Below are 57,671 nucleotides of genomic sequence, written 5' to 3'. Positions count from 1 at the left end.
ATTATCAGCAGGTGGATGAGAGCGGTAACTCACTTTGGCGTGGCATTGCGCTGACCAAAGACGACTGTATCCGTCGCGATGTTATCAAGGCGCTGATCTGTAACTTCCGTTTGGAATTTGCGGCGGTAGAAAAAGAGTGGGCGTTGGATTTCGAACAATACTTTGCGGAAGATTTAAAACTGTTGGCACCGCTGGCGAAAGATGGGCTGGTGGATGTGACGGCGCAGGGTATTCAGGTGACGGCGAAAGGACGTTTGCTCATCCGTAATATCTGCATGTGTTTCGATACTTATCTGCGTCAGAAGGCGCGGATGCAGCAGTTCTCTCGCGTGATTTAACCCACTTCCCCGGTGGCGCGGACGCTTACCGGGGCTACGATACGTAGTCCTGATAAGCGCAGCGCCATCAGGCCGCTATGTGTTACTCCATCCCCAATTCTTTCAGCTTGCGAGTCAGGGTGTTTCGCCCCCAACCCAGCAGTCGAGCCGCTTCCTGCTTATGGCCTTGCGTGTGACGCAGCGCGGTCGTCAGCAGCGTGCGTTCCATCTCTGGTTGCGCTTCAGACAGCAAGTTTTGATGACCGGAACGCAGCGCGCGGTCGGCCCACTGCGCCAGTAACGTTGCCCAACTGTCCGGCAATGAACTCGATGGGCTATCTGGCACCGTGCTTTCAAACAATTCTGCCGGTAAGTCCTGAATCAGCACTTCCTGACCCGCCGCCATCACCGTTAGCCAGCGGCAGGTATTTTCCAACTGGCGCACGTTGCCGGGCCAGGCGAGGCGCGTTAATGCCGCTTCCGTTTCGGCATGAAGCTGTTTCGTTTCCACGCCGAGTTCACGGGCGGCGTCTTGCAGGAAATGGCGCGCCAGACGCGGGATATCTTCCCGGCGTTCGCGCAGCGGGGGCAGAGGCACACGGATGACGTTCAGACGGTGGAACAAATCCTCACGGAATTTGCCTTCCTGCACTCGTAGCTCAAGGTTCTGGTGAGTCGCCGCAATAATCCGGACATCCACTTTGACCGGCGCGTAACCGCCCACACGATAAAACTGACCGTCAGCCAGCACACGCAGCAGACGCGTTTGCACATCCAGCGGCATATCACCGATTTCATCTAAAAACAGCGTACCGCCGTCGGCTTGCTCGAAGCGACCCTGACGAATGGTATTCGCCCCAGTAAACGCGCCTTTCTCATGACCAAACAGTTCGGATTCGATCAAATCTTTAGGAATGGCCGCCATATTCAGCGCAATAAACGGTGCTTTGGCGCGAGGGCTGTGGCGATGCAAAGCATGCGCGACCAACTCTTTACCCGTACCAGACTCACCGTTAATCAACACGCTGATGGACGAACGTGACAGGCGACCAATGATCCGGAAAACGTCCTGCATGGCAGGCGCTTCGCCAATAATGTCTGTCGTCGGACCATTGACCTGCACGTTGCGCGGCTGCTGCTGTTCCTGATAATGACTAATGGCACGCTCAACCAGCGCCACAGCTTCATCAATATCAAACGGCTTTGGCAGATAGTCGAAAGCGCCTTGTTGATAAGCGCTGACGGCGGCATCCAAATCGGAATGGGCCGTCATTATGATGACCGGAAGCATTGGATGGCGTTGTTTTATCTGCTTTAGCAGCGCCAGCCCGTCCATACCCGGCATACGGATATCGGACAGCAGCACGTCAGGCGTTTTGCTGGACAGGGCGTCAAGCACTTCGCTGCCGCTTTCAAAGGTGGTACAGGTCAATCCTGCCCCTGTGAGCGCACGTTCAAGCACCCAACGGATGGAACTATCGTCATCAACGACCCAGACTATCCCGCGTTGCATAAAATGCACCTCTATTTCCGAATGGGCAGATAAACCGAGAATTCGGTGTGGCCCGGCCAACTGTTGAATTCAATTTTACCGGAGTGTTGGTCGATCAAATTACGGGCGATGGATAATCCAAGCCCGGTGCCGCCTTCGCGTCCGCTGACCATTGGATAGAACAACGTATCCTGTAGGTGCGAGGGAATACCAGGCCCGTTGTCTTCCACATCGATGCGTGCCGCAAGTCGGTAACGCACGCCGTGAAGCGTTAACTGGAACGCGGTGCGGGTACGCAGAACGATTTCGCCACCTTCCGGGCCTAAAGCCTGAAGGGCATTACGAACGATATTCAGTAATACTTGCTCAACCTGGTCGGGATCGTGCGGCAACTCCGGCAGACTCGGATCGTAATCGCGAGTCAGGCGAACGTTATCCGGCAGTTCCATCGACACTAGTTTCACCACGCGCTCTGCCACTTTATGAATACTTTCAGTGACGTGCATACCAGGCTGTTGTGGGCCAAGCAAACGGTCCACCAGATTGCGCAGGCGATCGGCCTGTTCAATGATCACTTTGGTATATTCCAAAAGCGACGGGTCGGGCAGCGCTTTGCTCAGCAACTGTGCCGCACCCCGCAGGCCACCGAGCGGGTTTTTGATTTCATGCGCCAGGCCGCGAACCAGATCACGAGCCGCCACCTGCTGCGCATGCTGTAACTGTTCCTGGCTCAGACGACGCTGGTTATCCATCGGCGCCATTTCCAACAAAATCAGGCCGTCAGGCAATCGTTGTGCGGTTAACGACAAAATGTGCGAGCGCCCGTCAATCACTAGCGTCACTTCGTTGTCAGTGAACCCTTGGCCTGCCAGCAAACTTTCCTGCATCAAACCGATGTTCAGGGAAAAATAACTCAACAGTTCCGGTAGCGGTGTACCAAATAATTTACGTGAACTCTGGGCGAGCAACTGCTGCGCCGCCGGGTTGGCGTAATGGACCGCCAGCTCGTCATCGACCAGTAAAATACTGTTGATCAAAGAATTGAGGATCTGCCCAGCATCGGGCAGCACGCCTGTTGCCATTTCGCAGTCTCCTTAGGTTGCACCAATACAGTGCATTATAAGCGTAAGTCGATGAAAATTCGCGATCGGCGTACTTTTCGTGGAGAAAAAAGCCCATCCGGAGATGGGCTGAAAGTTTCCACGGCAACAAAATCTCCTAACGTCTTTCACGCCACAGCGGCGTTGACTGCCTTCATTCACCCCAGTCACTTAGTTAGCTAAGCTCCTGGGGATTCACTCAGTTGCCGCCTTGCTGCGACGCGAAATCCGTTGGGTCTAACTTAAAGCTTTAAATTCAGTAATTAAACGCTGTAGTACAGCTCGAACTCAACCGGGTGCGGCGTCATGCGTACGCGGTCGTTTTCTTCAATACGCAGTGCGATGTAAGCATCGATAGCTTCATCAGTGAACACGCCACCCGCCGTCAGGAACTCACGGTCTTCGTTCAGGCAGTTCAGTGCTTCTTCCAGAGAGCCTGCAACCTGTGGGATCTCTTTCGCTTCTTCTGGCGGCAGGTCGTACAGGTTTTTATCCATCGCTTCGCCTGGGTGGATCTTGTTCTTGATGCCATCCAGACCGGCCATCAGCAGTGCTGCGAAGCACAGGTATGGGTTAGCCGCTGGATCCGGGAAGCGAACTTCGATACGACGCGCTTTCGGAGAAGAAACCACTGGGATACGAATAGACGCTGAACGGTTACGGGCAGAATACGCCAGCATTACCGGTGCTTCGTAACCCGGGACCAGACGCTTGTAGGAGTTGGTCGTCGGGTTCGCCAGGGCGTTGATCGCTTTAGCGTGTTTGATAACACCGCCGATGTAGAACAGCGCTTGCTCAGACAGGCCCGCATATTTGTCGCCAGAGAACAGGTTGGTGCCGTTCTTGGACAGAGACATGTGGCAGTGCATACCGGAACCGTTATCGCCAAACATTGGTTTTGGCATAAAGGTCGCGGTTTTACCGAAACGGTGTGCAACATTGTGAACCACATATTTGTAAATCTGAATTTCGTCCGCTTTTTTGGTCATGGTGTTGAAACGAGTCGCGATCTCGTTCTGACCTGCGGTGGCCACTTCGTGGTGATGCGCTTCAACAACCAGACCCATCTCTTCCATGATCAAACACATGGTAGAACGGATGTCCTGAGAAGAATCGACCGGAGGAACCGGGAAGTAACCGCCTTTTACTGCTGGACGGTGGCCTTTGTTGCCGCCTTCGTATTTGGTAGAAGAGTTCCACGCGCCTTCGATATCGTCGATAGCAACATGGGAACCTGAAATAGACGCACCAAAACGGATATCGTCAAACAGGAAGAACTCTGGCTCTGGCCCGAACAGAACGGTGTCTGCAATGCCGGTAGAACGCAGGTACTCTTCAGCACGTTTTGCGATAGAACGCGGGTCACGATCGTAGCCCTGCAGTGTGCCTGGCTCAAGGATGTCGCAACGAATGATCAGGGTAGATTCTTCGTAGAACGGGTCAATCAGTGCCGTGGAAGAGTCTGGCATCAGAACCATGTCAGATTCGTTAATGCCTTTCCAGCCGCCGATAGAGGAGCCGTCAAACATTTTGCCTTCTTCGAAGAATTCGGCATTTACCTGGTGAGCAGGGATAGTGACGTGCTGTTCTTTACCTTTGGTATCGGTGAAGCGCAGATCGACAAATTTCACTTCATGCTCGTTCAGCATCGTCAAAACGTGTTCAGCGGACATACTTAAACTCTCCCGGATTTGTCAGTGTCGTCGTGGTAACGAACTATTCTTGGCACTGCTTAATGTGGCGTTGTTGCCTTGATAAAGATAAAGCGAAATCTGTGCCAACTTTTAAATGCCCCGTAAAAGGCGTTATAATGCGCGCCATAGTGCAAATGGGCTGCACCATGATAGATATCTTGCACCAAAATAGTGCCCGCGTGTGAAATGTTGGCACTGTTTTGGTGCAAATTACGTAATTTAGCCCTTTTTACTCTTCGTGAAAGCGATCACACGACAACTCTGCGATACTTGTTTGCAGAGGATGTTTGTGATCCTGTTTAGTCCTGCGATTAATCCGTGTACAATAACGCGCTATTTCTAATGCCTGAGGCAAAGTTGTGATCGAAAATCTGCGTAACATCGCCATCATCGCGCACGTCGACCATGGTAAAACTACCCTGGTTGATAAGCTGCTGCAGCAATCTGGTACCTTCAGTAATGAACGTGCTGAAGCCACCGAACGCGTGATGGACTCCAATGATTTGGAGAAAGAGCGTGGGATTACCATCCTCGCTAAAAACACCGCTATCAAATGGAATGACTACCGTATCAACATCGTTGATACCCCGGGCCACGCCGACTTCGGTGGTGAAGTTGAACGTGTAATGTCCATGGTAGACTCCGTGCTGCTGGTCGTTGACGCAATGGATGGCCCAATGCCGCAGACGCGCTTCGTAACCAAAAAGGCATTTGCCCATGGTTTGAAGCCGATCGTGGTTATCAACAAAGTTGACCGTCCAGGCGCGCGTCCTGACTGGGTTGTGGATCAGGTCTTCGACCTGTTCGTTAACCTCGACGCAAGCGACGAGCAACTCGACTTCCCAATCATCTATGCATCTGCACTGATGGGTATTGCGGGTAACGATCACACTGATATGGCGGAAGACATGACCCCGCTGTACCAGGCGATTGTTGACCACGTTAAAGCACCAAACGTTGATCTTGATGGTCCGCTGCAGATGCAAATCTCTCAGCTCGACTACAACAACTACGTGGGTGTTATCGGCATCGGCCGCATCAAACGCGGTAAAGTGAAGCCAAACCAGCAAGTGACTATCATTGATAGCGAAGGCAAAACCCGTAACGGTAAAGTCGGTAAAGTCCTGGGCCACCTCGGTCTGGAGCGTATCGAATCTGCTGAAGCGGAAGCCGGCGACATCATTGCTATCACCGGTCTGGGTGAACTGAACATCTCTGACACCATCTGCGATGTGCAGGCGGTAGAAGCGCTGCCAGCCCTGTCTGTTGATGAACCAACAGTAACCATGTTCTTCAACGTCAACACCTCTCCGTTCTGTGGTAAAGAAGGTAAGTACGTAACTTCACGTCAAATCCTCGACCGCCTGAACAAAGAGCTGGTGCACAACGTGGCACTGCGCGTTGACGAAACCGAAGATGCGGACGCGTTCCGTGTATCCGGTCGTGGTGAGCTGCACTTGTCTGTTCTTATCGAAAACATGCGTCGTGAAGGCTTCGAACTGGCTGTGTCCCGTCCGAAAGTTATCAACCGTATGATCGATGGTCGTATGCAAGAGCCGTTCGAGAACGTGACGCTGGATATCGAAGAGCAGCACCAGGGTTCTGTAATGCAGGCAATGGGCGAGCGTAAGGGCGATGTCAAAGACATGATCCCTGATGGCAAAGGCCGTATTCGTCTGGATTACCTGATCCCAGCGCGTGGTCTGATCGGCTTCCGTACCGAGTTCATGACTATGACTTCTGGTACTGGTCTGCTGTACTCCACGTTCAGCCACTACGACGACGTTCGTCCGGGTGAAATCGGTCAGCGTAACAACGGCGTACTGATTTCTAACGGCCAGGGTAAAGCAGTCGCGTTCGCACTGTTCAGCCTGCAGGATCGCGGTAAGCTGTTCCTGGGTCACGGTGCAGAAGTTTACGAAGGCCAGATCATCGGTATTCACAGTCGTTCTAACGACCTGACTGTAAACTGCCTGACCGGTAAGAAACTGACCAACATGCGTGCTTCCGGTACTGACGAAGCCACCACGCTGGTTCCAGCTCAGAAGATGTCCCTTGAGCAAGCTCTTGAGTTCATCGATGACGACGAACTGGTAGAAGTAACCCCTACTTCTGTCCGTATCCGTAAACGTCACCTGACCGAGAACGACCGTAAACGTGCTGGACGTGGTCCGAAAGAAGCGTAAGTTTCTTTTGTTATAGCCTTCAGCCGGACTGAGTTAACGCTCACCCGGTAATAAAAAGCCGCTGATTTCTCAGCGGCTTTTTTGTTTGTATCCACTAATGCCCCAACGTAGTCTCAATGACGTCACCGTTTTCCCATCCTGCTCGTCATCCCGGTAGTCAAACCTCTCCTTTCCCGCTACAGTTATTTTTCCATGACGCAAAAGGAGAGGATCATGCTCTATATCTTTGATTTAGGTAATGTGATTGTCGATATCGACTTCAACCGGGTGTTCGGCGCGTGGAGTGATTTCAGCCGCGTGCCGCTGGCGACGTTGAAGCAAAATTTCGTCATGGGGGAAGCGTTTCATCAGCATGAACGTGGTGAGATTAGCGATGAAGCCTTTGCCGAGGCGCTGTGCCACGAAATGGACCTGTCGCTGAGCTACGAACAGTTCTCCCACGGCTGGCAGGCGATCTTTGTCGGGCTGCGCCCGGAAGTGATAGCCGTGATGCGTAAGCTGCGTGAACAGGGTCATCGCGTCGTTGTGCTTTCGAACACCAACCGTCTGCATACCACTTTCTGGCCGGATGAATACCCCGAAGTGCGCGAAGCGGCTGACCACATCTACCTTTCGCAAGAAATGGGGATGCGTAAGCCGGAAGCGCGGATTTATCAGCGAGTACTGGAAGCGGAAGGTTTTTCGGCGGGGGATACAGTCTTTTTCGACGATAATGCCGATAATATAGAAGGCGCTAACCAGCTAGGCATCACCAGTATTCTGGTGACCGGAAAAGAAACCATCCCTGAGTATTTTGCGAAACAGCTATGCTAAAAACCGTTCATCAAAAAGCCTCCCATCACGCCAGGCCGCTGGTTGCCTGGCTGAAATTGCTCTGGCGGCGTATTGATGAAGACCACATGACGACGCTTGCCGGGAACCTGGCCTACGTGTCGCTGCTCTCTCTTGTGCCGCTTATCGCTGTTGTATTTGCTCTTTTCGCCGCATTTCCGATGTTTTCGGACGTCAGCATCACGCTTCGACATTTTGTGTTTGCTAATTTTCTGCCGTCCACAGGTGATGTGATTCAGCGTTACATTGAGCAGTTTGTCGCAAACTCCAACAAAATGACGGCGGTGGGCGCGTGCGGGCTGATTGTTACGGCGCTATTGCTGATGTATGCCATTGATAGTGCGTTGAATGCTATCTGGCGTAGCAAGCGCGTGCGGCCAAAAATCTATTCTTTCGCCGTTTACTGGATGATTTTAACGCTTGGGCCGCTGTTGGCAGGGGCGAGTCTGGCGATCAGTTCCTATTTGCTCTCGCTGAGTTGGGCGAGCGAAATCAACGGTGTGATTGATAACATCCTGCGTATTTTTCCGCTGTTGCTGTCATGGATATCGTTCTGGATGCTTTACAGCATTGTGCCGACCACGCGAGTGATGAATCGTGATGCCGTGGTTGGGGCATTGGTGGCGGCATTGCTGTTCGAGCTTGGCAAAAAGGGCTTCGCTCTCTACATCACCACATTTCCCTCTTACCAACTGATTTATGGCGTGCTTTCGGTCATCCCCATTTTGTTCGTTTGGGTGTACTGGACGTGGTGCATCGTCTTGCTTGGCGCAGAAATAACTGTCACTCTCGGGGAATACCGAAAACTCAAACTCGCTGCACTCCAACAAGAAGATGAACAGCCATGATTGCATTAATTCAGCGCGTAACCCGTGCCAGCGTTGCCGTGGATGGTGAGGTGACGGGTGAAATTGGTCAGGGACTTTTGGTGTTATTGGGTGTCGAAAAGGATGATGACGAACAGAAAGCGAATCGCCTGTGCGAACGCGTTCTGGGTTACCGAATTTTTAGCGATGCCGATGGCAAAATGAACCTCAACGTTCAGCAGGCAGGCGGCAGCGTGCTGGTGGTGTCGCAGTTTACTCTGGCGGCAGACACCGAGCGCGGCATGCGTCCGGGTTTTTCCCGTGGAGCGGCCCCCGATCGCGCTGAAGCACTGTATGAATATTTTGTTGAGCGCTGTCGCCAACAAGAGATGAACACCCAAACAGGGCGTTTCGCCGCAGATATGCAGGTATCGCTGGTTAATGACGGTCCCGTGACATTCTGGTTGCAGATATGACGCTGCATACTGGCTGGTCGCGAGCCACTAAAGAGAGTGCCGCTATGTATCACCTTCGAGTACCGCAAACGGAAGAAGAATTAGCGCGTTATTACCACTTTCGCTGGGAGATGCTGCGCAAGCCGCTGCATCAGCCGCAGGGCTCAGAGCGTGATGCCTGGGACGCCATGGCGCATCATCAAATGGTGATGGATGAAGCGGGTAACCTGGTGGCGGTCGGACGGTTGTACATCAATGCTGATGATGAAGCCTCGATTCGTTTTATGGCCGTCGACCCTACCGTGCAGGATAAAGGTCTCGGCACACTGATGGCGATGACGCTGGAATCCGTAGCGCGCCAGGAAGGCGTAAAGCGCGTCACCTGTAGCGCCCGCGAAGACGCGGTGGAGTTTTTTGCCAAGCTCGGTTTTGAGAACCAGGGGGAAATCACCACTCCACAAACTACTCCGGTGCGACATTTTCTGATGATCAAACCTGTCGCGACGCTGGATGACATTTTGCATCGCGGCGACTGGTGTGGGCAGTTGCAACAGGCGTGGTATGAACATATCCCATTGAGCGAAAAAATGGGGGTGCGCATTCAGCAGTACACCGGGCAAAAATTCATTACCACCATGCCGGAAATCGGCAATCAGAATCCGCATAACACGCTGTTTGCCGGGAGCCTGTTCTCACTCGCCACGCTGACCGGCTGGGGATTAATTTGGTTGATGCTGCGCGAACGCCACCTCGGCGGGACCATCATTCTGGCTGACGCTCATATCCGCTACAGCAACCCAATCAGTGGCAGACCGAGCGCTATCGCCGATTTAGGGTCGCTCAGCGGCGACCTCGACCGCCTGGCGCGTGGCCGCAAAGCTCGCGTGCAGTTGCAGGTTGAACTGTTCGGCGATGACACGTCCGGCGCTATCTTTGAAGGCATCTTTATCGTCCTGCCAGCCAAACCTTTCGGACCGCTGGAAGAGGGCGGTAACGAGGAAGAATAAAGAATAACCCTCACTCACCCGCTGCATTGATGGGGCGGGCCACGTCTTGTATTTCTCATTCTGGAAAGCGCCTCGCAAAATTGACTTATGCCACAACACCTTACTTTAATTCCGGTTTTTTAAGGCGTATGTTGCCTTAAAATTAACCACTGATGATATACTAGGGTGATATATGAGCATGATGATGGAATTGCATATGGCCAGGATATTGATCGATCTATCAGATGATGTTCTTCAACGGCTTGAAAATCTTAAGCAATTGAGAAATCAGTCGCGTGCAGAACTACTGCGCGAGGCGGTGGAACAATATCTGGATCGGCAGAGTTCATCGGTCATCCGTGAAGCGCTCGGATTATGGGGCGACGGCGTTGAAGATGGTCTGGAATATGAGCGAAAAATACGTGAGGAGTGGTGAGCATGGAACGCATGGCAGTATTCGACACCAATATTCTCATCGACTTGTTGAACAACCGTACCGAAGCCGCAGATGCCATCGAAAACGGCGCTTCTCATCGGGCTATCAGTTTGATCTCCTGGATGGAGGTGATGGTGGGTGCTCGAAAATACAATCAGGAAGCCCAAACACTTGCCGTGATGGGGGCTTTTGAAGTGATCGAGATATCAAGGGAGATTGCGGAGCGCAGCGTTTCACTGAGAAGTGAATACGGTATGAAACTTCCGGATGCGATTATTCTCGCCAGCGCTCAGGCCAGAAATTGCGCCTTGATTACGCGAAATACGAAGGATTTTTCCGGTATTCCCGGCGTCCTCACACCCTATCAACGTTAAAACCGGGCACTTACGCACCCGGCTTGTTAGCGGTCTTTACTCGCCTTCCCCAGGGAACAGGAACGGGTTGATGGAGCTGCGGGCGAAGCCCTCTTGTTCCATACGTGCGTCCAGCACCAGTGAGGCAAGATCGTCGGCGACAGGTTCGACGTTCGGGTCTTTTTCCTGATACAGGATTTTGAGATAGGTTCCGCAATCGCCACAGCTTTCGGCTTTGACAGAGGCCTGCTCGTTATCCAGTGACCAGTAGTGTAAATCGCGGCTCTGCTCGCAATTGCTGCATTTCACGCGCACTACGTGCCACTCGGACTCACACAAGTTGCAGTGCAGATAACGCAGCCCTTGTGAACTCCCGATTTGCACCACGCTTGATACCGGAATCGAACCGCACACCGGGCAGAACTGACGATGTTCACCGTATTCCGCGCGCGCTTTGCCGGGGATCAGGTTCGCCATTTGCGCCCAGTACAGCGACAGTGCAGCCCAAATAAACGGGGCTTTGTCGCTGCTAACGGCAGCAAAATCAGATGCGAACAGTGCGCTCGCCATCTCTTCCAGTTCAGTATCGGAAGCTTTCTCAAGATTCTCGATAACAGCCAGTGCCGGGCCGCTCATCTCGGGTTTAAGCTCAGCAATCATCGACTGCAACAGCTTTTGCCAGTGCTTATCGCGCGGTAGGGTGTGGATATCCAGCGGTGGCTTGCCCTGAGCGGCGGCTTCTTTGATGCGCGCGGTCAGATCCATTTCCAGAGGATGGTCGTACAGCACCACTTCCTGAGCGTGCGCAATCAGCGCCGCAAAGCGCAGAAAATCGCCGAGCGGGTTTTCCTGCGCCAGTTGCAGCAGGCGTTCCGCTCTGCGGTGATAGAGGTTTTTCAGTCGCGGGAATAATAACGGCGGAATGCCTTCCGCCGTGCGTTTCTCGCTACTCCCCAATTCATCTTGCGGGATTATGCGAATACTCATTCGGTCGATTTTTCCTCTTTCTGGCGGACTTCACGGTACCAGCGTGGGTGATGTTTTTTCGCCCATTTACTGGTAACCCAGCCTTCCACCATTGCGGTAATGGAGCCTTTCACCCAAAGGGCGGCGTAGATATGCACCATAATAACCACAATTAACGCCACTGCAGCAAATGAATGCAGCAGCAATGCGATGCGGATAATCGGGATCGGGAACGCTGGCGCAAAGTATGGCCGCCAGATAATCACCCCACTGACCAGCAACAGCACCAGGAAGATAATCGCCGCCCAGAACACGCATTTCTGACCGAAATTATAGCGCCCGGTGTCGCCCACTTCCTCATTGACGATAACCTTGCGGATATTTTTCGCCCAGAAGATATCTTCACGGTTGATGAGATTGTGGTGCCAGTAGCGGAAGAACATGATGATGAACGACGCGAACATCACCACCCCAACGAACGGATGCAGAATGCGCGCCAGCTGCGGCGTGCCGAGGATCTGCATCAGCCAGTTAAATGACGGGAAGAAAAAGCCCAGCCCACTCACCGACGCCAGAATGAAGCAGAAGGCGGTGACCCAGTGGTTGATGCGTTCCGGCGCGGTGTAGCGCACGATGGTGTCACGACGTTTCATTTGCGCACCTCGTCTTTCTCTTCATGCAGATTGTCCTCTTCCTCATCGGCGCGGTTTGGTCCGACCCCGACATAGTGGAAGATACTGGCGGCAAAGGTCGCCGCAAAGCCTACTGCGGCCAGCGGTTTCCAGATACCTTTCCAGAACTTAACGGTCTGGCTGATTCGCGGATTTTCCGGCAGGCCGTGATACAGATTCGGCTTGTCGGCATGATGTAACACATACATCACGTGTGTACCGCCAACCCCGGCTGGATCGTACAGTCCTGCGTTGTCGTAGCCGCGCGTTTTCAGTTCGGTGACACGCTCGCCCGCCAGCACTTTCATATCCTCTTTCGAACCAAAGTGGATAGCGCCGGTTGGGCACGTTTTCACGCATGCCGGTTCCTGGCCCACGGTGACACGGTCTACGCATAGCGTACATTTGTAGACGCGGTTGTCTTCCGGGTTCAGGCGCGGCACGTCGAACGGACAGCCCGCGATGCAATAGCCGCAGCCAATGCACTGCTCGGACTGAAAATCGACAATGCCGTTGGCATACTGGATGATAGCCCCTTCCGCCGGGCACGCTTTCAGGCAGCCCGGATCGGCGCAGTGCATACAGCCGTCCTTGCGGATCAGCCATTCCAGTTTGTCGTTCTGCTCGACTTCCGAAAAGCGCATCACGGTCCATGATTTGGCGGTCAAATCTGCCGGGTTGTCGTACACCCCAACGTTGCTGCCGATTTCATCACGGATATCGTTCCACTCGGAACAGGCCACCTGACAGGCTTTACAGCCGATACAGGTGGTGACGTCGATAAGCTTCGCCACTTCCTGCTGGTGGTCCCGCGCCTGAGGCGCGGGCGTGAAACCGTTAGTCGCGGAACGACGAATGATATCTTGCGATTGATAAGCCATAAGTCGTCTCCGTTACACCTTTTCCACGTTCACGAGGAAGGATTTGAATTCCGGCGTCTGGGTGTTGGCATCGCCCACAAACGGCGTCAGGGTATTGGCGATAAAGCCTTTCTTCGCCACCCCTTCGTAACCCCAGTGAATCGGGATCCCGATGGTATCGACGTCCTGACCGTCCACTTTCAGCGTGCGAATACGTTTGGTCACCACCGCCTTGGCTTTGATAAAGCCACGGTTGGAGGTGACTTTCACCATATCGCCATGACCGATACCGAGTTTGGTCGCCAGCTTCTCACCAATTTCAATGAACTGTTCCGGCTGCGCGATGGCGTTGAGCAACGCGTGCTTGGTCCAGTAGTGGAAGTGCTCGGTGAGACGATAAGTGGTCCCAACATACGGGAACTTATCGGCTTTACCCATTGCTTCCAGATCGTCTTTGAACACGCGTGCGGCCGGGTTCGATATGACGTTCGGGTGCAGCGGGTTGGTGCCGAGCGGCGTTTCAAACGGCTCGTAGTGTTCCGGGAACGGACCTTCCGCCATCTTATCGAGTGCAAACAGACGACCCATGCCTTCTGGCTGCATGATAAACGGCCCAACGTCACTGCCTGGTGCGGCGGTGCTGTAATCCGGAATATCCACGCCGCCCCATTTCGCGCCGTCCCATTTCAGGAGCTGGCGTTTCGGATCCCACGGTTTACCCTGCGGGTCAGCGGAAGCGCGGTTATACAGAATGCGGCGGTTGAGCGGCCACGCCCATGCCCAGCCAAGTGTATTGCCAAGGCCTGACGGGTCGGCGTTATCGCGACGCGCCATCTGGTTGCCGTCTGGCGTCCAGCTGCCGGCAAAGATCCAGCAACCGCTGGCGGTGGTGCCATCGTCGCGCAATTGAGCAAACGAGCTAATCTGCTGACCTTTTTTGACGATAACCGCGCCCGTTGCCGGGTCGGTGATGTCTGCCAGCGCTTTCCCGTTGCTCTCCATCGCCACTTCTTCTGACGAAGGTTCATCCGGCGTGGAGTAATTCCACGTCATGTTAAGCACCGGCTCTGGCACCGGGCCGCCGTCTTTGGCGTACATCTCACGCATACACATGAAAATACCGGCCAGAATTTCGCCATCGGTTTTGGCGATACCTGGGGCATCCGCGCCTTTCCAGTGCCACTGCAACCAGCGACCGGAGTTGACGATAGAACCGTTTTCTTCGGCGAAGCAGGTCGACGGTAGACGGAACACTTCGGTCTGGATTTTCGACGGGTCAACGTCGTTAGACTCGCCGTGGTTTTGCCAGAAGGTCGAGGTTTCCGTATTTAGCGGATCGATGGTGACAAGGAATTTCAGCTTCGACAACGAGGCCACAATTTTGTTTTTGTTCGGGAACGATGCTACCGGGTTGAAGCCCTGGCAGAGATAGCCGTTCACCTGGCCTTTGTACATCATGTCGAAATACTGCAAGACGTCGTAGCCTTTGTCCCACTTCGGCAACCAGTCAAAGCCCCAGCTGTTTTCCGCTGTCGCTTTGTCGCCGAAGAACGATTTCATCATCGAAACGAAGAACTTCGGATAGTTGCCCCAGTAGTTCACCTGGCCTTCTAGCAGCGGTTTAGGCGTGTTGGCGGTGAGATAGGTTTGCAGGTCAGTCTGTTTTTCACTCGGCAGCGTCATATAGCCCGGCAGGCTCTGTGACAGCAGGCCGATATCGGTCAGACCCTGAATATTGGAGTGACCACGCAGGGCGTTTACACCGCCGCCGGCCATGCCCATATTGCCGAGCAGCAACTGGATCATCGCCATGGTACGGATGTTCTGTGCGCCCACGGAGTGTTGCGTCCAGCCCAGTGCATACAAGAACGACGCGGTTTTGTCGTGCGCGCTGGTTTCGGCGATGTACTCGCAAACTTTCAGGAAGTCGGCCTTCGGCGTACCACAAATTTTCTCAACCATTTCCGGCGTGTAGCGGGAAACGTGTCGCTTCATCAGATTCCACACACAGCGTGGGTGAGTCAGCGTGGTATCGCGTTTAGCATGACCGTTTTCGTCCAGCTCATAGTTCCAGCTGGTTTTGTCGTACTTGCGGTGTTCGGCGTCATACCCGGAGAACAGACCGTCATCGAACGCGTAATCTTCGCGCACGATAAGGCTGGCGTTGGTGTACGCCTCGGTGTATTCACGGTTAACTTTTTCGTTATTCAGCAGATACAGAATAACCCCGGACAGGAAAGTAATGTCCGTGCCAGAACGAATTGGCGTGTAGAAATCCGCCACCGATGCTGTACGCGTAAAGCGCGGATCGATAACGATAAGTTTGGCGCCGTTGTGGATTTTGGCTTCCATCGCCCAGCGGAACCCTACAGGATGCGCTTCAGCGGCGTTACCGCCCATCACCACGACCAGGTTGGCGTTTTTAATATCCACCCAGTGGTTGGTCATCGCACCGCGACCAAATGTTGGAGCAAGACTTGCTACCGTTGGTCCGTGTCAGACGCGTGCCTGGTTATCCACCGCCAGCATGCCGAGCGAGCGGGTAAATTTCTGGGTTAAATAGCCGGTTTCGTTACTGGACGCAGACGCACACAGCATACCGGTGGAGAGCCAGCGGTTAACGGTGGTGCCTTCGGCGTTTTGTGCAATGAAGTTGGCGTCACGGTCGGCTTTCATCAGTTTGGCGATGCGCTCGAAAGCGTCGTCCCAACTGATTTGCTGCCATTTATCGGAGCCTGGTGCACGGTATTCTGGGTATTTCAGGCGGCTTGCGGAGTGGATGAAATCCACAAGACCTGCACCTTTCGGGCAGAGCGCCCCACGGTTTACCGGATGATCCGGGTCCCCTTCAATATGGAAGATGGATGCTTTGGCGTTCTTTGCTCCGTCACCGAGGCTGTACATCAACAGCCCACAACCGACAGAACAATATGTGCAGGTGTTACGGGTTTCACGGGTGCGCAGCAGTTTGTACTGCCGTGTCTCCGCCAGCGCGACGCTCGGGGCAAAGCCCAAAGCCGCTGCCGTTGTACCTGCCATACCGCCAGCACAGATCTTAAAGAACTGCCTTCTGCTGACCTGCATGGTCACTCCTTGTTTCGACATTGCTTCCCCTTCGCCCTTCAATACCAAAAACCGCTCGGGGGATGGATTGTTATTAAACTTTGCGGTCGTTGCCGCAAAGGTTCAGAATTAGGGTAAATCTCCCTCTTTCCCGGAGGGATATGTCTTCAGAATACCACAGTGTGTGTAGGTTTGTTCCAATACGGTTAATACAAAGTGAACGAAAATTCAGCAGAACAGGTTGGTAATGTGAGTGATATCACTGGATTGCGCCAGGTGAGTCTCTGGAAACGTCAGGATTTGCAGCACACTCAGCAAGATGAGCTCGCGGAGGAAGTGCCCGTGGCGTTGGTCTACAACGGCATTTCCCATGTGGTCATGATGGCATCACCCAAAGATCTGATGCTGTTTGCCGTCGGTTTTTCATTATCCGAAGGAATTATCGATACCCGCTCAGAAATTTACGGCATGGATGTGGTGCAGGTCTGTAACGGGCTGGAAGTTCAGATCGAGATTTCGAGCCGCCGCTTTATGGCGCTGAAAGAGCGTCGTCGGGCGCTGGCCGGGCGTACGGGCTGTGGCGTTTGTGGTGTGGAGCAGTTGAACGATGTCGGCAGGCCGATTGCACCGCTGCCATTTACTCAGTCGTTCAGCCTCAAATACCTTGATCTCGCGCTTGAGCATTTGAATGATGTGCAACCGGTTGGCCGCATGACGGGGTGTACGCACGCCGCAGCGTGGGTGATGCCGGACGGCAAGCTGGCGGGCGGTCTTGAAGATGTGGGTCGCCATGTTGCGCTCGATAAACTGCTGGGCCGTCGTGCCGATGAAGGTGACGAATGGCATCAGGGCGCGGTGCTGGTTTCCAGCCGCGCCAGCTATGAAATGGTGCAGAAAGCGGCGATGTGCGGTGTGGAAATTCTGTTTGCTGTTTCAGCCGCCACCACGCTGGCGGTGGAAGTGGCCGAACGCTGCAACCTGACGCTGGTGGGCTTTTGCAAACCGGGCAGGGCAACAATTTATACCCATCCACAGCGGCTTTTGGGTGTGTAATTTTTGGTCAGAAAAATTGAATGACGTAAGCAAAACCTTCCGCTATTCGTTGGGTGAATGTGAGACTACTATTTATCACATCAAGGCGACACGCCTTACCAACACAACTTAACGAAAGGGTTTACATCATGAAAAGCATCAAAACTTTTGTCGCAGTTATCGCTCTGGCTACTTCTTTTGGTTCATTCGCTGCACAAACCGTGACCGCAACGTCTTCAACCATTGACGGCGCAGAAGCCAAAATCGCCGCACAGGCTCAAGAAGCAGGCGCGTCTTCTTACACCATTACCCAGGCATTCACCGGTAACCGTGTACACATGACCGCTGAACTGAACAAATAAAACAGCCGCTGTCCCTGGCTCTTCATGAGCCCGGGACAGGTTTTATTCCCGCAGTAAACGCACAAATTCTTCCGCACTTTTCAAACCCGCGATTTTCCCCGGTACATGCTTGTATAACGCCGTTGCGAGATAGCTGAATATTTTCAGTTCATGGCGCGCAGAGGCGCTGGCACAGGCGATAAGCAAATGGCTGACAGGCTCGTGATTGACTATCAACGGGTGGGAAAGCGTAATGAAAAAACCACGGAATGACGTCTCTTTCTCGCTCCAGCAATGGGGGATCGCGAGCTGGTTGACGATCAGATTTTCCCCTTCCTGCTCGCGCTGGCAAATTCGCCAGGCTTCATCAGCGGTTAACTGGCCTTGCTTCATCAGGCGCTGGCTGACCCGGGCGCAAATCTCAAGCCACGTGTCCTCGGGCAAATTCTCATCGTGAAAACAGCCTTCAACAGGAAACAGTCGGTCGAGATTTTGCCGAATAAATACCGTATCGAGAAAATCACGAATCTGACTAATGCCGGCCGGGGTGATGATATTGCGAATATTCAGCACATTATTGATGCTTTCATCGAGAACGAGATGGCTGTTATTGATAATACAGACGGGCTGGATTTCTTCGAGAAGCCCCACCAGCCCTGCCACGCTCCGCGCGATATGCACCCGGCAGTTCAACACATCGCGCTCAATCGCCAGTTTATTGATGGTGGCAATCGCGTTTTGCTCAGCCAGCAGAATGACCGGCCGCCGATCGGTCTGATGGCGTTCCAGCGCGCAGGCAAAGTACAGGCCGATCAAATCGCTGTCCGGGATGATAATTCCCTGCTGTTCCCGTAGTAACCCAATAAAGCGAATGCTCATGTCAAAAGCCACCGGCCATGCGGCTTTCAGGTTATTCATGCTACCCTGACGGCTTTCTGCGATCCACACGGGCGATGCCGCGCAGCGAGTAATATGCCCGGTTAAATCTTCAATCAGTTGTTCGTCCAGCACGCCGCCTGGGTGAGCATTTAGCGTTTCGGCTAACAGTTGCTGAATCAACTCTGGCGTCACTCTAGTGGCCTGACACTGCAATTCATCCAGCAACGAAATAAGCGCGTTAAGGGCTTTTTCGCTGAAATAAAACCCAGCATTTTCAATGCACAACGCCACTTCGTGATCCGCTTTTTTTATCGCGGTGCCGCGCAACAGGTTGCGCATTGCCCACACGGCAAGCACGACGCTGACAACATACTCATGCTCAACCGCAGGCCAGGCCTGGAGTGAAGAAAGGGATGACGTTAACCGTTCAACGGCGGCGAAGTTAAAGCCCGTCAAAGGGGAGATGAACGGGTCTTTTTTCAATAGATTAGCGAGAATAAGGATCTGTCGTGATTCCGGTTCATCAATGAAATAGCCCACACCGGGCCGCCCGGCGATACTGAATACTTTTTCGTAACGTTGACGCAATTTAACGAGCTTATCGGCAATCAACGTTTCCGGAAGACTGAGCGCATCGGCCAACTGGAGGCGCGTGGTGAAGCCGTTGAGCAACAGCAGCGCCAGCAGTTGGTCGTCGTTATCATGACGTTGGAGCAGTTGGAAATAGTGCTTTCGGTCGAGGATTTCCAGCTGTACGCCCGCGCTGCCCTGGCTGGTCACGCGGGCACGGCCGCTGAGGGTGAAATTCAGATAATCAATATCACGCGAAACGGTGCGCGCCGAAACGCCAGCTTGTTGCGCCAGCTCCGCTAAGGAACTCGGTTGATGCTCCAGTTTGACCAGAAGGGAAAGCTGACGTTCGTTAAGCATCCGTGTTTACCTGAAATCCCGCAAAGCCGCCACCGTATCACCATCCAACTTCTGCAACAGTGCGCGAGTCATCGTAAACAAAGCGTCATAATCATTTTCAGAAATCATCCCGCTATTGGCGTGCAGATAGCGTGTGGGCAGGCACAACGCCAGCACCGGACGCCCGCCGCCCATCACGTTATAGCGACCGCCGTCGGTGGCGCCCGTTTTCATGATGCAGCACTGCACGTTATATTCTGTCTCAGCGGCGCACGCTTTCAGCAGCGCGGTTAATTTCTGGTTCGGGAAATAACGCTTATCAAACAGCATTGCTGCCGGACCGCTGCCCAATTTCAGCGGGAATTTCACCTTATCAATGCCCGGCACATCGCCTGCCACGGCGGTATCGAGCACAATCACAACGTCCGGTTTGATATGCTCCGCCGAGGTTTGCGCCCCGCGCAGGCCCACTTCTTCTTCCACGCTCGCCACGCCATACAGCGTAATGTTTGGGTTATTTACGCTGAGAAAAAGCTCTGCCATCAAGGCGCATCCGGCGCGGTTATCCAGCGCCTTACCGACAATTTTATCGTCGCCCCATTTGGAAAAATTAGCCTCCGGGCTGACAAAATCACCCATCGATATACCACGTTTCTCCACTTCTTCGCGGCTGTTAGCACCAATATCGATAAACATCTCGTCAAACTCGACCGGCTGCTGCTTTTGCTTTTCAGTGAGTGCGTGAGGCGCAACCGAGCCGATCACGCCCGGAATATGCTGCCCTGAACGGGTACGCACGGTGACGCGATGGTTAAGCATCGACTGGCTCCACCACCCGCCGATAGTCACGAAACGCAGAAAACCGTCGTCGGTGATGTGGCTGACCATAAAACCGACTTCGTCCATATGCCCGACAATCGCCACTTTCGGGCCACGGTTGCCTTTACGGGCGATAAAGCTGCCGAGGCCGTCGAAACCAATCTCGTCTGCACTTTTTTCCAGCGTTGCGCGCAAAATATCGCGAACTTCCTGTTCATCACCGCTCACGGCGGTGGCGTCGCACAGTTGTTTAAGCAGTTCGTTGTTCATGGACGGTTTCCTGTTTAGCGGTTTTACGTTTCAGCCAAAGACCTTTCAGCAAAATAATCAAAGAGATGTTGAGCGCGAGCCCAATCGCCAGCACCAGATAGAACGAGCCAACGGGCGACATCAGCCCGATCAGCGGGTCGAACACGCCCAGCCCTGGCGCGAGGCGCTTAATGCCGAAGGCAATAACCAACATGCCGGTAATACCGCCGCTCAGTGTGTTGGCGGTGATCATCGGCAGTGGCGCTGCCAGTGCGTAGGGAATGGCCGGTTCAGTCGCGACCGTTGCACCCACCACAATCGCACTGCTTGCAGCGCTTTTTTCCTGTTGAGTGAACAGCTTTGGTGCCAGATATGTGGCGATACCCGCAGCCATTGGCGGCATTAACGCCACCACGCCGACAATCGCGTACCAGTCATAAATGTGTTTTTCGAGCAGTGAGAAGCAGAAGAACCAGGCGGTTTTGTTGATAGGCCCGCCCATATCAAAGGCCAGCATCGCGCCGACCAGGAAAGCCGCGCCGAGTTTCATTGAGGGCGGAATGGTGTTGAGGAAATGCAGTAAACCGCCCATCACATCGGACATAAACGGCCCGACGACGTAGTACGTCAGCACGCCAAAGACCAGTAGCGTGACGAAGGGGATAAGCATTGAACCCAGCAGCGGTTGCAGTGCTTTGCCGAGCCGCACTTTACGGAACCACAGCACAAAGTAGCCGATTGCCAGCCCCAACACGACTGCACCCAGGAAGCCCGCGCCGGATTGTGTACCGAGCAAACCTTTATCGTTGGCGAGATAGCAGACCAAAAACGCCGGGGCGAACGCCGGTTTATCGGCAATCGACGAAGCGATATACGCGCCCATAATCGGGATCATAAAGGTGAAACCGAGATAGCCGATGGATTCGACAACCCAGGTAAACGACGGGGCGCCTTTCGCCATATCGGTATACGGCAAGCCCATTTGCACCAGCATGTTGGCGATAGCAACCAGAATACCGCCGCCGATCACGAACGGCAGCGCAGCAGAAACACCCGCCATCAGGTGGCTCATCACGCTGCCCTGCACCACGTCCTGTTTACCGAGCTTCATGCTGCTGTCTGCGGTGAACGTCTGCGAATGGGTGGCTAACTGAGGGAAAATGCCATCGATATTTTTCAGCGCTTGCGAGATAGGGATTTCATAGACTTTTTTGCCGACGAAACGCTGCCGATCATCGTTACTGATGCCGCGTCCGGTGGCGAGTATGACGTAATCGGCGGCGGCGATTTCAGCGTCACTCAGACGGTTTTCAACGCCGCTCGACCCCTGCGTTTCCACGCGAATGGTGTGTCCGAGCTGACGGGCTTTTTGCTCCAGCGCTTCGGCGACCATATAAGTGTGCGCGATCCCCGCCGGGCAGTTGGTAATGGCAACAACGCGTAATGATGATTCCATAAGAGGTTCCTTTTTACTCGCTGAGCGTCTGGTTAAGCTGCGTCAGGATGTGGCTGACATCGCCCTGTTGCAGCTGGCTGATAAAATCGGCGTGGATAATTTTTCGGCACAGCGCGCCAATCATCTTCACCTGATTTTCTTCCCCTTCCTGCGGCACGCCGATGCAAATCCAGCAGTTGACCGGTTCGCCGTCGGCGGCCTGCCAGTCAACGGATTCAGTCTTGCGGGCGAACAAAACGAATGGCTGTTTGATGCAGGCGCTTTTACCGTGCGGGACGGCGATGCCTGAACCAAAGCCGGTTGAGTGCAATTTTTCGCGTTTAAGCAGCGTTTGCAGGAATTGGCTTTTATCGCTAACAAAGCCGCGCGCGTAAGCCATGTCGGCCAATTGCTTGAGGATCGAGTAGGCGGTATTGCCGCTGATGTTCAGATTGATGCAGTCGGGAGTGAGAAGCGCCATGCTGAAAGTCCGTCTAAAAAACAGACTCTCAGTGTAGCGATGAGCGCCAGGAAAGCTGACGGGCATTATGTCAGCCGGGGATGACAGAAACAGCGCTAAGTTTTGCGGGGTAGCGCACACTCAGGCCATAAAGCCCGAATGTGCTGAGCGGTTAATGCAGGCCGAAGTAGCGCAGCAACGCCGTCACAACGGCAGCGGCGACAATCACTACAATCAGCGGCATTTTGCGCCAGGCGAGGAACACCGCGACCGCCACACCGATGACGCGAGCGCTGCCTGCGAAATGGCTGCCTTCAAAGAAAGTGGCGGCCAGCGCGACGGCAAACAGTAACGTGGTGGCGGCATCATTGAGCAACGCCTGGGAGTGCTCGGAAAGCGCCAGTTTGTTGCCGAGCTTTGTACCGCCAAAACGCATCAGGTAAGTCCCGACGGACAGCACCACGATCCCGGCAATAATCCATAAAGTCTCGCCCATTATTTCTTCCTCGCGAAAAGGCCGAACAATGACAGCAACACCGGCACGCCAGCAGGGGCAAGCGGCACCGCCGCCAGTGAAATCACCGCGCCACTCATCGCGCGGATAAGCGTGGTGCGCTTTTTAAAGGCCGGGATCACCAGCGCGACCAGAATCGCCGGGAATACGGCATCAAGGCCAATGGTTTCCGGTGACGGCAATAATTTCCCGACGCCGCTACCCAGCAACACGCCGAGCGGCCAGAGGATGGCCACGCCGCAGCCGCAAAGCCAATAAGCGGCTTTACGTTGTTCGGCAGTCGGCTGTGACATGCCGAAAACCACGCTTTCATCGTTCATGATGTGGCAGCCAAGCAAGCCGGCGGCGCGTTTACCGACCAGATCGCGCACCGCGACACCAAATGGGATATGGCGGGCGTTAACCAATAATCCCGCAGCAGCCGCAGCCAACGGATTTCCGCCGCTGATGATGATGCCGAGGAACATAAATTCAGACGCACCGGCTAACACCAGAGTAGAAAGCGCAAGTGGCACCCAAAGCGGGAAGCCCCACGACATCGCCAGCGATCCATAGGAAACGCCGACCACGCCGACGGCGATATCGACCAGCAGGATTGCTTTAATGGTGTCGCCTTTCAGGCTGGGGAAGTAACGTCTGAACATACAATTTTGGCCATATCGAACGAGTTTCCATTATAATGAACGCTGTCAGATCGTTTTACAAGACGAACGATTCGTTCGATTTACACTTTATTGCGAGAAATACGGAGCCGTGAATGACACAGCCAATCAGCATGATCGCCAAAAGTCTGGTGCGAGAGCGTCAGCGAACCGGGCTTTCATTGGCGGAAATCGCGCGCCGCGCCGGGATTGCTAAATCTACGCTGTCACAGCTGGAAGCAGGTAATGGCAATCCTAGCCTGGAAACGCTGTGGTCGCTTTGTGTCGCACTGGATATTCCTTTTGCCCGGCTGCTTGAGCCGCAAACACCGACAACGCAGGTTATTCGTCGCGGTGAAGGCACAAAAGTGGTGGCTGAGCAGGCCAACTATCAGGCTATTTTGCTGGCAAGTTGCCCGCCGGGCGCACGTCGCGATATTTACTTGCTGATGACGCAACCTGGCGCAGACCGCATCTCTCAGCCGCATCCACCGGGTTCCGTTGAGCATATTATTGTGACGCAGGGCCGCGCGCTGGTTGGGCTGACAGATGCCCCGGAAGAGTTAAACGAAGGGGATTACATTTGCTATCCAGCCGACCAGGAACATGTTTTTAAGGCGCTGGAAGACGACACGCTGGCGATTCTGGTGGCCGAGCAGAATTAATGTAATTATGAGCGCTTTCGGGCGAAAGTGGCTCAGCCGTTATTGATAAGTAAAATTAAGCGTTGCAACGGCGTTAGCGGGCCCGGCGGTCACACTTGCTTTGGTTTGATAATATTGCGCGCTAAACGGAAACAGTTCTTGCCCACCTTCCGATTGCTTTAAGACGATATTTTTATTTAATTGAAGAGGTTGGTCATTATAGAGAATTTGTACACCCACGCCGCTGGCTGTCGAGTCACCAATTGCTAGCACACTTTTATCCGTCGTGTCACTATTCTGTACGCCGGTTAATGATACATTGATATTCGCATCGGGGTCGCATTGTAAGCCGACTTCAAAGCCTTTCTTTCCAACCTGACTGCCTACGCCTGTAAAGTTATCCAGAGTGATATTACCTAAGGCGGCTGTGATAGTTGATGAACTGGAAACGGAACAGGCGACAGGAATGATTTTCGTTGAGCTATCAAGCGTGATTTCTGCTATAGGCATTGAATCCGCTAATAATTTAAAAACCACGCCGGGGTTGATTGTACCGGCAGTCACCGGCCCGGTTTTAATGAGTTGGGCATGCATCGACCATTCCGCACTCGTATAAACACCGGCCCTATACTTCATATCTGACGGGATCGCGGAAGTGACAATAACACCGTCTTTAACTCTTATGCCAATACCCGGGACATTCGTATTATATGTCTTATAGACACCAGAGGCCTCTGTGTAAATCCCAAGGTTATCATGCTCTGTCCATGCCGTATCACAGCCGTACATACTAATGCCGGGCTCACCTGAATCCCAGGGCGAGGACTGGTAGGCAGTGGCAAGGACTGTACCAACGTCTGCATCTCGCTGCACAGTAACAGGGCCAAAATGAAATGATCTCGTTTGGTAACTGACACCCGTGGAAAAATAACATGTCGCCATTGAGGGCAAAGAGAAGCAGAGCAAGATAAGGGTGAATATCTTACTTTTTGAAATCCAGAAGTAACGAAATAACAAATTCAAAATCGAAATTCCTACAGTTAAATCAGGTGGCTATGGCGATTGGAAGGAGCATTAATGTTGCTGAAGTATTGCGTATGTGCTTTGAATAGAACGCTATGATATCCAGGTGAGGCTTGAGTTCTCTAGCGAAAATTCATCTCTTTTAGTACTGCTTTCTTCTTGCTCTCAATATGAAGGATTCAGCTTTTCCAATGTCACGTAAAACCCTTAATAAAGTGCAACTACGGAAACAACTAATAAACGCTATCAATAATAATGCGTGATTTTTTGTTTATTCATTTGTTTTTTATATGTCAAATAACAAGTGTGTTATCTGGCTCACGTTGTTGCTTATTTTTAATTCCTTTGATGTGCTCTTAATAATATGGTTTTTTGCGATGTGTTTATCCAGCGGTTCTGAGTGGCAAAATTCGCTTACTCACCACTGTTGTATTTCTCAAAATAATAACAATTAGAAATCTATCAATCGCAAATATATGTACTCGATGCGGAGTACATTTTCCCTATTATTGCCTCAAGGAACGTCGCGTATGAAGAAAACCACCCTGGCTATTGCTGTTGGGTTATTACTGGTAGCCCATTCAAGCACGGCAAAATCATCATCACTGACCGTTGAGCAACGTCTGCAACTGTTGGAAGAACGGCTGATCTCTGCCGAGAACCGAGCGCAAACAGCTGAAAAAGAAGTGCAGCAGCTTAAAGCGCAGCAAATTGCAGACAGAAAAGAAATTAAAGCTGTTCAGGAAAATGTAGAAGTACAAAGCGTCACGCCAAAATCTGAAACGGTGAAAAATGCGACGACCCCCGCATTATCGCTTTCCGGCTATGGTGATTTGAAAGTTTATGGTGATGTGGAATTCAATATGGATGCTGAAAGTCGCCACGGCTCAATCATTTCCAACCAGGATGACAGCAACGAACGTTGGGATTTGAATGGACGCATCCTGCTTGGGTTTGATGGCATGCGGAAATTGCAGAACGGCTATTTCGCTGGTTTCTCCGCGCAACCGTTGGCCGATATGCACGGCTCAATGAATCTCGATGATGCGGTGTTCTTCTTTGGTCAGGAACAAGACTGGAAAGTGAAAGTCGGGCGTTTCGAAGCATACGACATGTTCCCACTCAACCAGGATACGTTTGTTGAGCACTCGGGTGATACCGCCAATGACCTGTATGACGACGGTCATGGTTACATCTACATGATGAAAGAAGGTCGTGGCCGTTCCAACGATGGCGGCAACTTCCTGATGAGCAAACAGATCGATAACTGGTATTTCGAGCTGAATACTTTGTTGGAAGACGGAACCTCGCTGTACAACGAGAGCGATTATCACGGTCGTAATATGGAGCAGCAGAAAAATGTCGCCTATATGCGCCCGGTGGTGTCGTGGAGTGAAGGCGCATTCTCGGTGGCGGCTGCGATGGAAAGCAACGTGGTCAACAATGCCTATGGCTATTATGACGTAAACGGCCGCTTTATCGATCAGTCCGACCGTACCGGCTACGGTATGACAATGACCTGGAACGGCCTGAAAAATGATCCTGAAAACGGCGTCGTGTTCAATCTCAACACGGCCTATATGGATGCATCGGGCGAAGAAGATTTCACCGCCGGAGCCAACGCCTTATGGCATCGTTTCGAGCTGGGTTATATTTACGCGCATAACAAGATTGATGAATACAACGGCATGGTTTGTGATAACGACTGCTTGTTTGATGAAGCAGGCACCTACGACATTCACACCATTCATGCGTCCTACCAAATCCCTAACGTAATGGATATGCAGAACTTCAATATCTACCTCGGGGCCTACTGGTCGAAACTGCAAGGTGACAGCAGCGCCAGCAGCGACGACGATCGTTACGGCGGGCGCGTGCGGTTTAAATATTTCTTCTGATGACATAACGTCAAACCACCTACCCGGTAGCAGCCCTGCCGGGTATTTTGTACCCCTTCTTATTTCGTTTTATCCCTCTCCCTTCAGGCGTTTTGTTACAACCATCACTAATTTATTGCATCAATGCTTATGAAACAGAAAAGCGTTTGACTTATCAGTTGCTGCCAATCATTATTCTGCATCATCGATGATGAAGTGGAGTGGTAAGTGGAACATTGCCTGTTAAAAGAGCTCGCGAATATTAATGCAGGCTATCCGTTTCGCGGGAAAGTCCCAGAAGCATCGGCAGGTGAAATCGTCGTGGTGCAGATGAAAGACATTTCTCCTCAGGGCGATATTCAGTGGCAGAGCTGCATCAGAACCGAGCTTGAAAATAAACGCGAGCCTGACGGGCTATGCCCTGGCGACATTCTTGTCGCCGCTCGTGGAAACCGTAACTATGCGGTTCTGGTGGATGAAAATGGCCCGAAAAGCACGGCGCTGGCCGCCCCTCATTTTTATGTAGCCCGTATCAAGCGGCAGGATGTTTTACCGGAGTTTGTCGTCTGGTGGCTCAATCAGGGGCAAAGTCAGCGCTACTTTGAGCAAAGTGCGGAAGGCACGCTCACCAAAAGTATTCGCCGCACGGTGCTGGAAGAGGTGCCGGTTGCTTTACCCGACTTAGCCACGCAAAAAAGTATCGTGGCGTTAGCCCGCACGATCGCGAAAGAACGTCAGACAGCAGAACAGTTAATAGCCAACGGTGAGCGCATTCTTGCTGCCGTTGCCAGTGATTTAGCGTCAACGAAGACGCATTAATAAGGACGCCATCTTCATGAGTGAAAAAGTTAATCAGGACAGCATCAACAAGGCGCTGTGGTCAGTGTGTGATACCTTCCGTGGCACCATCAGTCCTGATACCTATCGGGATTTCATTCTCACCATGCTGTTTCTGAAATACATCTCAGACGTCTGGCAGGACCATTATGACGGCTATAAAGCCGAATATGGCGACGAGCCGGATCTGATCCGCGAGATGATGAAAAACGAACGTTTTGTTCTGCCGCCCGAGGCCAGTTTTTACGCGCTGTATGCACGCCGTCATGAAGCGGGCAACGGCGAGCGTATTGACCAGGCGCTGCACGCCATTGAAGAAGCTAACGGCACCAAGCTGAAAGACTCCGGTAAAAGCGTGTTCCAGGATATCTCGTTCAACACCGACAAACTCGGTGAAGAAAAACAGAAAAACACCATTCTGCGCCAGGTGCTGGAAGATTTCGCCAAAGCAGAGCTTAACCTGAAACCCAGCCGCGTAGGCTCGCTGGACGTGATCGGCAACGGCTATGAGTATCTGATTAAAAACTTTGCGGCCAGCGGCGGGCAAAAAGCCGGTGAGTTTTATACCCCGCCGGAAGTGTCTGACCTGTTGGCTGAGCTGCTGGACCCGCAACCGGGCGATACGATTTGTGACCCGGCGTGTGGCTCCGCTTCACTGCTGATGAAGTGCGGTCGCAAAGTGCGCGACAACCACAACAGTAAAAGCTATGCGCTGTACGGTCAGGAAGCGATTGGCTCCACCTGGTCATTCGCCAAAATGAACATGTTCCTGCACGGCGAAGACAACCACAAAATCGAGTGGGGCGACACCATTCGCAACCCGAAACTGCTGGATAAAAACGCCGATCTGATGCTGTTCGATATCGTGACCGCCAACCCGCCGTTCAGCCTCGATAAATGGGGCCATGAAGATGCGGCAAGCGATCGCTTTGGGCGCTTTGCGCGCGGCGTGCCGCCGAAAACCAAAGGCGATTACGCGTTTATTCTGCATATGATAGACACCCTGAAACCGAAAAGCGGACGCATGGGCGTGGTGGTGCCGCACGGCGTACTGTTCCGAGGTTCAACGGAAGGCAAAATCCGTGAAAAGCTGATTGAAGAAAACCTGCTGGACGCGGTTATCGGCCTGCCGGAAAAACTGTTCTTCGGCACCGGTATTCCGGCAGCAATCCTTATCTTCAAAAAAGAGAAGGTCGATGAAAACGTGCTGTTTATCGACGCCAGCCGCGAGTTTACTTCCGGTAAAAACCAGAACCAGCTCAGCGCTGAGAACATCGCCAAAATCGTCAAAACCTACCGCAACGGCGATAACGTAGAGAAGTACGCGCACCTCGCCACGTTGCAGGAGATCCGCGATAACGACTACAACCTCAATATCCCGCGCTACGTGGATACTTTTGAGGAAGAAGAAGAGATCGACCTGATGGCAGTCCGCACCGAGCGTCTGGCGTTAAAGAAAGAACTGGATGCGCTGGAAGTCGAAATGGCGGGGTATCTGAAGGAGCTGGGTTATGGCGCGTGAAATGAGTGAAAATATACTACCCGCTGGCTGGAAAATGTGTTTGCTAGATTCTGTGGCTAAAAGAGGAAGTGGTCATACTCCTAGTAAAAACTTCCCTGAATATTGGAATGGCGGCATAAAATGGGTTTCATTAAGTGATTCCAGTAGATTAGATAAAGGTTATATTTCCAAAACAGATAAAGAAATATCTGATTTAGGAATTAAAAAATCTTCTGCAGTTGTTCATCCAAAGGAGACGGTTGTTGTTTCCAGAGATGCGGGTGTTGGAAAAAGTGCTGTATTAGCCGAACCAATGGCTGTAAGCCAACACTTTATTGCATGGCAATGTGACAATGAATGTCAGATGAATAGCTGGTTTTTATATTATTGGTTGCAATCAATGAAGTCTGAGTTTGAACGCCAAGCGATTGGCTCTACAATAAAGACCATTGGACTTCCTTATTTTAAAAAACTTAAGTTAGGGGTTCCCGTTTATAGTGAACAACAGACAATCGCCAAAATCCTCTCAACTTGGGATAAGGCTATTTCTGTTACAGAACAGTTGATCAGCACTGCTCGGCAGCAGAAAAAATCGCTGATGCAAGAGTTGTTAACACATCAGCGCAGGCTTCCAGGATTTGATGGGGAATGGGAGCTGAAGTTTTTAGGAGAGATTTCAAAGCCACAGCAATGGGCTACGATCACATCATCTGAGTTATTGGATGACGGTTTTCCTGTTTATGGAGCGAATGGTTTTATTGGTTACTACAGTGAATTCAACCACGAGGAAGAAACAGTAACTGTAACTTGTCGAGGGTCAACCTGCGGAGAAGTATCACTTATTCCTGCGAGGAGTTATATAACAGGCAATTCAATGTGCCTTGATGAAATAGATAATGAAATAACTTCATATGAATTTATTTATCATCTGCTTACATTTAGAGGGTTTAATGACGTTATTTCAGGTTCAGCGCAGCCCCAAATTTTTGGTAATGCTATTAAGAAAGTAAAAATTAATCTACCCCCTTTAAAAGAACAACAAAAAATTGCCCAGGTCCTAACAGCTGCCGACCGCGAAATCGAATTGTATCAACAAAAACTCGCGGGTTTGAAGCAGGAAAAACAGGCGCTGATGCAGCAGTTATTAACTGGCAAGCGGCGCGTGGTGGTTTAACGTCACGCTCTCTGACTCTACAACATTAAGGATAACGTTATGACCCATTCATCTCTTTCTCCGGCACCTGAAGGGGAGTTCATCTTTTTTCAGTCAGCTGATGGGAAAGTACGGCTGGAGTGCCGTTTTGAGTCGGAGACGCTGTGGCTTTCTCAGGCGATGATTGGCGATCTCTATGGCAAGGCCAAAGCGACGATCAGCGAGCATATCAGCAATATCTTTGCCGAAGGTGAAGTTGATGAAAATTCAGTTGTTCGGTTTTACCGAACAACTGCCGCTGATGGTAAAAACTATAATGTTCAATATTTTAGTCTGCCGTTGATCCTTTCTGTTGGCTATCGCGTGCGCTCTTCGCGCGGTACGCAGTTCCGCCAATGGGCAACGCAGACCCTGCAAGAGTACCTGATTAAAGGCTTCGCGATGGATGACGAACGCCTGAAGAACCCGCCGGTCGGCAAATCGCGGGTGCCTGATTACTTCGATGAGATGCTGGAACGCATCCGCGATATTCGCTCCAGCGAACGGCGTGTTTATCTGCGCGTGTTGGATATATTCACGATGGCAGCGGACTACCAGCCTTCGAATAAAGACACCACGCTCTTTTTCCGCGTCATTCAAAATAAACTGCATTACGCCAGCACGGGGTTAACCGCAGCGGAACTCATTGCACAGCGCGTGGATGCCAGCTTGCCCAATATGGGGCTGACCAGTTTTAAATATGATGAAGTGCGTCGCACCGATGTCACCATTGCCAAAAATTACCTCAGCGAAACGGAAATCGATGAGCTGAACCGCATTGTCTCCATGTGGCTGGATTTCGCCGAAGATCAGGCTCGACGCCGTCAGCAGGTCTTTCTGCAGGACTGGCAAACGAAACTCGACCAGTTCCTGGCTTTTAACGATCGTGAAATATTGACCAATGGTGGCTCAATCAGCAAAAAAAAGGCGGATGAAAAAGCGCAACACACCTTTGATGATTTTGCACTGCGCCGACGTCGTCTAAAAGAAGCAGAAGGTGAGCGCTGTAATATCGACGTTTTACGCGCCATCGCCAGCAAAGAAAAAAAGGACCGCTAAGATGCATGCATTGCCGCCAAAATTTCAGGAAGCCTACAGCGCTAAATATCCGGCGCTGGTGCTGCTGAGCCAAATGGGCTGGTCTTATCTCAATCCTGCACAGGCGCTGATGGCCCGCAACGGTAAGGCCGATGAAGTGGTGCTGCGTACAGAGTTGCGCCAGCAGCTCGCTAAACGCCGTTTTACCTTTGCGGGTCAGGATTATCCGCTGTCGGAAAAATCCATCGATAACCTGATTCATGAGGTGTGCAGCCCGGCGCTGAATGAAGGGCTGAGCACCGCCAACGAAAAACTGTATAACCATCTGCTGTACGGTATTTCGGTTACCGAGTTTGTGGACGGTAAAAAGGTCAGCACCACTGTGTCGCTTATCGACTGGCAGGATGAAGCCAACAATAGCTTCTTATTTACTGATGAATTTACCGTCACGCGCGCGTCCGGTATTGGCGTGCGTCGGCCTGATATTGTCTGTTTTGTGAACGGTATTCCACTGGTCATTGTTGAGGCTAAACGCCCTGACAGCCACAGCAGCAAAGGGCCGACCGTCGAGGAAGGTATTTCCCAGAGCCTGCGAAACCAACAGGTTGACGAGATCCCCCGTCTTTTTGCCTATAGCCAGTTATTGTTGTCGGTTAATGGTATTGATGGGCGCTATGGCACTTGTGGTACGCCGCAAAAATTCTGGGCTGCCTGGCGTGAAGAAGACATCTCCGACGCGCTCATGCAGACGTTAAAAAATACGCTTCTTACGCCAGAACAAGTCAGTGCTCTGTTTGCGCATCGCCACGAAGGCGATCTGGCGTGGTATGAGACCTGGCGGGCCGGTGGGCTGGTGGTCAGTAAACAGGATCAATTATTTATCAGCCTGCTTTCCCCCGCTCGTCTTCTGGAAATGACGCGTCTTTTCACTCTGTTTGATAAGAAAGTGGGCAAAATTGTTGCCCGTTATCAGCAGGTGTTTGGCATTAAGCGCCTGATTGAACGCATCAGCACCAAACGGTCTGACGGTGGGCGCGAAGGGGGCGTTATCTGGCATACGACCGGTACTGGCAAGTCGTTCACCATGGTGATGTTGAGCCGGGCACTGCTGATGGTCGAAGGCCTCAAGCAGTGCCGGATTGTGGTGGTGACGGACCGAACCGATCTGGAAACGCAGCTCAGTAATACGTTTGCGTCTGGCGGTGAGCTTGCCGGGAAAAACGACCGCAAGCTGGCGATGGCGACCACGGGCGTGCGTCTGGCGGAGCAAATTGGTAGCGGCACCGAACGCATTATTTTCTCGCTGATCAACAAATTTAATACAGCCACGCGCTTGCCGGAATGCGTGAATACCAGCGCGGATATTATTGTGCTGATCGACGAGGGCCACCGCAGCCAGGGCGGGGAAAACAATATTCGCATGCAACAGGCGTTGCCGAATGCGGCGTTTGTTGCTTTCACCGGTACGCCATTGCTGAAAGACGATAAAACCACCAATAAATTTGGCCCCATCGTGCACGCTTACACCATGCAACGTGCGGTGGATGACGGCACGGTGACGCCGTTATTGTACGAAGAACGGCAGCCCGATTTAGACACTAACGCGCGCGCGATTGATAAAGGGTTCGAGCGGATCACGCAAGGGCTGACTGAAGAGCAGCAAACTGATCTGAAACGTAAATATGCGCAAAAGGGGCAGGTTTACCATGCGGACGATCGTATTCGGTTAATTGCGGAAGATATCGCGGACCATTTCTCAAAGCACATGGGAAATCACCTGAAAGGGCAGTTGGCGTGCGACAGTAAAGCGTCGGCGATTAAATATAAAAAATATCTCGATGAGATTGGGCTATTTGAATCGGCCGTCGTCATGAGCCCGCCGGATACCCGTGAGGGAAATACCGATATCGACGTTCAGTCAATGCCGGAAGTCAGTCGGTGGTGGAAAGAGAATGTCGGCACAACCGATGAAAAAGCCTGGACCCGCCATTTAGTTGAGCGCTTTGCGGATGACGATGCGCTGAAAATACTGATTGTGGTTGATAAGCTGCTGACCGGTTTTGATGAACCTAAAAACACGGTGCTGTATATCGATAAACCCCTCAAAGGCCATAACCTGATTCAGGCGATTGCTCGCGTTAATCGTCTGCATCCGGAGAAAGAATTTGGCCTGTTGATTGATTATCGGGGCATTCTGGCGGAACTGGATACCACCCTCGCGCAATATCAGGATTTGGCCTCTCGCACACAGGGAGGCTATGACATCAATGATATCTCAGGCTTATACCGTGCGATGAGCAGCGAATATAAGCGCTTACCGCAGCTGTATAAAACGCTGTGGGCTATCTTCAAAGACGTCAAAAATAAGCATGACCATGAACAAATGCGTCAGGTTTTAGTGCCGAAAATAGAAGATCGCGACGGGGAACTGGTTGATGTGAATCTCAAAGTCAGGGAAGACTTCTACCAGGCGCTGACGGCTTTCGCTAGCTGCCTTAAAGTCGCGCTTCAGTCAGTGACGTTTTTTGAAGATAAGAGTTTCAGCGAAGCGGACCGACAGCATTATAAAGAGGCGTTGAAAAACTTTTCCAGTCTGCGGCAGTTGGCTAAACAGGATGCCGGTGAAAGCGTGGATTATGGTGAGTACGCCGGGCAAGTGAAGAAATTACTCGATAAACATGTAGTGGGTGTTGAGGTTCGGGAGCCTGCCGGTGTTTATGAAGTCAACAGAATGGGGAAACGGTTGGCACCTGAAACCTGGTCTGAAGATAAAACGCGTAATGAAACGGACATCATTAAAACGCGGGTAACCAGAATGATTGAGCAGACGTTGCGTGACGATCCTTATGCGCAGGAAGCATTCTCATCCTTGCTCAGAAAAGCGATAGAAGAAGCGGAAAGTCTGTTTGACCACCCTATAAAACAGTATCTGATATTTGATGCGCTTGAGGAACAGGTGAAGTCCCGAACGCTGGAGAGCATTCCGGATGTTTTTGGCGGTAATCACCATGCGCAGGCTTACTACGGCGTGTTTAAAAAAATCCTGCCGCAGGTTTTTGATATTGCAGATGAACAGGTACAAACCCATTGGAGCAAACTGGCCTTTGCCGTTGACGAACTGGTGACCCAATCCGTGTCTGAAAACTCTGTTAATCCACAGAATATCGAGGCCGACATTCGAAAAAACCTGCTACCGAAGATGTTCCTGGAGTGCAAAAACATTGGCGGCGGCATGGATCAGGTGAATCGCATTGTCGAAATGGTGGTGCAGATCACCCGGGTCGGGCTGAGCGTGGTGTGAAGGGAATAAAATGAGCGTGAGAATTCCGCGAGCCGTCGTGGAGGCGAATCGACCCGGCCTCTCTTTCTGGTATGGCGATGAACCGATTCGTTTCGAACGGGTAAACCGTACGAGCCAAAAATCGCAGGTGCTGATTAAGGTTCATCCTGACTGCCGGATTCAGGTTGCGGCCCCTCATGCGGTCAGCAACGATGAAGTGCTTAATGCAGTTAAAAAGCGGGCGCGCTGGATTTGGTTGCAACTGCGCGATTTTCGGCAACAGCTTGAGCATGTGACGCCTCGCCGTTATATCAGCGGAGAAGGCCATTATTATCTCGGCAAACAGCATATGTTAAAAGTAGTTGAAGATAAGGCTGAGATCCCACGTGTGAAATTGCTGCGCGGCAGACTTGAGGTCGTGGTGCGTGAACGCCATCCCGAAACGGTGCGCCAGCTGCTGGACAGGTGGTACAAGCAACGCGCCAGGGAGGTCTTTGCCCGCAGGCTGAACGAGGTCATGGCGCAGGCGCTGTGGGTCGAAAAGCTGCCAGCGATGCGAATACAAACGATGCAAACACAATGGGGAAGCTGTTCACCTTCAGGGCGCTTAACGCTGAATCCTCACCTGGTTAAAGCCCCGCGCGAATGCATTGATTACGTGATTCTGCACGAGCTTTGCCATCTTGCGGAGCACAATCACAGCGAACGTTTTTATCGTTTGATGAATCAGGTGATGCCCGGATGGGAAAAAGTGAAAACCCGGCTGGATAATATGGCCAGTAAGCTGTTGTCCTCTGCCGCCGAAGCCGCAGAGGACAGTGGAGTTTAAGGCAGCCAGAACACCTCTTTCAGTTCCGCACTCACCGGGCTGTTGTCCGGATTGGACGGCATCACTTCACCCATGTATTTCCACCAGCGCTGGCAGACATCGGTGCTGGCAACCGCATTCCAGCGTTCTTCTGACTCAATCTCAACCGTGGCGAACAGCAGGTTGCGCGCCTTATCGAGATAAATGGCGTAATGGTGCGCGCCATGCGCTTTCAGCACCGCTTCCAGTTCCGGCCAGATAGGGTTGTGGCGGCGCTCATATTCTTCATGGGTATGTGGATGTACCTGCATGACAAACGCTTTGCGGATCATAATGCCTCCAGATACAGCTCGCGAACTTCATCACGGCTGGCGGTGCGCGGGTTGCACGGTGCGCATGGGTCGGCGAGCGCTTTGTCCAGCCAGCCTTCGATATCGGCTTTGGTGACGCCGAGTTGGCTGAAACCGGATGGAATCCCGACGCGGGCGCTTAAATCGCGAATCGCCTGAATCGCCGCCATGCTGGCCGCTTCGTCGCTCATGCCGCGCGTATCAACGCCCATCGCCTGTGCCACGCGAGCGAAACGGACCACCGCGTTCGGGCGGTTAAAGTTTTCGATGATGGGCAGCAGGATAGCGTTGCAGACGCCGTGCGGCAGATTGTGCGTCGCGCCTGGCTGATGTGCCAGCGCGTGAACCAAACCCAGACCTGCGCTGTTAAAGGCCATTCCCGCCAGATATTGACCGAAGGCCATTTGCTCGCGCGCTTCCAGATCATGCCCATTATCGACCGCTTTCGGCAGCCACAGAGTGATCAGGCGAATCGCTTCCAGCGCGTTGGCGTCAGTCAGCGGGTGTGCGCCGACGGAGACAAACGCTTCAACGGCGTGGGTCAACGCATCCATCCCGGTCGCAGCGGTGACAGAGGCAGGGATGTCGAGCATTACGCTGGCATCGTCCACGGCGATGTCCGGGATAATGTTTGAATCGATAATGACTTCTTTCACCTGGCGTTCGCTATCGATGATTACTGCGTTGCTGGTCATCTCTGCCGCTGTTCCGGCGGTGGTGTTGATCGCCACCAGATGCACGCCAGGGTTTTTCACTTTGCCGACGCCGGAGTAGCTTGTTGACGGCCCTGGGTTTGCGGTAAGAATTTTGATCGCTTTGGCGGTGTCGATCGGGCTGCCACCGCCAAACGCAATAATGTAATCACACTGCGCGTCCTGATAAGCCTGATAGCCTTTCTGCACCAGCGCTTCGGTTGGATTAGGGAACACGTCATCAAACAGGTGATATGACATCTCGTGGTGGTCCAGCGCGGCAAACAGGGTGTCGAGCAGGCCCATTTTGACCAAATGTCCGTCGGTGACAATCAGCGCTTTACCCCACTGTTTATCCGCCACCAGATTAACCATATCACCAATAGCGCCCGCGCCGTGCAGGCTGATTTTCGGCAGTGCCAACATAAAACTCATGCTTATTCTCCTTAATATTGCTGTGATTTTACGCCCGGCGGCGCTGCGCTCATTAGGCCGACTTTCGTCGGCTCAATAGATGCAATGCCACCCGGCGTTAATTCCGTCTTCGCTGTAAAATGTGCCGCGTAATAATCGGCAGCGAAATCACTACGATCAGCATCGCGCCGATGATTATTGACATCACAATGCCCGGCACGTTAAGCAGGCTCAGGCCAAACGTCACCAGTCCCATCAGGAACGCGGCAATAATCACGCCGACCATGCTGCCGGAGCCGCCAAGAATATTGACGCCGCCGAGCACCGCCATTGTCACCACAGATAACTCCCAGCCGAGCGCAATGGTCGGGCGCGTGCTGCCCAAACGTGATGTCAGCAGCACCGCTGCCAGCCCGGACATCAAACCGACCAACACGAACAGGATCAGGTTGTGGCGTTTAACGTTTATGCCTGAATACCAGGCCCCGGTGGGGTTGTTGCCGATGGCAAACGTGCGGCGACCAAAATTGGTTTTGTGCAGCACGAAGGTGAATACCGCCGCCAGCACGATAAACAGGGCGAACTCAAACGACAGCGCGCCCCACACATAGCCCTGACCAAACCAGGCAAAACTCGGCGGGTACTGGTTCAGCGCCTGATCGCCAAGCAGGATGTAGGAAATCCCGCGAAACAGGCTCATGGTGCCGATGGTGATCACGATGGAAGAAAGGTTCAGCCGTGTGACCAGCAAGCCATTCACCAACCCACACAACACGCCCACGCCAAGCCCTACGCAGATCAGCAATGGCGTATCCACTCCCGCCGCCGCGCAGAAGCCCATCGCCGTGGAACTGAGCGCGATAATGGCCGCCACCGACAGGTCAATTTCACGGGCGATAATCAGCATCGCCATCGGCAACACGATGATCGCTTTTTCAGTGAAGTTGAACGTGGCATCCGACAGGTTCCAGATATTGAGGAAGTAGGGCGATGCGAACGCGTTTACCACGAACACTGCCAGCGTGACCGCCAGCAAAAAACCTTCCCAGCACGCCAGGCGCTGGAAAATGGACGGTGTGGATGACGGGGTTTGCACTTCGTCAGTCGTCAGCATTTTGCTCATGATTTCACCGCCATTTTTTGCCGGGCCAGCGCCGCATCACGCAGGATCAGACGGCCTTTGCGTTTGTTGCCGCGCTCGTTGAGCACCACCGCAATCACAATCACCGCGCCGGAAATCGCCATTTGCCAGAAAGGCGATACGCCGATCACCGGCAGCGCGTTGTTGATGACGCCGAGGAACAATGCGCCGAACAGGCAGCCGAGCACGCGCCCGGTGCCGCCCATGGTGCTGATCCCGCCGATCACACAGGCTGCAACGACCTGTAATTCGAAGCCGTTGGCGACATCCACATAGGCCACCGCGAAGCGAGAAATCCACAGATATCCGCAAAATCCGGCGAGTGCACCGGAAAGGCAAAAGCTGACGAACTGCATTTTCCCGGCGTTGATCCCGGTGTAATACGCCGCCGTGGCGTTGCCGCCAGCGGTGTACAGTGCGCGTCCGGTGCGGCTGTAACGCAGGAAATAACCGACCAACAACAGCGCGGCGATGGCGCACCAGCTCAGCACCGGTAAGCCCAACAATGACGCACGCGGCAGGCCGAGAAAATCAGCGCTCATTTGGTTGGAGTTCACCCAGCCGCCGTTGGAGAGCAGAAAAATAATCCCGCGATAAATGCTCATGGTGCCAAGCGTCACCACAATCGCCGGGATGCCCAGTTTCCACACCAGCAACCCGTTGATGACGCCCATGATGAGGCCGAGCAAAGTCGCCAGCGCCAGCAGCGCTATGACGGGAATCTCCGGATGATGGAAATTCAGCAGCGCCACAATCATGCCGGTGAGCGCCAGATTGGCGGCCATCGACAGGTCAATGCCTTTGGTGAGTAGCACCATCATCTGACCGAGGGCGAGGATTATCAGGATCGCCGTGTCGTTGAACATTTCCACCAGATTACCGGGGGCGATAAATGACGGTGTACGGCTGCCGATGACAGCAACCAACAACACGATCACCGCCGCGAGCAGTGCTTCACGGTGTTTAAGCAGAGATCGCCACATCATGCCGCCTCCCTTCCCGCACCGCTGGCGGCGCTGACGATCACTTCCGCCGTCGCTTCGCCTGCGCGGTATTCCGCCACCATCAACCCTTCGTGCATCACGATGATGCGGTCCGCCATGCCCATCACTTCCGGCAGTTCAGACGACACCATAATTACCGCCAGGCCTTGCCCCACAAGTTCAGACATAAACTGGTGAACGGCGGCTTTTGAGCCGATATCAATGCCTTTGGTCGGCTCGTCGAGAATAATGACCTCCGGATGCGTGGCGAGCCATTTGCCGATCACCACTTTCTGCTGATTGCCGCCGGAAAGCGTTTCTACCGGCTGTCGCCAGTTTGCGGCTTTGACCTGCAAGCGCGTGGCGTAGTTATCCGCCAGTTGCCATTCGCGATCGTCATGCAGAATGCCGTTCGGATTGAGCTTGCGCAGTTGCGGCAGGCTGATGTTCTGCGCGATCGGTAATTCGATAATTGCGCCCTGTTTTTGCCGCTCTTCCGGCACGCAGACAATCCCGGCGTTGATGGCATCGGCAGGCTGGTGGAAATGAACGGGTTTGCCATTCAGGATAATTTCACCTGACGACGGTTTGGTTACGCCCGATAGCGCCTGCATCAGCTCGGTGCGTCCAGCGCCTACGAGCCCGTAGAAGCCCAGAATTTCGCCTTTGCGCAGGTTGAAATTGATGTGCGCAAACTCGGTGGGATGACACAAGTCTTTGACTTCCAACACCGTGTCGCCGGGTTCGCACGCCACTTTCGGGAAGGTCTGTGTAATGGCGCGCCCAACCATCATCGCCACCATTTTCTCTTCGGTGATGTCGTGAATGTTGCCCGCACCCACGAACACGCCATCGCGCAAAATGGTGTAGTGATCGGCCAGTTCGAAGATTTCATCGAACTTGTGCGAGATAAACAGGATCGCTTTGCCGTCCTGTTTCAGACGCTCAACAATCTGATAAAACTCCAGAATTTCATGTTGCGAAAGGGCCGCGGTGGGTTCGTCGAGGATCACGACTTGCGCATCGAACGACAATGCTCGGGCGATGGCGACCATGTGCCGTTGAGCGATGCTCAGGGTTTTTAGCGTCGCACGCGGGTCAATTTGCACTTCGAGACGAGCGAGCAGTGCCTGCGCCCTGCGGTGCATTTCCGGCCAGTCGAGCTTCTTCAAAAAGCCTTTATACAGATACTGGCCGACGAAAATGTTCTCGGTCACCGAGAGTTCATCGAACAGTACGGTTTCCTGGTGAATCGCGGTGATCCCCACTTTATGCGCAGAGTCTGGCGTCGGCAGCTGGATAGGGATCGCTTTATAAAGGATCTCGCCCTCGTCGGGCTGATAAATGCCGGTCATCACTTTGACCAGCGTGGATTTTCCGGCACCGTTTTCGCCAATCAGGGCGGTCACTTTGCCGGGCCACAGGCTGAGCTGCACGTTTTCCAGCGCGCGCACGCCCGGAAAGAACTTGCTGATGCCCGTGAGCTGTAGCAATGGGGTGGATTCGGTCATGAAAGTTCTCCGTCAAAGGGTCCTGTAGGGCGGGTAAGCGACTGCGCCCCCGCCGTGTTGCCGGATGGCGCTACGCTTATCCGGCCTACAAAACGCATCAGAAAATTTTGGAGAACTTATCAATATTGCTGGCATCGTAAACGAACGGCTTCGCCATCGCGCCGTTACCGTCAGCGTCCAGTGTAACTTTGCCGAGTTTACCCATGCTGGCCTCGGTTTTGGTGGCACTGCCTTTCACCAGATCGTCGGCTAAATAAGTCGCCGCATAGCCGAGATCGATAGGGTTCCAGATAGCAAAACTTTTGCTCGCACCCGATTTGATTGCGCCTGCCATTTCGGACGGCAAGCCTAAGCCCGTCACATACACTTTGCCGATTTTGCCCTGATCTTTCACCGCCTGCGCCGCCGCCACAATGCCGACGGAAGAAGGCGAGACAATCACTTTCAAGTCAGGGTAGGTTTTCAGCAAACCGACCGCTTCGCGGTAACTTTTATCGGAAAGGTCATCACCGTAGGCAACGGTCACCAGATTGATGGACGGATACTGCGGCAGTACTTTTTTCATCTCCGCAATCCAGATGTTCTGGTTGGTGGAGGTTGGCGTGGCGCTAAGGATCGCCACATCGCCTTTTTCGACATTCAGCGCTTTCAACGCATCGGCGGCCAGCTTAACGTTGGTTTCGCCAATCAACGCGTTATTGGAAGGATTCAAATGGATCTGACGCCCAGCCTGCGCGACGCCGGAATCCCAGGACACCACTTTGATACCCCGCTGCATCGCTTTTTTCAGCACCGGCACCAGCGCGTCCGGATCGTTGGCTGAGATGGCTATCGCATCCACCCCTTGGGCGATCAAGCCGTTCAGCACTTCGATCTGCGCTTCTGCGGTGGTGGTGGTTGGACCGGTATAAATGACTTTGACGTCACCTAACTCTTTTGCCGCTTCCTGCGCGCCAACGTTGGCGGCCTCAAAAAATCCATTTCCCAGCGATTTTGCCACCAGGGCGATTTTTACTTCAGCAAATGCAGAACTGGACAGCGCCAGTGCGGCAACGGTGAGGATCAAGCTTGGTTTTATTTTCATTGCTTTTACTCCACTTCGAGTTAGTTCCCGTCGTCTTTCACGCTGCAGATGCGTTGGCTTCTTGCACCGCGAAATCCATAGGGAATGGTAGGGTTGCAGGTGTAATTTCGCCCCGTCTCAGTGAGCGGGGCGCGATGTTGTTATGCGTAAAGTGCTAATGCTGAAGCCATCGGGGTCACGCCAAAGCGTTTGCCGAGGGCGATCAGTTCTTCCCGGGTGATGGTTTGTTTCATGCCGCCCATTGAGTAAACCTTCACCAGAACTTCTGCCGATTTCTCGGCGGTATCAATCAAGCCAAAAGCTTCATCGAGTGTTGGGCCGCTGCCGAATACGCCGTGGAATGGCCACAGCACCAGCGAATGTTTCTGCATGTCGGTGGCCGTTGCCTGACCGATTTCATCGGTGCCCGGCACCATCCACGGCAGAATGCCGACACCGTCCGGGAACACCACCAGACACTCGGTGCTGCCTTCCCACAGTTTGCGGGTGATGAAATCGCTGCTGTTTTCCAGCACGTAGGTCAGGGCGATCAGGTTGGTGGCATGGCAGTGCATGATTACGCGGTCTTTGCCGTTGGTCGCTTTGATACGCTCGCAATGGGAAAGGAAATGCGCTGGCAGCTCTGACGTTGGCACTGCTTCGTGCGTCAGCCCCCAAAGAATGTGGTAGCCCGCACCGTCGCTGTCCACTTTCACCACGCCTAAATTCGCGGAGGGATCGAGCTGCACGTTGCGGAAGAATTTGCCGGAACCGGTCACGATGAACGGCGTGTTAGCCAGCGCAGGCATCGGTTGGCTTAAGGCGATGTAGCGTGGTTTCTGATGGAAATCTGCTTCAAATGGCGCGATGTCGGCTTCGTCGAGGCGCAGCGTCAGGTTGCCGCCGTTACGTTCGTCCCAACCTTTCAGCCACGCGTCGGTGGTGGCTTTGATCATGCCCTGAACGAACCAGGAATGGGTGATGGTCTGCATAGTCTTGTGATTCCTTTGAAAATGCCGGGTAGCGTTTTGCTTACCCGGCCTACATGTATTCGTTGGCCCGGCAAGCAACGCGCCGCCGGGCGGTGTTTTATTTACGTTTCGTTAAAACGTTTTTCTCGTAAGAACGAACGCTGTCGAGCCACTGACTGCCCGCTGGCGTGTCGTTGCGCTGGCAATACATTTCCCACACAGCCTGCCACGGCAGGCATTTCTGCTCTTCGAGCAGCGCCAGACGCGCGGTGTAATCGCCGTCGAGTTCCAGCTGACGCAGTTCTGCGGTCGGCTCCAGCAGCGCGCGCAGCAGGGCTTTTTTCATGTTGCGTGTGCCGATAACCCACGCCGCGATACGGTTGATGGAGGCGTCAAAGAAATCGAGGCCGATATGCACGCGGTCGAACAAATCGTGACGGATGATTTCGCTGGCGATGGCCTGCGTTTCGTCATCCAGCAGCACCACGTGGTCACTGTCCCAACGCACTGGACGGCTGACGTGCAGCAGCAGACGCGGCACGAACAGCATCGCGGCTGAGATTTTGTCGGAAATCACTTCGGTCGGATGGAAGTGGCCCGCGTCCAGACACAGCGCGGTCTGGCGGCTGGTGGCGTAGCCCATGTAGAACTCGTTAGAGCCGACGGTGTAGCTTTCCGCGCCAATGCCAAACAGTTTGCTTTCGACGGCGTCGATGTGGTGCGCCGTGCTGAATTTTTCGCTGATGATTTCGTCCAGCGCGTTCATCAGGCGTTGGCGTGGGGCGAAACGATCAACGGTCAGGTCTTTCATGCCGTCCGGGATCCAGATGTTCATCACTGACGGTGTGCCAAGTTGCTCGCCAAAGTAAGCCGAAACGCGGCGGCTGGCTTTGCAGTGGTCAATCCAGAACTGACGGATTTCATCATTGGCGTGGGCCAGCGTGAAGCCATCGGCACTGTTTGGATGCGAGAAGCAGGACGGGTTGAAATCCAGCCCCAGCTTGTTGGTTTTTGCCCACTGCACCCAATTTTTGAAATGCTCAGGTTTGATTTCGTTGCGGCCAACCGGGGTATCGGATTCCAGATAGATAGCGTGCAGGTTCAGGCGTTTTGGGCCAGGGATCAGGCTTAATGCCTGCTCCAGATCGGCACGCAGTTCGGTGGCGTTACGCGCTTTGCCCGGATAGTTGCCGGTTGCCTGAATGCCACCCGTCAGCGCGCCGCCTGGATTTTCAAACCCGGCGACGTCATCGCCCTGCCAGCAGTGCATCGAAACAGGCAGGCGGTCGAGCTGACGCAGCGCCTCTTCGACGTCGACACCTACGGTGGCGTAACGCTGTTTTGCCAGTTCCCAGGCTTGTTCAAGTTGAGTGGTCATGCGCAAAGCTCCTTCGTCTGTTGTGACTGAAACTGCGCGACATAGCGGGCAATTTCACTGTTCGGATCGGGATTAAAAGTGGTGAGGGCGTGATTACCGCGCACCACTTTGCGGAAATCGTCCACGTTGTGGAGTTCATCGAGTGTCATCAACTGAATGCCGATATTGCCAAGCGTTGAAGCTTCAATCGGCCCGGCGATCACCGTGATGCCGCAGGCGTCGGCACAGAGCTGATTGAGCAGTTCGTTCTGGCAACCGCCGCCGACGATGTGTAACTGCGAGAATGAATGTCCGTGCAAATCGGCAAGTTCATGAAGTACTCGGGCGTATAGCAGCGCCAGACTGTCGAAAATACAGCGCGCCAGTTCGGCAGCACTTTCTGGCACCGGCTGGTGGCTTTCGCGACAAGCGGCCTGGATTTCGGCGCTCATGTTGTCCGGGTTGATAAAGCGATCGTCATTCGGGTTAATCACGAATGTGCAGGCCGGGTGTTGCTGCGTACTGGCAATCAGCGCCGCGAGATCGCTAACGTTTTGCTCTTTCAGTACGCGTTGCAGCAGCCATAAGCCCATGATGTTTTTCAGCACCCGATAGCGGCCTTCTGCGCCGCCTTCGTTGGTGATGTTGTTTGCCAGTGCGACATCGCTGGTACACGGTGTTTTGCTCTCGTAGCCCATCAACGACCAGGTGCCGGAGGAGAGATACGCCGCGTGTTTACCTTCGAGTGGCGAAGCAATCACTGCGCTGGCGGTGTCATGGCTGGCAACCGCCACGACCGGAATTTTGTTGCCCAGCGGGCAAATCCAGTGACCGATAACGTTGCCCGGATGCGTCGGCGTACCAAACCAACTGCGTGGCGCGCCTGCCCAATTGAGCAGTTCTTCATCCCAGTTATCGGTGTTGATATTCACCAACTGGGTTGTCGTGGCGTTGGTGTATTCCCAGTTCATCTTGCCGGTCAGGCGGTAGCTGAAATAGTCAGGAATAAGCAGCACGTGGGCGACGTGTTTTGCCGCTTCCGGCTGCTGTTCAGAAAAGGCGCGAAACTGGTAGAGCGTGTTAAACGGCAGGAATTGAATGCCGCTGCGGCGGTAGATTTCAGCGCGTCCGAGCTCATTTTCAGCGCGTTGCATCACGCCCTGAGTACGGCTGTCACGGTAGGAAACGGGCAGGCCAACGCGCTTGCCGTCTTTATCCAGCAGCACGTAATCCACACCCCAGGTGTCGATCCCGATGCTGTCGATAAGAATGCCGTCATCGCACACTTTCTTCAGCCCACAGCGGATTTCGGCTTCCAGGCTGTCGATATCCCAGCAGTCAGTGCCGTCCACTTTTTGCAGCGTATTCATAAAACGGTGGATTTCACGCAGCGCCAGGGTCCTTTTTTTGCGGTCGTAACGGGCAAGCATTACGCGTCCGCTGGAGGCGCCTAAATCAACCGCCACACAATGGCGAAAACTCATGGCAGGGGTCCTTCTGATAGTCATTGCAGACAGTCTGGAGTACCGCTGAGATCGCTACCTTCTTACTACTGACAGCCGTAAAAGGCGGCTGGCAAGAAAGCAAAGGTGAACGTGAGGGGGTTCACAATTTCCAGTAATGCAGGCGTTGCATACCGGTGTGACGCTGAACGCATTTCCTGATTTTTCCTGTCGTTTCTTGAAAAACGAACAGGGTTTGCGCGCTTTGCTGTCAAAAATTCAAGGTGAGAATGACGGGGGCTGATTATTATCCTGATAACTTTTCTCATTTCGTGGGGTCGTTATGACCGTACTGCACAGCGTGGATTTTTTTCCCTCAGGGCATGTGCCTGTCGCCATTGAGCCACGGCTTCCACAAGCGGAGTTCCCGGAGCATCATCATGATTTTCATGAGATTGTGATCGTGGAACACGGCACGGGCATCCATGTCTTTAATGGTCAGCCCTACACCATTACCGGCGGGACGGTATGCTTCGTGCGTGATCACGACCGTCATCTGTATGAACACACCGACAATCTGTGTCTGACCAACGTGCTCTACCGTTCACCGGACGCGTTCCAGTTTCTTTCTGGTCTGCAAAAACTGCTGCCGCAGGAACAAGACGGCGTTTATCCGTCGCACTGGCGGGTGAATCAGGCGGTGTTGTCGCAAGTACGACAGATTGTGCAGCAGATGGAAAATCTGGATGAAGACAGCGACACGCACGCTATCGCCAACCGTGAAATTCTGTTTATGCAGTTGCTGGTTCAGCTGCGTAAAGGCAGCCTGGCGGCAGAGGCGAATAACAACGATGCGCGCCTGAATCTGATGATGGCGTGGCTGGAAGACCATTTCGCTGACGATGTGTGTTGGGAAGAGGTCGCTGAGCGCTTCTCATTGTCGCTGCGTACCTTGCACCGCCAGTTAAAACAGCACACTGGCATGACGCCGCAGCGTTATCTCAACCGCATTCGCCTGACCAAAGCGCGGCATTTGTTGCGCCACAGCGACGAAAGCGTCACAGACATCGCATTTCGCTGCGGTTTTGGCGACAGTAATCACTTTTCGACGCTGTTTCGCCGCGAGTTTAATTGGTCACCCCGTGACATCCGTCAGGGGCGTGATACCGTGCTTCAGTAACGCGAGTCCAGTCACCGTTTTATGCCGTAAAAACAGCTATTAATACGCCGTTATCCGCTGTTTGAGGTCTTGCTGTGTCAGCACCGCTTATTCTACGCAAAGCCGATTTTTTCACGTCACCGCAGCAAGCGGTGGCGGTGGCCGATCGCTATCCGCAAAACGTGTTTGCTGAGCACACCCATGAGTTTTGCGAGCTGGTCTTAGTGTGGCGTGGCAACGGTTTGCACATTCTTAACGATCGCCCGTATCGCATCACGCGTGGGGATTTATTCTACATTCGCGCTGAAGACAAACACTCCTACGCGTCCGTTAACGATCTGGTTTTGCAGAATATTATCTACTGCCCGGACAGGCTGAAGCTTAATCTGGACTGGGCGGCGCATATCCCCGGTTTACACGGTACGGTTTGGACACCGCACTGGCGCATCGGCAGTAGCGGCATGACGCAGGCACGGCAGGTGATCACGTCGCTGGAACAAGAAAGTCATAAGACCTGTAGCCATGCGAACGATATGGCAGAGCTGCTGTTTGCGCAGTTGGTGGTGACGCTGCGCCGTCATCGTTATGCGACCGATAATCTGGCGGCGACCGAAAGCGAGGCGTTGCTCGATAAATTGCTCACGGCACTGGCGGGAAGCCTGAATCGACCTTTCGCGCTGGATATTTTCTGCGAACAGCAGGCGTGTAGCGAACGTGCATTGCGCCAGCAGTTCCGTAGCCAGACAGGAATGACCATCAACCACTACCTGCGCCAGTTGCGTATCTGCCACGCGCAATATCTGCTCCAGCATTCAGAATTGATGATCGGGGAAATCGCCATGCACTGCGGCTTTGAGGACAGTAACTACTTTTCGGTGGTGTTTAACCGGGAAGTGGGAATGACGCCAGGGCAGTGGCGTCATCGGAATAAAACGGCAGCGTAATCAGTTCGCCATACCCAAACCGACAATATTTGCCGCGATGATAATCACTACGCAACCAAGACTCAGCACACCGACCGGACGACGGCCTGCGTTGTTCCACTCTTTCATGATCAAGCCGACAAAACCGCCACACAGCACGTAGAAACTCATGTGCAACATCCAGCTCATGTAGTCGTACTGCGCTGGAATGCTGGCGTGGCCCCAGGCATAGAAGAAGAACTGTAGATACCACATCAGACCCGCGAGTGCGGAAAACAGGATATTGCCGATGATCATCGGTTTTGCCAGCGAGAAGTCTGCTTTTATCGACAGGTTTGATTTGGTGGCCAAACGGATAAAGCAGAAGCCGAGGTTAACCAGCGCACCGCCACCCATGATCACCACATAGCTTGGCAACGCCACGTACAGCGGATCAACGCCGAGTGCAGCCGCCGCTTCGTGCATCGGCTTTGCGGCGTTCATGGCAAATGACATCCCTGCGGAGAAAATCCCGCACATTACCGCCAGGATCAGACCTTTTTTGAGATTGAACTCTTCCGCTTTAATGCCCATTTTGCGTTCTTTCAACTGCCCGGCGCGGGTCACAATGCCGACGCCGACTACCGCAACCAGCACACCTAATAGCGTCATACGACCACCTTCGGTGCCGACCAGCACGTGGAACTGACCGTTCAGAATTGGCGTCATCAGCGTGCCGACAATCAGCGTGATACCGATGGCAATCCCGATGCCCATCGACATGCCAAGATAGCGCATGGTCAGGCCGTAGTTGATATTGCCGATGCCCCACATTGCGCCGAACAGAAACACGGGCAGCAGCGTGGATGCGCTAAAAGAACGGTAGTAGGCCCAGAAATCGGGCAGCAGCATGGCGCTGATGGCCCACGGAAGGATAAGCCAGGAAACAAAACCGCCAATCGACCACATTGTTTCCCAGGACCAATTTTGAACCTTTTTAAACGGGGCATAGAAACAGGCTGCACTGGCTGCACCTATCAAATGCCAAAAAATACCCATCGTAATCGCGTGACTCATTTTTTTATCCTCAACGTTTTACGTCGATGAATCTTTCATCTGACGTGATGAGTGTAAAAATCAGTCAATTGATTAACCTTCAGGCCGCTGCCGTGTAAACCCCAGACCTGGCAAAAAGCGCGTGTTCGGCTTGAGCGGGCTCACAAAATCAGCGACATAACCAAAAGTTATAACCTTATTAAAACTACGGCATTGATAAACATTTTCAATATCATTTAATTAACTATAATGAACCAACTGCTTACGCGGCGTAACACTATAGCCGCCCGATAATAAATGGAGATGAATATGAGTTATACCCTGCCATCCCTGCCGTATGCGTACGACGCCCTTGAGCCGCACTTTGACAAGCAGACGATGGAAATCCATCACTCTAAACACCACCAGGCTTATGTGAACAACGCGAACGCTGCGCTGGAAAGCCTGCCAGAATTCGCTAACCTGCCGGTTGAAGAGCTGATCACCAAACTGGATCAGCTGCCAGCAGACAAAAAAGGTCCACTGCGTAACAACGCGGGCGGCCACGCTAACCACAGCCTGTTCTGGAAAGGTCTGAAAACCGGTACTACGCTGCAGGGCGACCTGAAAGCGGCTATCGAAAGCACCTTCGGCTCTGTTGAGAAATTCAAAGAAGAGTTCGAGAAAGCGGCAGCAACCCGCTTTGGTTCTGGCTGGGCTTGGCTGGTGCTGAAAGACGGCAAACTGGCTGTTGTGTCTACCGCAAACCAGGATTCCCCGCTGATGGGTGAAGCCATTTCTGGCACCTCCGGTTTCCCAATCCTGGGTCTGGACGTGTGGGAACACGCTTACTACCTGAAATTCCAGAACCGTCGCCCTGACTACATCAAAGCTTTCTGGGATGTGGTTAACTGGGACGAAGCTGCCGCGCGTTTTGCCGCTAAAAAATAAGTTGCAAAGCGGCTGATGAGAAGCGAGCCTGATGGCTCGCTTTTTTTATGTCTGGCACAAACAGGGAGCAGCAGATGCGCCATCCGCTACAGGTTTATATCGGCAAAATTCGTGAGTACAGCGGCAGCAGGCCGAGCGCTATCGGAAAATACCAGGTCGACGGAGAGCTAAAGCTGACCGAGCTAGGTCTGGAAGGAGACGAGCAGGCTGAAAAAGTGATTCACGGCGGGCCAGATCGCGCGCTGTGCCACTATCCGCGTGAACACTATCGCCACTGGGCGCGGGAATTTCCCGAGCAGGCCGAGCTGTTTAACGCCCCCGCCTTTGGTGAAAATCTCTCAACCGAGGGGATGACGGAGCGCGAGGTGTATATCGGGGATATTTTTCGTTGGGGAGGCGCGCTGATTCAGGTTACGCAGCCGCGTTCACCGTGCTTCAAGCTGAATTATCATTTTGGGATTAGCGATATGGCATCACAGATGCAGCGGGCGGGCTACTGTGGCTGGCTGTATCGCGTGGTGATGGCCGGAAAAGTGGCTACCGATTCGCCGCTGGAGCTGGTTTCACGCGTCAGCGATGTGAGCGTGGCAGAAGCGATTGCTATCGCCTGGCATATGCCTTTCGACGACGAGCAGTATCACCGTCTGCTTTCTGCGGCGGGCCTGTCGACAAGCTGGACGCGCACCATGCAAAAACGTCGTCTGTCCGGACAGACTGAGGACAATTCGCGGCGGCTGTTTGGAAAGTAGTTGTGTCGCTGGGAAGGAATCCCGGAAAAGAAAAAACCCGCCAGAGGCGGGTTTTAGAATCTTTGCTTTATAAGCTAATGCTTACAGGCTAGTAACGTTACCAGCAGCTGGACCTTTAGCACCACTTTCGATGGTGAAAGATACTTTCTGGCCTTCGTCCAGGGACTTGTAGCCATCGTTCTGGATAGCAGAGAAGTGTACGAATACATCTTTAGAGCCATCGTCAGGAGTGATGAAGCCGAAGCCTTTGTCAGAGTTGAACCACTTAACCAGACCAGTCATTTTAGCAGACATTGATATTACCTTTTAAATAGAGTTTGCCTTGCGGCGCATTGGTATGCTTTACAGATTTTTGAAGCGATAAAGGAGAAACTCACTTTGAAAGGTATCTACGATAACTTCTGGAGGACTGCTTTGCTTGAAAGGTCTGTGCGTCAAACCGATGAGGCATTAACGCATATTTAACCTCGGGATGACAAGAACTATTTCAGCCATCCAAAGGGCTGGAGCTAAAGCCACCTGAAAAACCCCGCCGTTTGACGGGGTTTTTATCTTATTGCAGGGTGCTTTGTGCAGAGGAATAAGCCTGCATAAATGCCTGATGCTGCGAGGCTAGCGGGCCAATCAGCGAGTTATATTGGCTGGCCTGCTGTGAAGTCGGGAACTGAATGCCGCCCGCGGTAAAACCAACCTGCGTTCCCTGCTGCTGGATAAAATCACCGACCTGAACCAGCTGCTGGGTAAAAGTTTGCGCGGCCGGGATCAGCGGAGCCATAGCGTTTGCCGGGGCGGTGACCACTTTTTGATAGACCCGATCGTAAACGGTTTTCAGCTCATCCGGCTGTTTCAGCGTGGAACGAGCGCTGTCCGCCTGCATTTTTGCATTCTGTACCTGCTGGCCGAGCACGTTCAGCGAGCCGTTCGCCTGGCGCAGCGTATCGCGCTGATTCATGTAATCCTGCGGCACGCGAATGCTGTTTACACTATCCACCACCGGCTTCATGCCGTCGTCCATCGCCTGGCTAACCTGTTGGGAAAAGCCGTAAAGGATGGCGTAGTCGGAGACCAGCGGGCCAAACTGTTTTTTCTGATCGGTGGTCAGCGTTGGCAGACGTTCGCCGCTGCGCATGGCCGTATTTTGCAGAAAATCGATAAACGCCTTGCGCTGATCGCCTTCTTTATCAAAGCAGCCGCTCAGACTCACCACCATTAATAACGCCGCCAGCGGCGCAAACCAGCGAGAGCAGGACTTACCTGTCGCCATCTTTTCTACTCCTTTCACCAAATCTATGCCAATGCGCATAGGCGTACTCAAGAATGTAGCTAATGATAGTCCAGGCCGCCCGTGCAAGATACCCTTTGACGACAATCTCTTTGAGGTAGATTCAGGCTGGAGTCGTGAATTTTTATCCGTTTTTTCGATGGCGCTATGGGCAGGAATTCGAAGCTGAATTGATAGCCTTAAGCGGGATGAATTTAGGCCAAAAGCATGAGGGTAAACTCGTCAACAGCGGTAGGTTTAAGCCCAGCGCTAAAGCAGATTTTGCATAACCATTTACAAATTTATACTAACCCCCTCTCCAGGCCCGCTTTTCAATCTCTTACGCCGCTTAATTCTTCAGTTGAAACGCATAAGTCTCGCGACGCGCATACTTAGTCCGCTAAGAAATCATCAGCCTGCTTTTTTTCGGGCTACTCTTAATAGGCTTCTTTACGTTCACGAGGTCAATGTGTGATTAATGAGGAGTTCTCAATGGAATACAAAGATCCAATGTTTGAACTGCTTAGCAGTCTTGAGCAGATTGTTTTTAAAGATAATCAAATGGTTACCATGAAACAAAAGCCTAACGCTTTTTCCGAGTTCGAGCAGTTACGCAAAAGTACGGGACTTAAGATTGATGATTTTGCTCGCGTGATGGGCGTTAGCGTTTCAATGGTGCAGGAATGGGAATCAAAACGACTCAGACCCTCCAGCACCGAACTGCAGCTGATGCGACTGATCCAGTCAAATCCGATGCTCAGCAAGCAGCTGATGGAATAATTTTGTACTTTGTACCCTAACTTGCCTTACCCAAAACCCCGCTCACCGACGCGGGGTTTGTCGTTTTAGCTAAGCCTTAGAACGTTTCCCAATTGGCGTCTGAACCTGCTCCAGCAGCCTGCGGCTTTAACGCTGCTGCCGGGCGTGGAGCTGTAGCTGAAATAGAGACCGCTCTTCTTTCGCCCTGCTGGATCTGGAAGGTGGCTACCGCTTCTCGCAGCTGGCTGGCCTGGTTCTCCAGCGCCGCCGCCGCCGTGGCGGACTCTTCAACCAGCGCGGCGTTCTGCTGCGTCACGCTGTCCATTTCTGAAACGGCCAGTGCCACCTGCTCAATGCCCTTGCTCTGCTCGTCAGACGCGGAAGCTATCTCGCCCATAATGTCGGTGACGCGAGTCACGGCTGAGACAATCTCTTTCATCGTATCGCCCGCTTCGCGCACCTGATTTGACCCGGTTCCGATGCGAGAAACGGAGTTCTCAATCAGCACCTTAATCTCTTTCGCAGCCTGTGCGCTGCGGCTTGCCAGCGTGCGCACTTCTCCCGCTACGACGGCGAAGCCGCGACCCTGCTCGCCCGCTCGGGCCGCTTCAACCGCCGCGTTCAGGGCCAGAATATTTGTCTGGAAAGCAATGCCGTCGATCACGCTGGTAATATCAACAATTTTACCGGAACTCTCGGCAATTTCGCTCATCGTGCTGACAACGTTCTCGACGACCCGGCCACCCTTCATCGCCGTTTCAGAGGCATTTTTGGCCAGGTGAGTCGCCTGGCGGGCGTTATCGGTGTTCTGTTTTACCGTAGCGGTAAGCTGCTCCATGCTGGCCGCCGTTTCTTCCAGCGCCGCCGCCTGCTCCTCGGTTCGTGAGGAAAGGTCGCTGCTGCCCGCAGAAATTTCACTGGTGCCGGTATAGATAGCGTCCGTGTTGTCGCGCACCGTGCTGACCGTGCGGATCAACGACTGCTGCATTACCTTCAGGCTGGCGGCGAGGCGGCTCATTTCGCTGCGGCCTTCGGCGTCGATACGGCGGGTTAAATCGCCTTCGGAAATTGCCTGAATATTATCCATGACGCTTTGCAGCGGACGCAGCAGCACGCGCTGCAGGCCAAGCCAGATGAGCGCCAGCACGGCAATGACGATGACCAGAATGGTGCCTAACGTCCACTGCATACCGGTGAAACTGCGCTGGTTTTCTTCGCTGGCCGCTTTCAACAGCCGGGTGTTTTGGGCGAGCCACTCGTCGTAGACGGCTTTCATCTCATCCTGCGCCTGCTGGGCATCAAGGTTACCGTAGGCCTCATAGTTGTCGGCTTTCAGAAACTGAATCGACTGGCCCAGCACGTCGTGCATCTTCTTAAAGCTGGCTACTGCTCGAGCATCCAGGGCTGCCTCCTGGCCTGCAATATCATCCGAGTCCATGTAGCTCTGGAAGTGCTTATCCGCTTCGTTCAGCGAGGCGCTGGCGGTGGTCAATAGCTTGTTCATTGCCTCCAGCGAGGCCGGGTCGCGCTGATTTTTGAGCATACGAATGGCGACGCGGTTAATCGTGACGCGGGTTTCAACCAGCGTCTGGAAGCTGCCGCCCAACTGCTGCTGCTGGTAGTTAAGCACGCCGGTATGCTGGAAGTTTTGGCGGTCACTGCTGACCGAAGAGTAAAAAAGTGCGCCGGTAATCAGCAGCAGTGCGCTGAAAATTCCAAGCGTGGCGACGATCCCTGTGATGACTTTGATATTTTTCATGATGCGCAAAAGCCTGTAATTGTGGATGATAATTAATCTATCGGTGTTACGAGGCTTAACTTTAATTTCTATCCGGCGGGGAAGTGATTAACGATCTGATAACCAAGAGTAATTAAATTATAAAAAAACCCGCCGAGGCGGGTTTATCGTCAGACGGCGGGTCAATTATTGCAGCAGGGAAATGTCCGCCACCTGCAGGAACAGCTCGCGCAGTTTAGACAGCAGCGTCAGGCGGTTGATACGCAGATCTTTATCTTCCGCGTTAACCATCACCTTATCGAAGAACTCATCTACCGGCTCACGCAGGTTGGCCAGCTCTTCCAGGGCTTCCTGGTAGCGGCCTTCCGCGAAGAACGGCTGGAGCTTATCGCGCAGCACAACCAGGTTGGTTGCCAGACGGATTTCTTCCGCTTCTTTGAGCACCGAGGCGTGAACAACGTCGTTCAGCTGTTCGTCAGACTTCGCCAGAATGTTGGACACGCGTTTGTTCGCTGCGGCCAGGGCCGCCGCCGCTTCCAGAGTTCGGAAGTGGGAAACCGCCTTCATGCGCGCATCGAAGTCTGCCGGTTTGGTTGGGCGACGAGCCAGTACCGCCTGGATAGTATCCACGCTGTGGCCTTCTTCCTGATACCAGGCGCGGAAACGGCCCAGCATAAAGTCGATCACGTCATCCACAACCTTCGCGTTGGTCAGCTTGCTGCCGTACAGGCGCGCGGCCTCTTCGGTCAGGGTTTGCAGATCCAGCGGCAGGTTTTTCTCCACGATAATGCGCAGCACGCCAAGCGCGGCACGACGCAGAGCAAACGGGTCTTTGTCGCCTTTCGGATGCTGGCCGATGCCGAAGATACCCGCAAGGGTGTCCATTTTGTCGGCGATAGCGACGGCGCAGGCAACGAGGTTGGACGGCAGCTCATCGCCGGCAAAGCGCGGCTGATACTGCTCGTTCAGCGCAACGGCTACGTCTTCTGCTTCGCCGTCGTGACGCGCATAGTGCATGCCCATCACGCCCTGAGTGTCGGTGAACTCGAAGACCATGTTGGTCATCAAATCGCATTTAGACAGCAGGCCCGCGCGGGTGGCGTGGTTGACGTCAGCCCCAATCTGTCCGGCGATCCAGCCGGAAAGCGCTTCAATACGATTAGTTTTGTCGCGCAGCGTGCCGAGCTCTTTCTGGAACAGAACGGTTTCCAGACGCGGCAGATTATCTTCCAGACGCTTTTTGCGGTCGGTATTAAAGAAGAATTCGGCATCCGCGAGGCGCGGACGAACGACTTTCTCGTTCCCGGAAATAATCTGAATCGGATCTTTCGACTCAATGTTGGCCACGAAGATGAAGTTCGGCAGCAGCCTGCCGTCGTTGGCGTACACCGGGAAGTACTTCTGGTCACCTTTCATGGTGTGAACCAGCGCTTCCGCAGGCACTGCGAGGAACTTCTCTTCGAACTTAGCGGTCAGCACGACCGGCCATTCAACCAGCGAGGTCACCTCTTCGAGCAGGCTTTCGCTCAGGTCAGCGTTGCCGCCGATTTTGCGAGCGGCTTCTTCAGCGCCTGCTTTGATAGCGGCTTTACGCTGCTCGTAGTCAGCGATAACTTTGCCGCGCTCCAGCAAAATCTGCGGATACTCATCGGCGTTATCGATGGTAAATTCAGGCTCGCCCATAAAGCGATGGCCGCGAATTACGCGATCTGAGGCGATCCCCAGAATGGTCGCCGGGATAACCTGGTCGCCCAGCAGCAGGGTCACGGTGTGAACCGGACGCACGAAGTGCGTGTCGTTTGCACCCCAGCGCATCAGCTTTGGAATGGGCAGCTTAGTCAGCGCGGTGGCAATCATCGCGGGCAGCAGTGCTTCAACGCTCTCGCCTTTCACGTGCGCGCGGTACATCAGCCATTCGCCTTTGTCGGTCGCCAGACGCTCGGCCTGGTCGACGGTAATGCCACAGCCGCGAGCCCAGCCTTCAGCGGCCTTGCTCGGTTTGCCTTCGGCATCAAACGCGGCGGAAACCGCCGGGCCGCGTTTTTCGACTTCGCGATCCGGCTGGGAAGCGGCCAGACTGGCGATTTTCAGCGCCAGGCGGCGAGGTGCCGCAAACCATTTCACTTCGCCGTGAGCGACGTTCGCCGCATCCAGCTCCGCCGTTACGTTCGCAGCAAAAGATTCCGCCAGGCTGCGCAGGGCTTTTGGTGGCAGCTCTTCAGTGCCGATTTCCACCAGAAAAGTTTTATCAGACATGGCAGCCTCTTATTTATTCTTATTGCACATCGGGAAGCCAAGCGCTTCACGAGAAGCGTAGTAGGCTTCGGCCACGGCTTTGGTCAGCGTACGAATACGCAGAATGTAGCGCTGGCGCTCGGTCACCGAGATGGCCTTGCGCGCGTCCAGCAGGTTAAAGCTGTGCGCCGCTTTCAGAATGCGTTCGTAAGCCGGCAGCGGCAGCGGGTTTTCCAGCGCCAGCAGGTGCTGCGCTTCTTTCTCATACTGATCGAAGCAGGAGAAGAGGAAATCCACGTCCGCGTATTCAAAGTTATAGGTCGACTGCTCAACTTCGTTCTGATGGAACACGTCGCCGTAGGTAGTTTTACCCAGCGGGCCGTCGCTCCAGACCAGATCGTAAACGCTGTCCACGCCCTGGATGTACATCGCCAGGCGTTCTAAACCGTAGGTGATTTCCCCGGTGACAGGCTTACATTCGAGGCCGCCAACCTGCTGGAAGTAGGTGAACTGCGTCACTTCCATGCCGTTGAGCCACACTTCCCAGCCCAGACCCCAGGCGCCCAGCGTTGGGTTTTCCCAGTTGTCTTCTACGAAGCGAATGTCATGAATCGTCGGGTCCATACCCAGCTCTTTAAGAGACCCGAGGTACAGCTCCTGAATGTTGTCCGGAGACGGCTTAATCACTACCTGGAACTGATAATAGTGCTGTAAGCGGTTCGGGTTCTCACCGTAGCGGCCATCGGTTGGACGGCGGGACGGCTGAACATATGCGGTCGCCATAGGTTCTGGCCCTAAAGCGCGCAGACAGGTCATTGGGTGAGAAGTGCCGGCGCCGACTTCCATGTCCAGAGGTTGAACAATGGTGCAGCCCTGGCGAGCCCAGTAGTCCTGTAAAGTCAGGATCAGGCCCTGAAAGGTCTTGGTATCAAACTTTTGCATAGTATTTCGTGCTGGATACGTGTGGTTTAAATGGAAGGGATCAGTATACCCGCTGACTGCAAGATATACAGTACGAAACGGGTTTGTTTAGGGAAAATTGGGGAAATAAGGCGCTTAGCGCATTGAGAGATGCAAAAACTGCCCGTCTGCGTCAAAAGAGCAAACAAAGCCCTCTTTACGTGCCGTAGACCCGCGCATCTCATAGCTGCCCTGAAATTGCTCAAAGCCTGTCACATCAATTTTCTGTGTGCCGGTATTATAGCGATGGGCGGCCTGATCCTTACACAGCTGCTCCATATTTAACGAACGCTCCGGGCTGAC

Annotated in this window: 53 protein-coding genes (1 of these 53 running past the window's edge); 23 read left to right on the top strand and 30 right to left on the bottom strand. The window is 53.4% G+C overall.

The genetic code is table 11. From position 1 onward, the window contains the following. Nucleotides 1-338, top strand: the 3' end of a protein-coding gene (gene hemN / locus VH187_RS06120; protein WP_329700597.1) for an oxygen-independent coproporphyrinogen III oxidase. 1,036 nt of this gene lie to the left of the window's left edge; the window shows 338 of its 1,374 coding nt (coding positions 1,037-1,374); the start codon falls outside the window, past its left edge; the stop codon is at nt 336-338. 82 nt (nt 339-420) lie between these two features. Here the strand turns inward: hemN and glnG are convergent, their stop codons facing one another. From glnG to glnA, 3 genes are all read right to left on the bottom strand, one after another. Further along, nucleotides 421-1,830 carry a nitrogen regulation protein NR(I) gene (gene glnG, locus VH187_RS06115; protein WP_329700596.1) on the bottom strand — a complete coding sequence of 470 codons (1,410 nt, stop codon included), beginning with the start codon at nt 1,828-1,830 and terminating at the stop codon, nt 421-423. A gap of 11 nt (nt 1,831-1,841) precedes the next feature. Then, nucleotides 1,842-2,891, bottom strand: coding sequence for a nitrogen regulation protein NR(II) (gene glnL, locus VH187_RS06110; RefSeq protein WP_329700595.1), 1,050 nt, complete (start codon nt 2,889-2,891; stop codon nt 1,842-1,844). A 281-nt stretch (nt 2,892-3,172) separates the two neighbouring features. Further along, on the bottom strand, nt 3,173-4,582 hold the full coding sequence (gene glnA, locus VH187_RS06105; protein ID WP_329700594.1) for a glutamate--ammonia ligase: 1,410 nt from the start codon (nt 4,580-4,582) through the stop codon (nt 3,173-3,175). A gap of 380 nt (nt 4,583-4,962) precedes the next feature. On the opposite strand from glnA, the gene typA reads away from it, so the two are divergent. The 7 genes from typA (at nt 4,963) to VH187_RS06070 (ending at nt 10,677) form a co-directional block, all read left to right on the top strand. Next, nucleotides 4,963-6,789, top strand: coding sequence for a ribosome-dependent GTPase TypA (typA, locus tag VH187_RS06100; protein ID WP_329700593.1), 1,827 nt, complete (start codon nt 4,963-4,965; stop codon nt 6,787-6,789). Nucleotides 6,790-7,002: 213 nt separating this feature from the next. After that, a complete protein-coding gene (gene yihX / locus VH187_RS06095; protein WP_329700592.1) occupies nt 7,003-7,602 on the top strand; it encodes a glucose-1-phosphatase in 600 nt (199 codons plus the stop codon). After that, nucleotides 7,596-8,468 carry a virulence factor BrkB family protein gene (locus VH187_RS06090; RefSeq protein WP_329700591.1) on the top strand — a complete coding sequence of 291 codons (873 nt, stop codon included), beginning with the start codon at nt 7,596-7,598 and terminating at the stop codon, nt 8,466-8,468. Before yihX ends, VH187_RS06090 begins: the two co-directional genes overlap by 7 nt. After that, complete coding sequence (gene dtd / locus VH187_RS06085; RefSeq protein WP_329700590.1) at nt 8,465-8,902, top strand: D-aminoacyl-tRNA deacylase; 438 nt, start codon at nt 8,465-8,467, stop codon at nt 8,900-8,902. The genes VH187_RS06090 and dtd overlap by 4 nt, the downstream gene beginning before the upstream one ends. 44 nt (nt 8,903-8,946) lie before the next feature. Continuing rightward, nucleotides 8,947-9,888 carry a fatty acid biosynthesis protein FabY gene (gene fabY, locus VH187_RS06080; protein WP_329700608.1) on the top strand — a complete coding sequence of 314 codons (942 nt, stop codon included), beginning with the start codon at nt 8,947-8,949 and terminating at the stop codon, nt 9,886-9,888. Nucleotides 9,889-10,060: 172 nt separating this feature from the next. Further along, a complete protein-coding gene (locus tag VH187_RS06075; RefSeq protein WP_329700589.1) occupies nt 10,061-10,303 on the top strand; it encodes a CopG family transcriptional regulator in 243 nt (80 codons plus the stop codon). Nucleotides 10,304-10,305: 2 nt separating this feature from the next. Continuing rightward, nucleotides 10,306-10,677, top strand: coding sequence for a type II toxin-antitoxin system VapC family toxin (locus VH187_RS06070; protein ID WP_329700588.1), 372 nt, complete (start codon nt 10,306-10,308; stop codon nt 10,675-10,677). Nucleotides 10,678-10,713: 36 nt separating this feature from the next. Here VH187_RS06070 and fdhE read toward each other — a convergent pair whose 3' ends face one another. Genes fdhE through fdnG form a run of 4 tightly spaced genes read right to left on the bottom strand, consistent with a single transcriptional unit; the run spans nt 10,714 to nt 16,237 of the window. Then, nucleotides 10,714-11,643, bottom strand: coding sequence for a formate dehydrogenase accessory protein FdhE (fdhE, locus tag VH187_RS06065; RefSeq protein WP_329700587.1), 930 nt, complete (start codon nt 11,641-11,643; stop codon nt 10,714-10,716). Continuing rightward, complete coding sequence (gene fdoI / locus VH187_RS06060; protein ID WP_329700586.1) at nt 11,640-12,275, bottom strand: formate dehydrogenase cytochrome b556 subunit; 636 nt, start codon at nt 12,273-12,275, stop codon at nt 11,640-11,642. Before fdoI ends, fdhE begins: the two co-directional genes overlap by 4 nt. Beyond that, nucleotides 12,272-13,174 carry a formate dehydrogenase subunit beta gene (gene fdxH, locus VH187_RS06055; RefSeq protein WP_329700585.1) on the bottom strand — a complete coding sequence of 301 codons (903 nt, stop codon included), beginning with the start codon at nt 13,172-13,174 and terminating at the stop codon, nt 12,272-12,274. Before fdxH ends, fdoI begins: the two co-directional genes overlap by 4 nt. Before the next feature lie 12 nt (nt 13,175-13,186). Then, entirely contained in the window at nt 13,187-16,237 is a 3,051-nt protein-coding gene (fdnG, locus tag VH187_RS06050) for a formate dehydrogenase-N subunit alpha (protein ID WP_329700607.1), read from the bottom strand. 195 nt (nt 16,238-16,432) lie between these two features. On the opposite strand from fdnG, the gene fdhD reads away from it, so the two are divergent. Both fdhD and VH187_RS06040 read left to right on the top strand, forming a co-directional pair. Further along, nucleotides 16,433-17,269 (top strand): formate dehydrogenase accessory sulfurtransferase FdhD, encoded by an 837-nt coding sequence (gene fdhD, locus VH187_RS06045; protein WP_329700584.1) that lies wholly within the window; start codon nt 16,433-16,435, stop codon nt 17,267-17,269. A 128-nt stretch (nt 17,270-17,397) separates the two neighbouring features. After that, complete coding sequence (locus VH187_RS06040; RefSeq protein WP_110511886.1) at nt 17,398-17,610, top strand: YdgH/BhsA/McbA family protein; 213 nt, start codon at nt 17,398-17,400, stop codon at nt 17,608-17,610. 42 nt (nt 17,611-17,652) lie between these two features. Here the strand turns inward: VH187_RS06040 and VH187_RS06035 are convergent, their stop codons facing one another. From VH187_RS06035 to VH187_RS06010, 6 genes are all read right to left on the bottom strand, one after another. Beyond that, nucleotides 17,653-19,398 carry a putative frv operon regulatory protein gene (locus VH187_RS06035; protein WP_329700583.1) on the bottom strand — a complete coding sequence of 582 codons (1,746 nt, stop codon included), beginning with the start codon at nt 19,396-19,398 and terminating at the stop codon, nt 17,653-17,655. A gap of 6 nt (nt 19,399-19,404) precedes the next feature. Then, nucleotides 19,405-20,466 carry an aminopeptidase gene (locus tag VH187_RS06030; RefSeq protein ID WP_329700582.1) on the bottom strand — a complete coding sequence of 354 codons (1,062 nt, stop codon included), beginning with the start codon at nt 20,464-20,466 and terminating at the stop codon, nt 19,405-19,407. After that, complete coding sequence (locus VH187_RS06025; protein ID WP_329700581.1) at nt 20,447-21,901, bottom strand: PTS fructose-like transporter subunit IIBC; 1,455 nt, start codon at nt 21,899-21,901, stop codon at nt 20,447-20,449. Before VH187_RS06025 ends, VH187_RS06030 begins: the two co-directional genes overlap by 20 nt. 13 nt (nt 21,902-21,914) lie before the next feature. After that, the gene (locus VH187_RS06020) at nt 21,915-22,361 is read right to left on the bottom strand and encodes a PTS fructose transporter subunit IIA (protein WP_329700580.1); all 447 of its coding nucleotides are present in this window, start codon (nt 22,359-22,361) and stop codon (nt 21,915-21,917) included. A gap of 151 nt (nt 22,362-22,512) precedes the next feature. Further along, a complete protein-coding gene (locus VH187_RS06015; protein WP_329700579.1) occupies nt 22,513-22,836 on the bottom strand; it encodes an AzlD domain-containing protein in 324 nt (107 codons plus the stop codon). Beyond that, nucleotides 22,836-23,498, bottom strand: coding sequence for an AzlC family ABC transporter permease (locus VH187_RS06010; protein WP_329700578.1), 663 nt, complete (start codon nt 23,496-23,498; stop codon nt 22,836-22,838). Before VH187_RS06010 ends, VH187_RS06015 begins: the two co-directional genes overlap by 1 nt. A 113-nt stretch (nt 23,499-23,611) precedes the next feature. Between VH187_RS06010 and VH187_RS06005 the strand changes: the two genes are divergently transcribed. Continuing rightward, nucleotides 23,612-24,160, top strand: coding sequence for a helix-turn-helix domain-containing protein (locus VH187_RS06005; protein ID WP_329700577.1), 549 nt, complete (start codon nt 23,612-23,614; stop codon nt 24,158-24,160). Nucleotides 24,161-24,199: 39 nt separating this feature from the next. Here VH187_RS06005 and VH187_RS06000 read toward each other — a convergent pair whose 3' ends face one another. Then, a complete protein-coding gene (locus tag VH187_RS06000; protein WP_329700576.1) occupies nt 24,200-25,162 on the bottom strand; it encodes a fimbrial protein in 963 nt (320 codons plus the stop codon). A gap of 530 nt (nt 25,163-25,692) precedes the next feature. On the opposite strand from VH187_RS06000, the gene VH187_RS05995 reads away from it, so the two are divergent. The 7 genes from VH187_RS05995 to VH187_RS05965 all read left to right on the top strand — a co-directional run bounded on the left by VH187_RS05995 (nt 25,693) and on the right by VH187_RS05965 (nt 35,716). Further along, a complete protein-coding gene (locus VH187_RS05995) occupies nt 25,693-27,060 on the top strand; it encodes a carbohydrate porin (RefSeq protein WP_329700575.1) in 1,368 nt (455 codons plus the stop codon). Between the two features lie 207 nt (nt 27,061-27,267). After that, the gene (locus VH187_RS05990; RefSeq protein WP_329700574.1) at nt 27,268-27,858 is read left to right on the top strand and encodes a restriction endonuclease subunit S; all 591 of its coding nucleotides are present in this window, start codon (nt 27,268-27,270) and stop codon (nt 27,856-27,858) included. 16 nt (nt 27,859-27,874) lie between these two features. Then, on the top strand, nt 27,875-29,398 hold the full coding sequence (locus VH187_RS05985; RefSeq protein ID WP_329700573.1) for a type I restriction-modification system subunit M: 1,524 nt from the start codon (nt 27,875-27,877) through the stop codon (nt 29,396-29,398). Continuing rightward, the gene (locus VH187_RS05980; RefSeq protein ID WP_329700572.1) at nt 29,388-30,551 is read left to right on the top strand and encodes a restriction endonuclease subunit S; all 1,164 of its coding nucleotides are present in this window, start codon (nt 29,388-29,390) and stop codon (nt 30,549-30,551) included. Before VH187_RS05985 ends, VH187_RS05980 begins: the two co-directional genes overlap by 11 nt. Nucleotides 30,552-30,590: 39 nt before the next feature. Next, nucleotides 30,591-31,628: a virulence RhuM family protein gene (locus VH187_RS05975; protein ID WP_329700571.1), complete on the top strand. Its 1,038-nt coding sequence runs from the start codon at nt 30,591-30,593 to the stop codon at nt 31,626-31,628. A 1-nt stretch (nt 31,629) separates the two neighbouring features. Beyond that, complete coding sequence (locus tag VH187_RS05970; RefSeq protein ID WP_329700570.1) at nt 31,630-34,908, top strand: type I restriction endonuclease subunit R; 3,279 nt, start codon at nt 31,630-31,632, stop codon at nt 34,906-34,908. 10 nt (nt 34,909-34,918) lie between these two features. Beyond that, nucleotides 34,919-35,716 (top strand): M48 family metallopeptidase, encoded by a 798-nt coding sequence (locus VH187_RS05965; RefSeq protein ID WP_329700569.1) that lies wholly within the window; start codon nt 34,919-34,921, stop codon nt 35,714-35,716. Here VH187_RS05965 and rhaM read toward each other — a convergent pair. The 9 genes from rhaM to rhaB all read right to left on the bottom strand — a co-directional run bounded on the left by rhaM (nt 35,713) and on the right by rhaB (nt 45,661). After that, nucleotides 35,713-36,027, bottom strand: a complete 315-nt coding sequence (gene rhaM / locus VH187_RS05960) for an L-rhamnose mutarotase (protein ID WP_329700568.1) — start codon at nt 36,025-36,027, stop codon at nt 35,713-35,715. The genes VH187_RS05965 and rhaM overlap by 4 nt on opposite strands. Then, complete coding sequence (gene fucO, locus VH187_RS05955) at nt 36,024-37,172, bottom strand: lactaldehyde reductase (RefSeq protein WP_329700567.1); 1,149 nt, start codon at nt 37,170-37,172, stop codon at nt 36,024-36,026. The genes rhaM and fucO overlap by 4 nt, the downstream gene beginning before the upstream one ends. A gap of 97 nt (nt 37,173-37,269) precedes the next feature. Continuing rightward, nucleotides 37,270-38,274 (bottom strand): ABC transporter permease, encoded by a 1,005-nt coding sequence (locus VH187_RS05950; protein ID WP_329700566.1) that lies wholly within the window; start codon nt 38,272-38,274, stop codon nt 37,270-37,272. Then, nucleotides 38,271-39,278 (bottom strand): ABC transporter permease, encoded by a 1,008-nt coding sequence (locus VH187_RS05945; RefSeq protein WP_329700565.1) that lies wholly within the window; start codon nt 39,276-39,278, stop codon nt 38,271-38,273. The genes VH187_RS05950 and VH187_RS05945 overlap by 4 nt, the downstream gene beginning before the upstream one ends. After that, entirely contained in the window at nt 39,275-40,786 is a 1,512-nt protein-coding gene (locus VH187_RS05940) for a sugar ABC transporter ATP-binding protein (RefSeq protein WP_329700564.1), read from the bottom strand. Before VH187_RS05940 ends, VH187_RS05945 begins: the two co-directional genes overlap by 4 nt. Nucleotides 40,787-40,883: 97 nt before the next feature. After that, nucleotides 40,884-41,870, bottom strand: coding sequence for a rhamnose ABC transporter substrate-binding protein (rhaS, locus tag VH187_RS05935; RefSeq protein ID WP_329700563.1), 987 nt, complete (start codon nt 41,868-41,870; stop codon nt 40,884-40,886). 140 nt (nt 41,871-42,010) lie between these two features. Next, complete coding sequence (gene rhaD / locus VH187_RS05930) at nt 42,011-42,841, bottom strand: rhamnulose-1-phosphate aldolase (RefSeq protein WP_329700562.1); 831 nt, start codon at nt 42,839-42,841, stop codon at nt 42,011-42,013. Nucleotides 42,842-42,938: 97 nt separating this feature from the next. Continuing rightward, nucleotides 42,939-44,198 (bottom strand): L-rhamnose isomerase, encoded by a 1,260-nt coding sequence (gene rhaA, locus VH187_RS05925; protein ID WP_329700561.1) that lies wholly within the window; start codon nt 44,196-44,198, stop codon nt 42,939-42,941. Continuing rightward, nucleotides 44,195-45,661, bottom strand: a complete 1,467-nt coding sequence (gene rhaB / locus VH187_RS05920; protein ID WP_329700560.1) for a rhamnulokinase — start codon at nt 45,659-45,661, stop codon at nt 44,195-44,197. Before rhaB ends, rhaA begins: the two co-directional genes overlap by 4 nt. 301 nt (nt 45,662-45,962) lie before the next feature. Between rhaB and rhaS (VH187_RS05915) the strand changes: the two genes are divergently transcribed. Beyond that, nucleotides 45,963-46,799 (top strand): HTH-type transcriptional activator RhaS, encoded by an 837-nt coding sequence (gene rhaS, locus VH187_RS05915; RefSeq protein ID WP_329700559.1) that lies wholly within the window; start codon nt 45,963-45,965, stop codon nt 46,797-46,799. 74 nt (nt 46,800-46,873) lie between these two features. Further along, nucleotides 46,874-47,722: an HTH-type transcriptional activator RhaR gene (gene rhaR, locus VH187_RS05910; RefSeq protein WP_329700558.1), complete on the top strand. Its 849-nt coding sequence runs from the start codon at nt 46,874-46,876 to the stop codon at nt 47,720-47,722. On the opposite strand, the gene rhaT is transcribed toward rhaR, so the two are convergent. Next, on the bottom strand, nt 47,723-48,757 hold the full coding sequence (rhaT, locus tag VH187_RS05905) for an L-rhamnose/proton symporter RhaT (RefSeq protein WP_329700557.1): 1,035 nt from the start codon (nt 48,755-48,757) through the stop codon (nt 47,723-47,725). 288 nt (nt 48,758-49,045) lie between these two features. On the opposite strand from rhaT, the gene sodA reads away from it, so the two are divergent. Then, nucleotides 49,046-49,666: a superoxide dismutase [Mn] gene (gene sodA, locus VH187_RS05900; protein ID WP_154161755.1), complete on the top strand. Its 621-nt coding sequence runs from the start codon at nt 49,046-49,048 to the stop codon at nt 49,664-49,666. Nucleotides 49,667-49,740: 74 nt separating this feature from the next. Next, nucleotides 49,741-50,415 (top strand): 6-hydroxyaminopurine reductase, encoded by a 675-nt coding sequence (yiiM, locus tag VH187_RS05895; protein WP_329700556.1) that lies wholly within the window; start codon nt 49,741-49,743, stop codon nt 50,413-50,415. A gap of 81 nt (nt 50,416-50,496) precedes the next feature. Here yiiM and cspE read toward each other — a convergent pair whose 3' ends face one another. Further along, a complete protein-coding gene (cspE, locus tag VH187_RS05890; RefSeq protein ID WP_121264842.1) occupies nt 50,497-50,709 on the bottom strand; it encodes a transcription antiterminator/RNA stability regulator CspE in 213 nt (70 codons plus the stop codon). Nucleotides 50,710-50,968: 259 nt separating this feature from the next. Beyond that, entirely contained in the window at nt 50,969-51,679 is a 711-nt protein-coding gene (locus VH187_RS05885) for a DUF3053 domain-containing protein (protein WP_329700555.1), read from the bottom strand. A gap of 489 nt (nt 51,680-52,168) precedes the next feature. Here VH187_RS05885 and VH187_RS05880 point away from each other — a divergent pair, with 489 nt between their 5' ends. Next, nucleotides 52,169-52,456: an HTH-type transcriptional regulator gene (locus tag VH187_RS05880; protein ID WP_329700554.1), complete on the top strand. Its 288-nt coding sequence runs from the start codon at nt 52,169-52,171 to the stop codon at nt 52,454-52,456. Nucleotides 52,457-52,532: 76 nt separating this feature from the next. Here the strand turns inward: VH187_RS05880 and tcp are convergent, their stop codons facing one another. The 4 genes from tcp to VH187_RS05860 all read right to left on the bottom strand — a co-directional run. Then, complete coding sequence (gene tcp, locus VH187_RS05875) at nt 52,533-54,194, bottom strand: methyl-accepting chemotaxis citrate transducer (RefSeq protein WP_329700553.1); 1,662 nt, start codon at nt 54,192-54,194, stop codon at nt 52,533-52,535. Nucleotides 54,195-54,359: 165 nt separating this feature from the next. After that, nucleotides 54,360-56,429 carry a glycine--tRNA ligase subunit beta gene (gene glyS / locus VH187_RS05870; protein ID WP_329700552.1) on the bottom strand — a complete coding sequence of 690 codons (2,070 nt, stop codon included), beginning with the start codon at nt 56,427-56,429 and terminating at the stop codon, nt 54,360-54,362. 9 nt (nt 56,430-56,438) lie between these two features. Further along, a complete protein-coding gene (gene glyQ, locus VH187_RS05865) occupies nt 56,439-57,350 on the bottom strand; it encodes a glycine--tRNA ligase subunit alpha (RefSeq protein WP_329700551.1) in 912 nt (303 codons plus the stop codon). Nucleotides 57,351-57,464: 114 nt separating this feature from the next. Then, nucleotides 57,465-57,671 (bottom strand): YsaB family lipoprotein (locus VH187_RS05860; protein WP_329700550.1); only part of this gene is annotated, 207 nt, incomplete at its 5' end.

Origin of the sequence: Scandinavium sp. (assembly GCF_036271055.1) — a bacterium.
GTDB lineage: Bacteria > Pseudomonadota > Gammaproteobacteria > Enterobacterales > Enterobacteriaceae > Scandinavium.
The sequence above is the reverse complement of the archived record's forward strand: the minus strand, read 5'-3'. Positions and strand labels throughout refer to the sequence as shown.

What these genes read in the sequence shown, in the direction of transcription:
- glnG (WP_329700596.1), bottom strand. Translation starts at nt 1,830, where the DNA reads ATGCAACGCGGGATAGTCTGGGTCGTTGATGACGATAGTTCCATCCGT.
- glnL (WP_329700595.1), bottom strand. Translation starts at nt 2,891, where the DNA reads ATGGCAACAGGCGTGCTGCCCGATGCTGGGCAGATCCTCAATTCTTTG.
- glnA (WP_329700594.1), bottom strand. Translation starts at nt 4,582, where the DNA reads ATGTCCGCTGAACACGTTTTGACGATGCTGAACGAGCATGAAGTGAAA.
- yihX (WP_329700592.1), top strand. Translation starts at nt 7,003, where the DNA reads ATGCTCTATATCTTTGATTTAGGTAATGTGATTGTCGATATCGACTTC.
- VH187_RS06090 (WP_329700591.1), top strand. Translation starts at nt 7,596, where the DNA reads ATGCTAAAAACCGTTCATCAAAAAGCCTCCCATCACGCCAGGCCGCTG.
- dtd (WP_329700590.1), top strand. Translation starts at nt 8,465, where the DNA reads ATGATTGCATTAATTCAGCGCGTAACCCGTGCCAGCGTTGCCGTGGAT.
- fabY (WP_329700608.1), top strand. Translation starts at nt 8,947, where the DNA reads ATGTATCACCTTCGAGTACCGCAAACGGAAGAAGAATTAGCGCGTTAT.
- VH187_RS06075 (WP_329700589.1), top strand. Translation starts at nt 10,061, where the DNA reads ATGAGCATGATGATGGAATTGCATATGGCCAGGATATTGATCGATCTA.
- VH187_RS06070 (WP_329700588.1), top strand. Translation starts at nt 10,306, where the DNA reads ATGGAACGCATGGCAGTATTCGACACCAATATTCTCATCGACTTGTTG.
- fdhE (WP_329700587.1), bottom strand. Translation starts at nt 11,643, where the DNA reads ATGAGTATTCGCATAATCCCGCAAGATGAATTGGGGAGTAGCGAGAAA.
- fdoI (WP_329700586.1), bottom strand. Translation starts at nt 12,275, where the DNA reads ATGAAACGTCGTGACACCATCGTGCGCTACACCGCGCCGGAACGCATC.
- fdxH (WP_329700585.1), bottom strand. Translation starts at nt 13,174, where the DNA reads ATGGCTTATCAATCGCAAGATATCATTCGTCGTTCCGCGACTAACGGT.
- VH187_RS06040 (WP_110511886.1), top strand. Translation starts at nt 17,398, where the DNA reads ATGAAAAGCATCAAAACTTTTGTCGCAGTTATCGCTCTGGCTACTTCT.
- VH187_RS06035 (WP_329700583.1), bottom strand. Translation starts at nt 19,398, where the DNA reads ATGCTTAACGAACGTCAGCTTTCCCTTCTGGTCAAACTGGAGCATCAA.
- VH187_RS06030 (WP_329700582.1), bottom strand. Translation starts at nt 20,466, where the DNA reads ATGAACAACGAACTGCTTAAACAACTGTGCGACGCCACCGCCGTGAGC.
- VH187_RS06025 (WP_329700581.1), bottom strand. Translation starts at nt 21,901, where the DNA reads ATGGAATCATCATTACGCGTTGTTGCCATTACCAACTGCCCGGCGGGG.
- VH187_RS06020 (WP_329700580.1), bottom strand. Translation starts at nt 22,361, where the DNA reads ATGGCGCTTCTCACTCCCGACTGCATCAATCTGAACATCAGCGGCAAT.
- VH187_RS06015 (WP_329700579.1), bottom strand. Translation starts at nt 22,836, where the DNA reads ATGGGCGAGACTTTATGGATTATTGCCGGGATCGTGGTGCTGTCCGTC.
- VH187_RS06010 (WP_329700578.1), bottom strand. Translation starts at nt 23,498, where the DNA reads ATGTTCAGACGTTACTTCCCCAGCCTGAAAGGCGACACCATTAAAGCA.
- VH187_RS06005 (WP_329700577.1), top strand. Translation starts at nt 23,612, where the DNA reads ATGACACAGCCAATCAGCATGATCGCCAAAAGTCTGGTGCGAGAGCGT.
- VH187_RS05995 (WP_329700575.1), top strand. Translation starts at nt 25,693, where the DNA reads ATGAAGAAAACCACCCTGGCTATTGCTGTTGGGTTATTACTGGTAGCC.
- VH187_RS05985 (WP_329700573.1), top strand. Translation starts at nt 27,875, where the DNA reads ATGAGTGAAAAAGTTAATCAGGACAGCATCAACAAGGCGCTGTGGTCA.
- VH187_RS05980 (WP_329700572.1), top strand. Translation starts at nt 29,388, where the DNA reads ATGGCGCGTGAAATGAGTGAAAATATACTACCCGCTGGCTGGAAAATG.
- VH187_RS05975 (WP_329700571.1), top strand. Translation starts at nt 30,591, where the DNA reads ATGACCCATTCATCTCTTTCTCCGGCACCTGAAGGGGAGTTCATCTTT.
- VH187_RS05970 (WP_329700570.1), top strand. Translation starts at nt 31,630, where the DNA reads ATGCATGCATTGCCGCCAAAATTTCAGGAAGCCTACAGCGCTAAATAT.
- VH187_RS05965 (WP_329700569.1), top strand. Translation starts at nt 34,919, where the DNA reads ATGAGCGTGAGAATTCCGCGAGCCGTCGTGGAGGCGAATCGACCCGGC.
- rhaM (WP_329700568.1), bottom strand. Translation starts at nt 36,027, where the DNA reads ATGATCCGCAAAGCGTTTGTCATGCAGGTACATCCACATACCCATGAA.
- fucO (WP_329700567.1), bottom strand. Translation starts at nt 37,172, where the DNA reads ATGAGTTTTATGTTGGCACTGCCGAAAATCAGCCTGCACGGCGCGGGC.
- VH187_RS05950 (WP_329700566.1), bottom strand. Translation starts at nt 38,274, where the DNA reads ATGAGCAAAATGCTGACGACTGACGAAGTGCAAACCCCGTCATCCACA.
- VH187_RS05945 (WP_329700565.1), bottom strand. Translation starts at nt 39,278, where the DNA reads ATGATGTGGCGATCTCTGCTTAAACACCGTGAAGCACTGCTCGCGGCG.
- VH187_RS05940 (WP_329700564.1), bottom strand. Translation starts at nt 40,786, where the DNA reads ATGACCGAATCCACCCCATTGCTACAGCTCACGGGCATCAGCAAGTTC.
- rhaS (WP_329700563.1), bottom strand. Translation starts at nt 41,870, where the DNA reads ATGAAAATAAAACCAAGCTTGATCCTCACCGTTGCCGCACTGGCGCTG.
- rhaD (WP_329700562.1), bottom strand. Translation starts at nt 42,841, where the DNA reads ATGCAGACCATCACCCATTCCTGGTTCGTTCAGGGCATGATCAAAGCC.
- rhaA (WP_329700561.1), bottom strand. Translation starts at nt 44,198, where the DNA reads ATGACCACTCAACTTGAACAAGCCTGGGAACTGGCAAAACAGCGTTAC.
- rhaB (WP_329700560.1), bottom strand. Translation starts at nt 45,661, where the DNA reads ATGAGTTTTCGCCATTGTGTGGCGGTTGATTTAGGCGCCTCCAGCGGA.
- rhaS (WP_329700559.1), top strand. Translation starts at nt 45,963, where the DNA reads ATGACCGTACTGCACAGCGTGGATTTTTTTCCCTCAGGGCATGTGCCT.
- rhaT (WP_329700557.1), bottom strand. Translation starts at nt 48,757, where the DNA reads ATGAGTCACGCGATTACGATGGGTATTTTTTGGCATTTGATAGGTGCA.
- sodA (WP_154161755.1), top strand. Translation starts at nt 49,046, where the DNA reads ATGAGTTATACCCTGCCATCCCTGCCGTATGCGTACGACGCCCTTGAG.
- yiiM (WP_329700556.1), top strand. Translation starts at nt 49,741, where the DNA reads ATGCGCCATCCGCTACAGGTTTATATCGGCAAAATTCGTGAGTACAGC.
- cspE (WP_121264842.1), bottom strand. Translation starts at nt 50,709, where the DNA reads ATGTCTGCTAAAATGACTGGTCTGGTTAAGTGGTTCAACTCTGACAAA.
- VH187_RS05885 (WP_329700555.1), bottom strand. Translation starts at nt 51,679, where the DNA reads ATGGCGACAGGTAAGTCCTGCTCTCGCTGGTTTGCGCCGCTGGCGGCG.
- VH187_RS05880 (WP_329700554.1), top strand. Translation starts at nt 52,169, where the DNA reads ATGGAATACAAAGATCCAATGTTTGAACTGCTTAGCAGTCTTGAGCAG.
- tcp (WP_329700553.1), bottom strand. Translation starts at nt 54,194, where the DNA reads ATGAAAAATATCAAAGTCATCACAGGGATCGTCGCCACGCTTGGAATT.
- glyS (WP_329700552.1), bottom strand. Translation starts at nt 56,429, where the DNA reads ATGTCTGATAAAACTTTTCTGGTGGAAATCGGCACTGAAGAGCTGCCA.
- glyQ (WP_329700551.1), bottom strand. Translation starts at nt 57,350, where the DNA reads ATGCAAAAGTTTGATACCAAGACCTTTCAGGGCCTGATCCTGACTTTA.